Annotated in this window: 49 protein-coding genes (1 of these 49 only partly in view); 8 read left to right on the forward strand and 41 right to left on the reverse strand. The window is 48.7% G+C overall.

Features of this window, described 5'->3' with window-relative positions; all coding sequences use genetic code 11:
• Positions 1 to 64 carry the end of a hypothetical protein gene (locus ABEW34_RS19880; protein ID WP_056040867.1) on the forward strand. The gene continues 161 nt to the left of window position 1, outside the view, so only the last 64 of its 225 coding nucleotides appear in the window; its start codon lies off the left edge, out of view; the stop codon is at positions 62 to 64.
• A 153-nt stretch (positions 65 to 217) separates the two neighbouring features.
• Positions 218 to 952, forward strand: coding sequence for an HAD family hydrolase (locus tag ABEW34_RS19885; protein WP_430161086.1), 735 nt, complete (start codon positions 218 to 220; stop codon positions 950 to 952).
• Between the two features lie 136 nt (positions 953 to 1088).
• On the opposite strand, the gene ABEW34_RS19890 is transcribed toward ABEW34_RS19885, so the two are convergent.
• The 10 genes from ABEW34_RS19890 to pdhA all read right to left on the reverse strand — a co-directional run bounded on the left by ABEW34_RS19890 (position 1089) and on the right by pdhA (position 13375).
• Entirely contained in the window at positions 1089 to 3425 is a 2337-nt protein-coding gene (locus tag ABEW34_RS19890; protein WP_430161088.1) for a DNA topoisomerase 3, read from the reverse strand.
• Positions 3426 to 3437: 12 nt separating this feature from the next.
• A complete protein-coding gene (locus ABEW34_RS19895; RefSeq protein WP_430161090.1) occupies positions 3438 to 4637 on the reverse strand; it encodes a hypothetical protein in 1200 nt (399 codons plus the stop codon).
• Positions 4638 to 4783: 146 nt separating this feature from the next.
• Positions 4784 to 4948: a hypothetical protein gene (locus tag ABEW34_RS19900; RefSeq protein WP_430161091.1), complete on the reverse strand. Its 165-nt coding sequence runs from the start codon at positions 4946 to 4948 to the stop codon at positions 4784 to 4786.
• 144 nt (positions 4949 to 5092) lie between these two features.
• Positions 5093 to 6580 carry a glutamate synthase subunit beta gene (locus tag ABEW34_RS19905; RefSeq protein ID WP_430161093.1) on the reverse strand — a complete coding sequence of 496 codons (1488 nt, stop codon included), beginning with the start codon at positions 6578 to 6580 and terminating at the stop codon, positions 5093 to 5095.
• Positions 6581 to 6857: 277 nt separating this feature from the next.
• Positions 6858 to 7349 carry a dihydrofolate reductase gene (locus ABEW34_RS19910; protein ID WP_430161095.1) on the reverse strand — a complete coding sequence of 164 codons (492 nt, stop codon included), beginning with the start codon at positions 7347 to 7349 and terminating at the stop codon, positions 6858 to 6860.
• A 16-nt stretch (positions 7350 to 7365) separates the two neighbouring features.
• Positions 7366 to 8331, reverse strand: coding sequence for a thymidylate synthase (locus tag ABEW34_RS19915; protein ID WP_430161097.1), 966 nt, complete (start codon positions 8329 to 8331; stop codon positions 7366 to 7368).
• Positions 8332 to 8548: 217 nt separating this feature from the next.
• Positions 8549 to 9964, reverse strand: a complete 1416-nt coding sequence (gene lpdA / locus ABEW34_RS19920; RefSeq protein WP_430161099.1) for a dihydrolipoyl dehydrogenase — start codon at positions 9962 to 9964, stop codon at positions 8549 to 8551.
• Positions 9965 to 9967: 3 nt separating this feature from the next.
• A complete protein-coding gene (locus ABEW34_RS19925) occupies positions 9968 to 11272 on the reverse strand; it encodes a dihydrolipoamide acetyltransferase family protein (protein ID WP_430161101.1) in 1305 nt (434 codons plus the stop codon).
• Positions 11273 to 11287: 15 nt separating this feature from the next.
• Complete coding sequence (locus ABEW34_RS19930; RefSeq protein WP_430161103.1) at positions 11288 to 12265, reverse strand: alpha-ketoacid dehydrogenase subunit beta; 978 nt, start codon at positions 12263 to 12265, stop codon at positions 11288 to 11290.
• Between the two features lie 30 nt (positions 12266 to 12295).
• The gene (gene pdhA / locus ABEW34_RS19935) at positions 12296 to 13375 is read right to left on the reverse strand and encodes a pyruvate dehydrogenase (acetyl-transferring) E1 component subunit alpha (protein ID WP_430161105.1); all 1080 of its coding nucleotides are present in this window, start codon (positions 13373 to 13375) and stop codon (positions 12296 to 12298) included.
• Positions 13376 to 13687: 312 nt separating this feature from the next.
• Between pdhA and ABEW34_RS19940 the strand changes: the two genes are divergently transcribed.
• Positions 13688 to 14428: an alpha/beta hydrolase gene (locus ABEW34_RS19940; protein WP_430161205.1), complete on the forward strand. Its 741-nt coding sequence runs from the start codon at positions 13688 to 13690 to the stop codon at positions 14426 to 14428.
• A 120-nt stretch (positions 14429 to 14548) separates the two neighbouring features.
• Here the strand turns inward: ABEW34_RS19940 and ABEW34_RS19945 are convergent, their stop codons facing one another.
• On the reverse strand, positions 14549 to 15016 hold the full coding sequence (locus tag ABEW34_RS19945) for a low molecular weight protein-tyrosine-phosphatase (protein WP_430161107.1): 468 nt from the start codon (positions 15014 to 15016) through the stop codon (positions 14549 to 14551).
• Positions 15017 to 15649: a trimeric intracellular cation channel family protein gene (locus ABEW34_RS19950; RefSeq protein ID WP_056040868.1), complete on the reverse strand. Its 633-nt coding sequence runs from the start codon at positions 15647 to 15649 to the stop codon at positions 15017 to 15019. It abuts the gene before it with no gap.
• 208 nt (positions 15650 to 15857) lie between these two features.
• Here ABEW34_RS19950 and ABEW34_RS19955 point away from each other — a divergent pair, with 208 nt between their 5' ends.
• On the forward strand, positions 15858 to 16499 hold the full coding sequence (locus ABEW34_RS19955) for a thiamine diphosphokinase (RefSeq protein WP_430161206.1): 642 nt from the start codon (positions 15858 to 15860) through the stop codon (positions 16497 to 16499).
• Between the two features lie 26 nt (positions 16500 to 16525).
• On the opposite strand, the gene ABEW34_RS19960 is transcribed toward ABEW34_RS19955, so the two are convergent.
• From ABEW34_RS19960 to ABEW34_RS20005, 10 genes are all read right to left on the reverse strand, one after another.
• Positions 16526 to 18469: an endonuclease MutS2 gene (locus ABEW34_RS19960; RefSeq protein WP_430161207.1), complete on the reverse strand. Its 1944-nt coding sequence runs from the start codon at positions 18467 to 18469 to the stop codon at positions 16526 to 16528.
• A gap of 544 nt (positions 18470 to 19013) precedes the next feature.
• Positions 19014 to 19814: an MBL fold metallo-hydrolase gene (locus tag ABEW34_RS19965; RefSeq protein ID WP_430161208.1), complete on the reverse strand. Its 801-nt coding sequence runs from the start codon at positions 19812 to 19814 to the stop codon at positions 19014 to 19016.
• Complete coding sequence (locus tag ABEW34_RS19970; RefSeq protein ID WP_430161109.1) at positions 19811 to 20485, reverse strand: N-acetyltransferase family protein; 675 nt, start codon at positions 20483 to 20485, stop codon at positions 19811 to 19813. Before ABEW34_RS19970 ends, ABEW34_RS19965 begins: the two co-directional genes overlap by 4 nt.
• Positions 20486 to 20519: 34 nt before the next feature.
• The gene (locus ABEW34_RS19975; protein WP_430161209.1) at positions 20520 to 21191 is read right to left on the reverse strand and encodes a GNAT family N-acetyltransferase; all 672 of its coding nucleotides are present in this window, start codon (positions 21189 to 21191) and stop codon (positions 20520 to 20522) included.
• A gap of 27 nt (positions 21192 to 21218) precedes the next feature.
• On the reverse strand, positions 21219 to 22079 hold the full coding sequence (locus ABEW34_RS19980; protein WP_430161111.1) for a carbon-nitrogen hydrolase family protein: 861 nt from the start codon (positions 22077 to 22079) through the stop codon (positions 21219 to 21221).
• Between the two features lie 17 nt (positions 22080 to 22096).
• Positions 22097 to 23452 carry a HAMP domain-containing sensor histidine kinase gene (locus ABEW34_RS19985; protein WP_430161113.1) on the reverse strand — a complete coding sequence of 452 codons (1356 nt, stop codon included), beginning with the start codon at positions 23450 to 23452 and terminating at the stop codon, positions 22097 to 22099.
• Positions 23449 to 24147, reverse strand: a complete 699-nt coding sequence (locus ABEW34_RS19990; RefSeq protein ID WP_046232574.1) for a response regulator transcription factor — start codon at positions 24145 to 24147, stop codon at positions 23449 to 23451. Before ABEW34_RS19990 ends, ABEW34_RS19985 begins: the two co-directional genes overlap by 4 nt.
• Positions 24148 to 24407: 260 nt before the next feature.
• Positions 24408 to 25964, reverse strand: coding sequence for an ABC-F family ATP-binding cassette domain-containing protein (locus ABEW34_RS19995; protein ID WP_430161115.1), 1557 nt, complete (start codon positions 25962 to 25964; stop codon positions 24408 to 24410).
• 264 nt (positions 25965 to 26228) lie between these two features.
• Positions 26229 to 27869 (reverse strand): serine/threonine protein kinase, encoded by a 1641-nt coding sequence (locus ABEW34_RS20000; protein ID WP_430161117.1) that lies wholly within the window; start codon positions 27867 to 27869, stop codon positions 26229 to 26231.
• Between the two features lie 160 nt (positions 27870 to 28029).
• Positions 28030 to 29547: an extracellular solute-binding protein gene (locus tag ABEW34_RS20005; protein ID WP_430161119.1), complete on the reverse strand. Its 1518-nt coding sequence runs from the start codon at positions 29545 to 29547 to the stop codon at positions 28030 to 28032.
• A gap of 95 nt (positions 29548 to 29642) precedes the next feature.
• Between ABEW34_RS20005 and ABEW34_RS20010 the strand changes: the two genes are divergently transcribed.
• Positions 29643 to 31940 carry an AraC family transcriptional regulator gene (locus ABEW34_RS20010; RefSeq protein WP_430161121.1) on the forward strand — a complete coding sequence of 766 codons (2298 nt, stop codon included), beginning with the start codon at positions 29643 to 29645 and terminating at the stop codon, positions 31938 to 31940.
• 4 nt (positions 31941 to 31944) lie between these two features.
• Here ABEW34_RS20010 and ABEW34_RS20015 read toward each other — a convergent pair whose 3' ends face one another.
• The 5 genes from ABEW34_RS20015 to ABEW34_RS20035 form a co-directional block, all read right to left on the reverse strand.
• Positions 31945 to 33090: a glycoside hydrolase family 88/105 protein gene (locus ABEW34_RS20015; protein ID WP_430161122.1), complete on the reverse strand. Its 1146-nt coding sequence runs from the start codon at positions 33088 to 33090 to the stop codon at positions 31945 to 31947.
• A gap of 77 nt (positions 33091 to 33167) precedes the next feature.
• The gene (locus ABEW34_RS20020; RefSeq protein ID WP_430161124.1) at positions 33168 to 34049 is read right to left on the reverse strand and encodes a carbohydrate ABC transporter permease; all 882 of its coding nucleotides are present in this window, start codon (positions 34047 to 34049) and stop codon (positions 33168 to 33170) included.
• A 47-nt stretch (positions 34050 to 34096) separates the two neighbouring features.
• Positions 34097 to 35008 carry an ABC transporter permease gene (locus ABEW34_RS20025; protein WP_338556793.1) on the reverse strand — a complete coding sequence of 304 codons (912 nt, stop codon included), beginning with the start codon at positions 35006 to 35008 and terminating at the stop codon, positions 34097 to 34099.
• A 95-nt stretch (positions 35009 to 35103) separates the two neighbouring features.
• Positions 35104 to 36660: an extracellular solute-binding protein gene (locus ABEW34_RS20030; RefSeq protein WP_430161126.1), complete on the reverse strand. Its 1557-nt coding sequence runs from the start codon at positions 36658 to 36660 to the stop codon at positions 35104 to 35106.
• Between the two features lie 266 nt (positions 36661 to 36926).
• Positions 36927 to 38402 (reverse strand): M14 family metallopeptidase, encoded by a 1476-nt coding sequence (locus ABEW34_RS20035; protein WP_430161128.1) that lies wholly within the window; start codon positions 38400 to 38402, stop codon positions 36927 to 36929.
• A gap of 259 nt (positions 38403 to 38661) precedes the next feature.
• On the opposite strand from ABEW34_RS20035, the gene ABEW34_RS20040 reads away from it, so the two are divergent.
• Positions 38662 to 39912: an MFS transporter gene (locus ABEW34_RS20040; protein WP_430161130.1), complete on the forward strand. Its 1251-nt coding sequence runs from the start codon at positions 38662 to 38664 to the stop codon at positions 39910 to 39912.
• Positions 39913 to 40002: 90 nt separating this feature from the next.
• Here the strand turns inward: ABEW34_RS20040 and ABEW34_RS20045 are convergent, their stop codons facing one another.
• The 12 genes from ABEW34_RS20045 to ABEW34_RS20100 form a co-directional block, all read right to left on the reverse strand.
• Complete coding sequence (locus ABEW34_RS20045; protein WP_430161210.1) at positions 40003 to 41037, reverse strand: glycoside hydrolase family 88/105 protein; 1035 nt, start codon at positions 41035 to 41037, stop codon at positions 40003 to 40005.
• 29 nt (positions 41038 to 41066) lie between these two features.
• Positions 41067 to 41903 carry a carbohydrate ABC transporter permease gene (locus ABEW34_RS20050; protein ID WP_430161132.1) on the reverse strand — a complete coding sequence of 279 codons (837 nt, stop codon included), beginning with the start codon at positions 41901 to 41903 and terminating at the stop codon, positions 41067 to 41069.
• 2 nt (positions 41904 to 41905) lie between these two features.
• Positions 41906 to 42805 carry a carbohydrate ABC transporter permease gene (locus ABEW34_RS20055; protein WP_430161134.1) on the reverse strand — a complete coding sequence of 300 codons (900 nt, stop codon included), beginning with the start codon at positions 42803 to 42805 and terminating at the stop codon, positions 41906 to 41908.
• Between the two features lie 95 nt (positions 42806 to 42900).
• Positions 42901 to 44184: an ABC transporter substrate-binding protein gene (locus ABEW34_RS20060; protein ID WP_430161211.1), complete on the reverse strand. Its 1284-nt coding sequence runs from the start codon at positions 44182 to 44184 to the stop codon at positions 42901 to 42903.
• Positions 44185 to 44350: 166 nt separating this feature from the next.
• Positions 44351 to 45898: a response regulator gene (locus ABEW34_RS20065; RefSeq protein WP_430161212.1), complete on the reverse strand. Its 1548-nt coding sequence runs from the start codon at positions 45896 to 45898 to the stop codon at positions 44351 to 44353.
• A gap of 10 nt (positions 45899 to 45908) precedes the next feature.
• Positions 45909 to 47648: a cache domain-containing sensor histidine kinase gene (locus tag ABEW34_RS20070; RefSeq protein WP_430161213.1), complete on the reverse strand. Its 1740-nt coding sequence runs from the start codon at positions 47646 to 47648 to the stop codon at positions 45909 to 45911.
• A gap of 75 nt (positions 47649 to 47723) precedes the next feature.
• Positions 47724 to 48746: an SAM-dependent methyltransferase gene (locus ABEW34_RS20075; RefSeq protein WP_430161135.1), complete on the reverse strand. Its 1023-nt coding sequence runs from the start codon at positions 48744 to 48746 to the stop codon at positions 47724 to 47726.
• Positions 48747 to 48776: 30 nt separating this feature from the next.
• Complete coding sequence (locus tag ABEW34_RS20080; RefSeq protein ID WP_430161136.1) at positions 48777 to 49109, reverse strand: cyclic-phosphate processing receiver domain-containing protein; 333 nt, start codon at positions 49107 to 49109, stop codon at positions 48777 to 48779.
• Between the two features lie 24 nt (positions 49110 to 49133).
• Positions 49134 to 49958: an Fpg/Nei family DNA glycosylase gene (locus ABEW34_RS20085; RefSeq protein WP_430161137.1), complete on the reverse strand. Its 825-nt coding sequence runs from the start codon at positions 49956 to 49958 to the stop codon at positions 49134 to 49136.
• 39 nt (positions 49959 to 49997) lie between these two features.
• Positions 49998 to 50810 (reverse strand): TIGR01457 family HAD-type hydrolase, encoded by an 813-nt coding sequence (locus ABEW34_RS20090; RefSeq protein ID WP_430161138.1) that lies wholly within the window; start codon positions 50808 to 50810, stop codon positions 49998 to 50000.
• Entirely contained in the window at positions 50800 to 52167 is a 1368-nt protein-coding gene (locus ABEW34_RS20095; protein ID WP_430161139.1) for a ribonuclease H-like domain-containing protein, read from the reverse strand. The genes ABEW34_RS20090 and ABEW34_RS20095 overlap by 11 nt, the downstream gene beginning before the upstream one ends.
• Positions 52164 to 54449, reverse strand: a complete 2286-nt coding sequence (locus ABEW34_RS20100) for a DEAD/DEAH box helicase (RefSeq protein WP_430161140.1) — start codon at positions 54447 to 54449, stop codon at positions 52164 to 52166. The genes ABEW34_RS20095 and ABEW34_RS20100 overlap by 4 nt, the downstream gene beginning before the upstream one ends.
• A 196-nt stretch (positions 54450 to 54645) precedes the next feature.
• On the opposite strand from ABEW34_RS20100, the gene ABEW34_RS20105 reads away from it, so the two are divergent.
• Both ABEW34_RS20105 and ABEW34_RS20110 read left to right on the forward strand, forming a co-directional pair.
• A complete protein-coding gene (locus tag ABEW34_RS20105) occupies positions 54646 to 54897 on the forward strand; it encodes an autorepressor SdpR family transcription factor (protein ID WP_430161214.1) in 252 nt (83 codons plus the stop codon).
• 44 nt (positions 54898 to 54941) lie between these two features.
• Entirely contained in the window at positions 54942 to 55571 is a 630-nt protein-coding gene (locus ABEW34_RS20110) for an SdpI family protein (RefSeq protein WP_430161141.1), read from the forward strand.
• 45 nt (positions 55572 to 55616) lie between these two features.
• Here ABEW34_RS20110 and ABEW34_RS20115 read toward each other — a convergent pair whose 3' ends face one another.
• Positions 55617 to 56585 carry a metal-dependent hydrolase gene (locus ABEW34_RS20115; RefSeq protein WP_430161215.1) on the reverse strand — a complete coding sequence of 323 codons (969 nt, stop codon included), beginning with the start codon at positions 56583 to 56585 and terminating at the stop codon, positions 55617 to 55619.
• Positions 56586 to 56722: 137 nt separating this feature from the next.
• A complete protein-coding gene (gene rnz, locus ABEW34_RS20120; RefSeq protein ID WP_430161142.1) occupies positions 56723 to 57658 on the reverse strand; it encodes a ribonuclease Z in 936 nt (311 codons plus the stop codon).
• Positions 57659 to 57671: the final 13 nt, after the last annotated feature.

Raw genomic sequence — 57671 nt, forward strand, 5'->3', positions numbered from 1 at the left:
TATCCGCCGCCGCATTGCCTTTATCAAGACAACGCTGCTTGTGTCGCAGCTTAAATATGCATGATTTTTCTGAAAATGACCAGCTAATCTAATTTCCATCCTTAATTTTCCTAATTTACTGTGGCCGAAACGGGTTTGCTGCGTTGACGTAAGGCTCCTGATACTGTAGATTGATTTCATACACAGTCTATTTTGCGCTAAAGGAGCCGTGCTTTCTATGAAGCAGCACATTATGTTTGACCTAGACGATACATTAATTCATTGTAATAAATATTTCTATTTGGTCATTAGTCAATTTGTTGATGCGATGACCACCTGGTTTGCCGGATACGAAGAAGTAACCGCGAACGCTGTACGAGATAAACAAACAGAGATCGACATTGCTGGAATTGCCGTGCTTGGTTTTAAAAGCGAGCATTTCCCTCAATCTTTCGTTGACAGCTATGTTTATTTCTCCGATGTAACCGGACGGAAGCGCTCCGCTGTAGAACAAGATTTTCTATGGAAGCTTGGGCTAAGTGTGTATGAGCATGATACAGAGCCTTATCCGAATATGGAAGAGACGCTGTATTCTTTAGCTAATCAAGGCCATGAGCTGCATTTGTACACAGGGGGCGAGCAGCTCATTCAATCCCGCAAAATTAATCAATTAAATTTAAGCAAATATTTTAATAACCGAATCTATATTCGCCAACACAAAACGAATGAAGCACTCGAGGACATTTTAGCCGAAACCTCGTTGGATCGCGCACGCACATGGATGATTGGCAATTCCATTCGCACGGATGTTGTTCCCGCCTTGACTGCCGGCATCCATGCCATTCATATGCGCAAGGATACCGAATGGCAGTATAATGTTGTCAATATTGAAGTTCAGCCTAAAGGCGCCTTTTTCACTTTGAATGATTTAGTGGAAGTGCCGGAAGCTATCTACGGTTATATTAACCGCTAGCTGAACAAACACAGTATTCAACTAGAATAAGCCGCCCTACCAGCATACTCGTTGGTTTGGCGGCTTATTTTGTTGTGATTTTCGTATGCGCTTATTCACTTTGAACAACCTCAAGCAGGTTACGACAGCCTGCTAATTAGTCAGCAGGCCGAATCGTTAGCGTCCCTTTGTTACGGTCGGTCAATACAAGCCTGCCCTTCATGCTGCTCCCATCGGACTGCTTAAAGGCGAGCTGGCTCGTTGCGCCCTTCTCCAGCAGCGAATGGAGCATCGGCAGCGTAATCTTCTTCCCCTGCTGTTCCTTCCAAATCACAAAAGAACAGCCCTCGCGAAAGCTGCTGCAGCCGTAACCGCGCTTGCCTTCAATCACACTGCCGTTGCAGCCCTGCCTCGGGCAGGCAGCGAGCGGCCCTCTTGGAGCCGCAGACGCTGCTGCTTGCTTGGGCGGCTTCACTGCTTCACTACCCGCAGCTGACCGTGCGGAGCTTCTGCTCTTGCCCACTCCGGCAGGCGACTTCGCCCCTGCTTTCGCTTCTGATGAGCGTGAGCTGCTTGTACGGCTGCCGCTTTTCGTCGAGCCTGCTGCCTTCTTCCCTTTCGCAGAAGTGTCCTCGAACGTTCCAGGTGCGGCAGGACGCTGCTGACGAACCTTATCGACGATGACGGCTGCAAATTGCTTAACTTGTTCAATAAAACGATCATCCGAAGCTTCGCCTTTAGAAATTTGGTGCAGACGCTGCTCCCAGCGTCCCGTCATTTCTGGCGAAGCAAGCAGCTCAACACCGGCGTTTCGGATGAGCTCAATCGCAGCTAGCCCTTTCGACGTAATATCCAGCTTCTTTCCTGCAAGCTGGATATAGCCGACGTGCTTCAGCCGCTCGATCGTCGCTGCCCGTGTCGCCGGTGTGCCAAGACCGGTATCCTTCATCGCTTCCCGCAGCTCATCATCCTCCATCGACTTCCCTGCGCCTTCCATAGCTTTCAGCAGCGTTCCCTCTGTGAAGGACTTGGGCGGCTGCGTCATTTTTTCCATCGCCTCTACGCTGCTGCAATGCACTGCCCCATGCGGGTTGAGCTTAAAGGGCTGATCGGTTACCATTTCCTCATCATCGGCTTCCTTGTCATCCTTGTTTTTGCCGCGCTTAGCAGGCTTGGCCGCTGTGGAATCCTGCTGGGGCAGCACCACTTTCCACCCGGGCTCCAGTTGTTCCTTCGCTTTCGTGCGGAAGGTTTCGCCTTCGACGACCGTTAGCACCGTGTGGTTTTTATATACCGCGGGCGGGTAATAGTGCGACAGAAAACGTCTGACAATCATGTCGTAGACGTTTTGCTCCTCCTGGCTGAGACCAGAAGCACGCTTCGGTGTAGGCATAATGGCATGGTGATCCTCGACTTTGGACGGATTGCAAACCGCTTTATTCCCTTTGTGAACACGAGAGCGGTCTGCTCCTTTCGCAAGCTCGCCATAGCCGCTAGTGCCTTGAAGCATCGTTAATACGTTACCCATGACTGGAATGTTCTCCTCGGTTACATAGTTGGAGTTCGTCCGCGGGTACGTAATCACCTTATGCTTCTCGTAGAGCGCTTGGGCGATATCCAGTGTCTTCTTAGCCGAATAGCCGTGCTTGCCATTGGCTTCCCGCTGCAATAGCGTCAAGTCATAGAGCCTGTACGGGTACTCCTTGCTTTCCGCCACCTGGTAATCTTCCACTTTCGCAGGCTTATTTGCCGTTTTTGCAGCCAACGCCTCCGCCCTCGCTTTATCGGTCAGTCGCTCCCCCTGCCAAATGCCAGAATAGCCGAATCCGGACTGGTCAAATGCCGCTTTAACGACAAAATAAGTCTCCGACTGAAAAGCCGTAATTTCCTTATGGCGATCATATAGCAGCGCCAAAACTGGCGTTTGCACACGACCGACAGAAAGCAAGGCTTTATGACGAATCGTAAAAGCGCGAGAAGCATTCATGCCGATCAGCCAATCGGCTTCACTGCGGGCACGTGCCGCTTTCGTCAGCGGTTCATATTCATCATCACTGCGCAGCGTATCAAAACCGCGGCGAATCGTCTCCGCCGTCAAATCCGATATCCATAATCGGTCCGTAGGCTGCGCCAGCTTTAAATATTGCCTGATAAGGTGAAAAATAAGCTGGCCTTCGCGCCCGGCATCGCATGCGTTAACAAGTCTGCCGCATCGCTTGGCAAGCTCGCCTATCGTCTTTAGCTGATCCTTCGTTCGAGGATTCGGCCACAGCTTGAACACCTGTGGAATGATCGGCAAGTCCTGATCATTCCACCGTTTGTAGCGTGCATCGTATTGGTCAGGCTCGGCGAGTGATACCAAATGCCCAATCGCCCATGTAATAATATAGCGGTCGCCTTCCAAATACGTCCGGCGATTAGCTGCCTTTGGCTCAAGCACGGCAGCAATCGTCCTGCCCATATCCGGTTTCTCCGCAATAATTAATGTCTTCAACAAATCGCCTCTTTACTTCTTGCTTGATGTTTCCACATATTGCTTCATAGAAGCAAAAATCGACCGAACACCATTCGACCAGTTAGGGTCTTCCGCATATTTACGGTTAATCCATGTGAATGGGTCCATGCCTTCAGGTCGTCCCTTGCTTAAATTCACAATCGTTCGCGACGCAATTTCAGCGGAATCGCTAATCGTCGTATTATATTCTTTCCAGCTATGAAACACATTGAATGGATTATTCGCAATTTCCTTCGCCTGTTTGTTCGTGGTTGGTACAAAAGCCTGCTCCTGCCCAGTTATAGCAAATAGCAAGAGCGGATGGATATCAAATGATTTTGCTTGGGCAATAATCGCATCTAAATAAGGCTGCCTGGCAAGTATCGACGATTTGCCTTTCAAATACTGCGTCAGCCTCTTCTTATCAATTTCTACATACCGCAGCTCTTGCGGCAAGCCATCCAGCTCAACAATGTTCACTGGTTCAATAGGAGCATGAAGGACCAGCTCCGGCTGTCCCCCTCTTAACATACGCGTTAAAGACTCTCCATACAGCAGCGAGACGCTCACAAGCAGCAAGCTGAGTAATCCGTACACGATGGCGTGATTGCGCCGTTTGCGAGGAACTGGCGCGTTCTGAGGCACTGCGAGCGGCAATGGCAGGGGGATGACATCCGCCAAGCCGTGGGCGCCAGCCGCCCCGGCTGCAAGCGGCTCTTTGGCCAGCGGCTCATCGCCGGCTGGCTGCAGCTCATTTTTCAACTGAAGCCAGCTCTCGTTCACCGACAAACTTGCATTTGGCAAAAAATCTGCGCTCGTGTCCATTCGCTTGGCAGAACTGCGCAGCTTGTCCATCGCCAGCCGATAGCGCTCAATCTCGACAACGCTTTGCAGTTGCTTCTCCACCCACGCGTGCATCAGCTGCTCGATCTCCTGCTCACGCTCGTCTAGCAGCAGGCAGGCTGCAAAAATATCATCTGCACGTACAGGGCGCTTCTGTTCCAGCACCGCAGTGCGAATAAGCTGCGCCGTCACCTGACGCTTAATCGACTCGTCAAACGACGGAAGCTGCTTATGTATAATGCGGTTCACCGCATCGGCAATCATTTCGGTTTTCTTCTCCTGCGGCAGTGCGCCATATTTATGCTGGACATATTTTCGAATATTGCTGACATCTGCCGGGGATAACACATAAGCTTCTTCAGCATGCATGACGAATCGCTCCTTTACGTCATCTCACACTGATTTTACCACAACTTTCCTTATATTGGGGAGGGGAGCTGCCTAATTCTCAGTTGATTTTGCTCCTGCGAAATAAAAGCCGTAATTTGCTCCTTCTCAAATGCAGTAAATTGATATTAACAGTCACAGTCTTCATCCTGCGGCACAATTTGGGCAATGCTGCCCTCCGGTGTACAAATGACCAGTCCGCTAAAATCAATAAGATTGTCAGGGGCCGGCGTTGCTTCCGAAAGCTCAAAAAACAGCTCAATATCTACCCATTGATCATTGCGCCGCTCCATGCTCGCCACAATTTTATCAAACTTAAGTTCCGTAACTGTATCTAGTCCATATTAAATCATATCGCTTCATTTCCCTCCTATCGACAAGAAAAGCGCCCTAGGGCGCTTCTCATAAGCTGCTATTCAATTCATCATACCATTAATTTAGGGAAGCAAGGAAGATCCCATCAGGAACTTATCCACTTCACGAGCCGCTTCGCGACCTTCGTTAATCGCCCATACAACCAAGCTTTGACCACGACGCATATCGCCAGCTGCGAATATTTTCTCAGCATTCGTCGTATATTTGCCATAAGGAGCCTTTACATTCGTACGACGGTCCTGCTCTAGGCCAAAAGCATCAATCAGCGTGTTTTCTGGGCCTTCAAAACCAACCGCGATAAACACGAGATCAGCCGGCCATACTTGCTCGGAGCCTTCGATTTCTGTATAAATTCGGCGTCCCGTTTCCGGATCAACTGTACGCTCGATTTGTACAGTGTGAAGCTCGGTAAGCTTGCCATTCTCGCCAACAAATTTTTTCGTCAGAACCGAGAAGGCACGCGGGTCTTCTCCGAACAGCGCTTTTGCCTCTTCATGCGCATAATCCAGCGTGTAGACGTTCGGGAACTGCGGCCAAGGGTTGCTAATGTTATCGCGTACTAGTGGAGCCTTAGCATGAGTACCGAATTGCGTAATCGATTTACAGCCATGACGAAGCGCTGTTGCCACGCAGTCCGTCCCCGTATCGCCACCGCCGATAACAATGACATTTTTGTCTTTCGCAGAAATGTAGTTGCCATCTTCCAGATTGGAGTCCAGATAGCTCTTAATCGTGCCGTTCAAATAATCCATCGCCATATGAACGCCTTCAAGCTCATGTCCTTCAATATCTACCGGGCGCGCTTTCGTAGCGCCGCCGCACAATACGATTGCATCAAACTGGCCTTGCAGCTCATCAGCCGATACATCTTTACCGATCTCTGTGTTTACAACGAATTCTATGCCTTCCTCCGCCATCAAGTCTACACGACGCTGAACAACCTTCTTGTCAAGCTTGACTGTAGGAATACCATAGGTGAGAAGTCCGCCGATGCGGTCCGCACGCTCGTACACCGTTACAAGATGTCCCGCTTTGTTAAGCTGCGCTGCGCAAGCCAGACCCGCTGGGCCCGAACCGACAACCGCTACACGTTTGCCTGTACGGATCTTCGGAGGCTGTGGAACAACCCAGCCTTCATCAAAGCCACGGTCAATAATCGCTTGCTCGATCGTCTTAATCGTAACCGCATCACCAATCAAACCAACCGTACAGGAGCCTTCACATGGGGCCGGGCAAATCCGCCCTGTAAATTCCGGGAAATTGTTCGTTTTGTGCAAACGATCCAGCGCCTCACGCCATAAACCGCGGTAAATCAAATTGTTCCACTCTGGAATGAGATTGTTAATCGGACAACCCGACGTTGAGCCAGCAAGCTCCATACCAGAATGACAGTAAGGCGTTCCACAGTCCATGCAGCGCGCACCTTGCGTACGAAGCTGTTCATCGGACAAATGCTTATGAAATTCTTCCCAATCTTTAATCCGCTCAATCGGATCGCGATCGGCTGGGAGTTCTCGTTGATATTCCATAAAACCAGTAGGTGTAGACATGATCGCTTTTCCTCCATCCGTTATTCCCGTCAACCGTTGTAAGGCTTCTCTAAACAAACTATATCGGGAACTCAGCAATTATTCAATAACAAACATTTTCAATTTTTCGCGAGGCATTTTACAAAATCCTAACACTCTTACCCTGCTAACGTTAATGGATTATCCGTACAATCATTTGCACTTTATAACATAATGTTCGTACGTTCTATGCAGGAGAGCATAAAAAAATGAGCATAAGATGTCACATTTGTCCTTTATACCCCCGCGAAAAACCGATTCAACGATTTATACGTTTAAAAGTTTGCCATGTAAAATCATGCAAATTGCGTTCATCCTTGCGATGAGGAATAGCTTCCACTAGCTCCCAATCCGCTTCATTGAACATAGGAAAAAAAGCGTCGCCCCCCGCTACTTCCGCATCAACAGCTGTCAGGTAAAGCTTGTCTGCAATCGGCAGAAACTGCGTATAAATTTCCGTTCCACCAATAACCATAAGCTCTTCCTCGCCGAAACGCGACAGGGCCTCCTCAATCGAATGGACGGTCTCACAGCCTTCTGAGGCAAAATCAGACTGCCTAGTTAAGACGACGTTATGGCGGTCCTTCAGCGGCTTAGGTAGCGATTCAAACGTTTTACGGCCCATTAAAACAGTTTTGCCAAGCGTGTGCTTCGTGAACAGCGCCATCTCTGCTGGAAGCCGCCACGGCAGCTTATTGCCGATCCCAATCGTTCTGTTGCGGTCCATCGCTGCTATTAATGTAATCGACATCGTTTGTCCATCCCTTCTATACGGCTACAGGCGCTTTGATTGCAGCATGAGGCTGGTAGTTTTCCAGTACAATATCATCCACTTCTACATCAAATAATGAGCTCACATCTGGATTAATCCGTACTTGCGGAAGCGCGCGAGGTTCCCGGGCAAGCTGCGTCTTAATCTGCTCCATATGATTGGAATAAATATGCGCGTCCCCAAGCGTATGCACAAATTGTCCAGGCTGCAAGCCACATTCATGGGCAATAAGCAGCGTAAGCAAGGCATAGCTGGCAATATTAAAAGGAATTCCGAGAAATATATCTCCACTGCGCTGGTACAGCTGGCAAGAAAGCTTGCCTTCTGATACGTAAAATTGAAACATCGTATGACAAGGCGGTAGAGCCATATTTCTAGGAACGTCCTCTGGATTCCACGCGGAGACAATCATTCTCCGGGAATCGGGATTCGTCTTAATCGTATGAATAACATCCTTCAATTGATCAATGGATTCGCCTTGCGAGGTTTTCCAGTCACGCCATTGCTTTCCATATACATTGCCTAGCTCGCCGTACTTTTCTGCAAAAGCGTCATCCTGCAAAATTTGCTGCTTGAACAGCTCCATTTGCTCCAAATAAAGCACATTAAAAGCTTCATCGCTTTGCGAACGCAGGCCAAAGCCGGTCATGTCTGGACCTGTATAATCAGAGCTCTCTATCCACTTCTTAAAGGCCCATTCATTCCATATATTATTGTTGTGCTGGAGCAGGTACCGAATATTCGTATCGCCTTTAATAAACCATAACAGCTCGCTGACAACCAGCTTAAACGGTACACGCTTCGTCGTAATGAGCGGAAAGCCTTCGTTTAAGTCGAAACGCATCTGGTAGCCAAACGTGGAAATCGTGCCCGTTCCGGTACGATCCTCCTTGACCGTTCCGCGTTCCAGAACGCTGCGCAGCAGCTGCAAGTATTCGTTCTCACTAGTATGAACACTCATTCCCTTACAACTCCTATTTTGGACATATAGATTTGTATTATATCATTATAGTCAATTATTTAAAATAGTTGCCTCTGCTGATTCCGTATAAATTCTCATCAAAGCACATAATTATTAATTTATTATGAAAAAAGACCCGCAGGCTTCAGCAGCCGCGGGACCTCTTCAATAGCCGCCGCAAATGCGGCGACTATATTTAGTGAATCATATCAATCCATTACTTAAGAACCGTGTGGATCGGGTGGCCAAGCGCTACTTCTGCAGCGTCAAGCACAATCTCACCCAGTGTTGGATGCGCATGGATCGTAAGGGCGATATCTTCAAGCGTAGCGCCCATTTCGATTGCAAGACCAAGCTCAGCAATCATATTGGAAGCTTCCATACCGACGATATGCGCGCCAAGTACAAGACCGCTGTCAGCATCCGCAACGAGTTTCACGAAGCCTTCATTCGCATTAAGCGACATCGCGCGTCCGTTGATAGCAAATGGGAATTTGCCCACTTTAACATTATGGCCTTTGTCTTTTGCATCCTTCTCCGTGTAACCAACGCTTGCGCATTCTGGATCAGAAAAGCAGACAGCAGGAACACATTTATAATCAATAACGCTAGGCAGGCCGGAAATAACTTCTGCCGCAACGCGTCCTTCGTACATTGCTTTGTGAGCAAGTGCAGGACCAGCAATAATATCGCCGATTGCATAAACGTTTTTGTTGCTAGTACGGCATTGATCATCAACCTCGATCAGACCGCGCTCGCCAACTTTAATGTTAGCCAGTTCCAGACCAAGATCGCCATCTGTGTTAGGGCGACGGCCAACGGTAACAAGCAAGTAGTCTGCTGTTACTTTTTCTTCTTTATCGCCAACTTTGTAAGTCAACGTTACATCGTTATCCGTTTGCTCAGCACTTTGTGCAAGCGCGCCCGTTACGATATCGACTTTTGTACCTTTAAGCTTCTTAACGACAAGAGAAGACATGTCTTTGTCGAAGCCAGGCAGAATGCTGTCTCCGCCCTCGATAACCGTTACTTTCGTACCGAATTTCGAGAACATTTGACCAAGCTCAATACCGATATAGCCGCCACCGATTACGATAACGCTTTTCGGCAGCTCAGGCAGCGACAAAGCTCCTGTGGAGGAAATAATACGCTTGCCATAAGGGAATGCTTTCAGCTCAATTGGACGGGAGCCAGTAGCAATAATACAGTTTTTGAAACGGTAACGCGGAGCTTCTTGATCGTTGAATACACGCGCTTCGTTTTCATTGATGAACATCACTTCACCACTGAAAAACTGTACTTTGTTCGCTTTAAGCAAGGAGCCTACGCCGCCAGTCAATTTTTTGACAATGCCGCTTTTGAACTCCTGTACTTTACTCCAGTCAACCTTCACATCGCTAGCTGTAATACCGAATACATCAGCGTGGCTGATGGACTCATATTGATGGGAAGCGGAAATCAAAGCTTTGGATGGGATACAACCCACGTTCAAGCACACGCCGCCTACATATTCCTTATCTACACAAAGCACGCTTTGTCCCAATTGCGCAGCGCGGATTGCCGCTACGTAACCACCAGGACCTGCACCAATGACTAAAGTATCGATATCTAATGAAGCATCTCCAACAACCATCGTTTATACCTCCATAATGAACAGTTCTGGGTTGCCCAGCAACTGTTTAATGTAGTTCATAAAGTTTTGAGCGGTTGCGCCATCGATTAGACGGTGGTCGAAGCTCAGAGACAGAGCCATCACGGGAGCAGCTACGATCTCGCCGTTGCGTACGATTGCTTTTTCGGAAATACGTCCAGTACCGAGGATTGCAACTTCAGGGAAGTTGATAACCGGTGTAAAGAACATACCGCCTGCCGAACCAATATTGGAAATCGTAATCGTGCTGCCTTTCAACTCATTCGCCGAAAGCTTGCCGTCGCGTCCACGAACAGCCAGATCACGAATCGAGTCAGCCACTTTCCAAATGTTTTTGCGATCCGCATCTTCAATAACAGGAACGATCAAGCCGTTGTCTGTATCTGTTGCGATACCGATGTTGTAATATTTGCGCAAAACGATTTCTTGATTAGCTTCGTCAAGCGTCGCATTCATAATTGGGAATTCACGGGCAGCAGCTACGAGCGCCTTCACGATGAATGGCAAATACGTAAGCTTAGCACCTTTTTTCTCTGCATAAGGCTTGTATTTCGCACGAAGTGCAACAAGCTCAGTAACGTCCACTTCATCCATGATCGTTACATGCGGAGCTGTATAAACGGATTTGGACATAGCGCCCGCAATAATTTTGCGAATGCCTTTGAATGGCAAGCGCTCTTCCGGACGGTAAGCTGTACCAGCAGCAACTGGAGCTGCTTTCGCTTCGCCAGCACCTTTCGCAGCTGCGTTGTCTTGCTGCTGCGCAGGAGCCGCCGCTTGCTCGGACGCTGCAGGAGCAGAACCGTCAAAGCCTGTAACATCCTCACGCGTAATGCGACCGTTTTTGCCAGTGCCGCTTACTTGTGTCAAATCAACATTTTGCTCGCGAGCGAACTTGCGAACGCTTGGTGTAGCAAGCACAGAAGCATTTGTTGCTTTAGGAGCTTCCTTAGCTGTTTCTGCTGCTGGAGCTTCTGGAGCAGGGGCCGGAGCCGCCTCTTCCTTCTTAGGCTCTTCAGCTGCCGGAGCAGCTTGCTCAGGCACTTCGCCTTCCGCATCGATCAAAGCGACTACTTCGCCTACGTGGCAAACTTGGCCGTCTTTAACTAAAACTTCAAGCACTGTACCGTTAACCGGACAAGGCACTTCAACAATTGCCTTGTCGTTTTGTACTTCCATAATAATGTCATCATCTGTTACTTTGTCGCCGGCTTTAATGTGCACTTTAATAATCTCGCCTTCGTGCAAGCCTTCGCCAAGCTCAGGGAAACGATATTCGAATTTAGCCACCGCGTATATCCTCCTTTAGAAATCAAGTACTTTTTGGACAGCTGCAGAAATGCGGGCTACCGTTGGAAGCCATGCATCCTCAACTTGCGCAAACGGATAAACGGTATCCGGACCTGCAACCCGAAGCACTGGAGCTTCCAAGTGCAGAATTGCTTTTTCATTGATTTGAGCGATTACTTCAGCGGCAACGCCGGAAGTTTTTTGTGCTTCTTGAACGACAATTGCACGGTTCGTTTTTTGGATCGAAGCTACAAGGGTATCAATATCGAGAGGCACAAGGGAACGAAGGTCGATAACTTCAGCCTTGATTCCTTGTTTCTCAAGCTCGTCAGCTGCTTTGACAGCCGTATGAACCATCAAGCCGTAAGCAATGATTGTAACGTCACTGCCTTCACGGACCACATTGGCTTTGCCGATTTCAACCGTATATTCGCCTTCTGGCACTTCTGTACGGAAAGCATGGTAAAGGTTCAAATGCTCCATGAAAAATACAGGGTCGTTATCACGAATAGCGGAAATAAGAAGACCTTTAGCATCGTAAGGATTGGATGGAATAACAACTTTGATACCTGGCGTCTGTACGGCAAGACCTTCCAGGGAATCCGTGTGCAGCTCAGCTGCTTTCACGCCGCCGCCGAAAGGCGTACGGAATACGATTGGCGAGTTGTAGCGTCCGCCGGAACGGTAACGCATACGAGCCGCTTGAATGAACATTTGGTCCATCGCTTCATAGATAAAGCCTACGAATTGAATTTCGGCAATTGGGCGGAAGCCTTGAATCCCCATACCCACTGCCAAACCGCCGATAGCGGACTCGGCAAGCGGCGTATCAAATACGCGGTCTTCGCCAAATTCAGCTTGAAGGCCTTCAGTCGCACGGAACACACCGCCGACTTTACCAACATCCTCGCCAAAAAGTAGTACATTCGGATCCCGTTTAAGTTCAACGCGCATCGCGTCACGGATCGCTTCTTTCATATTCATTTGAGCCATGATCTATAGTTCCTCCTTCGTTAAAGGCTATTATTGGAAATCAGCTTTTTGCTCTTCGAGGTGCTGCGGTGTTGTTTCGAACATGGAGTCGATCAAGCCTGCAACCGTCATTTTCTCAACAGCTTCTGCTTTCTTGATTTGCTCGTTAACAGTCGCTTTCGCTTCTTCCTTCACGCGAGCTGTATCCTCTTCTGACCAGAGACCTTTGCTTTCCAAATATTTGCCGAAACGAATGAGTGGATCTTTAGGAGCCCATTCCGCTTCTTCATCTTTGGTGCGATATTTTGTCGTATCATCCGCCATGGAATGCGCACGATAACGGTAAGTAAGAAGCTCGATCAGCGTAGCGCCTTCGCCGTTGCGGCCGCGCTCAGCAGCATCTCTAACTGCTTTAATAACAGCAAGTACGTCCATGCCATCAACCTGCACGCCTTTGATACCAGCAGCAAGCGCTTTGTGGGCAACGGAATGTGCAGCTGTTTGTTTAGCATAAGGAGTTGTAATCGCATAGCCATTGTTTTGTACAACATAAATAACCGGAAGCTTGAACGCGCCTGCGAAGTTCATGCCTTCGTAGAAATCGCCTTCGGAAGAACCGCCGTCGCCTGTGTACGTAATCGCTACGCGTTTTTCATTCTTTTTCTTGAATGCCATTGCAACACCAGTAGCGTGCAAAATTTGCGCGCCGATGATGATTTGCGGCATTAGAACGTGAACATCCTCAGGGATTTGACCACCATGCTGGTGTCCTCTGGAATATAGGAATGCTTGGTACATTGGAAGACCATGCCATACGAGCTGCGGAATATCGCGGTAGCCCGGACAGATGAAGTCATCTTTATTCAAAGCGTATTCGCTACCAATCATAGCAGCCTCTTGACCGGATACTGGAGCGTAGAAGCCCAGACGGCCTTGACGGCCCAAATTCACGGCACGATCATCCCAAGTGCGGGTAAATACCATACGGTACATTATTTCTTTTAATTGGTCGTCCGTAAGCTCCGGCATTTCATCCGGGTTAACAACTTCACCATCAAGCGACAAGACGGACAATGGTGTAACTGGCTCCGTTTGAACTTCATATGGCAGTTTGCTAAGCACTTTGCTCATTGTGAACGCTCACCTCAATCATTAATATTTGAATATTACAGTACTCTGTTATAGAATTATTATAAACCTGTTTAACAAAAATGGTCAAAGCAAAAAGCAAAAAATCCGCTGTATTTTCAACGCTTATGCCCTTTTTGTTAAGAAATTGTATATGTAACAGCTGCCACAAAGTTATATAACAGCATAATACAATGTTGAAACAGTGGAGCTTATACAGCCAATCAGTCTGCTGCCGAACCCCGCATTACGATGGCATCTCTCTATTGTTTACCCACAAGCTCTCATTCCATTCAACCAACGGAGGAAGAAATGATGACTGATGAACGTTATTTGAAACGCACCGTCCTCAGGGAAACGGTTGCAAGCAACTATTTGCAAGATGGCCAGCGCTCGCTTCGCGTCTATTTGCCGCCCGGCTACAATGAATTGCTGAGCTACCCCGTCGTGTACTGCCAGGACGGAGAAGATTTTTTCAACTTCGGCCGGATCGCGACAACGGCGAATCGCATTATTTTGGATGAAGGCGTAGAGCCCTTCATTATTGTTGGCGTCGATGTGAATAAAACATTTCGCACAGCGGAATATGCTCCTGACGGAGACCGCCATGAGGCTTATGTCCGCTTTTTCGGCGAGGAGCTGCTTCCCTTTATAGAAGCAAAATATCCGGTCCGTCGTGAGGCCGAGCATCGCGTACTTGCCGGCGATTCGCTTGGCGGCACCATCTCCTTTCATCTTGCGCTGGCCTATCCGGAGTTGTTCAACCGTGTACTTTCCTTATCAGGCGCCTACTTCGAGCGCTCGCTAGAAATTATGGCTGCACAGAATGACCTTTCCTGGCTGGAGCTGTACATGATTGTCGGCCTGCAGGAAACGGCTTATGAAACAACAGATAGAGGCGTATATAATTTTGTCGAATTAAATCGTGAAGCCAAAAAGCTGCTCGAAGAAAGACAAGCTCCCTTTTATTATGCGGAAAAAGAAGGCCAACATCAATGGGGCTTTTGGCAGAAAGAGCTGCCGGAAGCGTTAATGTATTTTATCGAGCGCCAATAAGCGCGGCAGCCTTGCCTAACAAATGAGACAAAGCCTTGATTTCCCCCGCCCAAGGAGGAAGCCAAGGCTTTGTTTGTTTATGTTGAGCCATCCTATCAACTGCTTGTACGCTTAGCTCGGTTACTTAAGCTTCACATGGTCCAGCAGCCGCTCGCAGCCTGCATCCACCAGTTCAAATACATAATCGAATTGTCCCGTATAATAAGGATCTGGCACATCCGCTACGCCGCGCTCGGGCAGCAGGCTCATAAAAGTCAGTACTTCTGCATTCCCCACACGCGTTCCGAGAATTTCACGCACATCGCGCTCATTTTTCGTATCCATACAGACGATATAGTCAAAATCCGCATCATCCTGCTGCGTGAACTGACGTGCCTTCATCCCTGCATAGGATATGCCCTTCGTGTCAAGCTCTTTGCGTGTGCCCTCATGCGGCGGATGGCCGATATGCCAATCTCCCGTACCCGCTGAATCAACAATAATTTGGTCTGACAGCCCTGCCTGCTCCACCTTGCTGCGAAAAACAGCCTCCGCCATCGGGGAACGGCAAATATTGCCAAGACAAACGAACAACACTTTTTGCTTCATTTAGGCCTCTCCTTTCTCCTGAACAATTTTCTCCCGCAGCGAGCGGCGCGGCAGCTTCCATTTGTAATACACCGACAGCATCCTGAACACGATAATAAGCACGAACAGGAACAGCAAATCGAGTGTTGAATGAAACCAGCCCTTGCCAATAACCAGGCCGCCAATCATCGCCCAAACGGCATAAATTTCATCCCGCAGCACAAGCGGCTTGCGCCCTGCGAGCACATCGCGAATAATGCCTCCACCGATGCCTGTCAGCATAGCCGCTACCATGACCGCGCTAATCGGGTGGTTCATTTGCGTCGCATACAGCGCGCCCTGAATCGCAAAGGCTGATAAACCGATCGCATCGAAAAAAGCTTCGCTTTTGCGCCACGTATAAATCCATTTAACCGGCAGCAAAAAAGCAATCGTCATCGCGATGAGCGCGATTTTCAGCAAGCTTCCCTGGCTCCAAAGCGAGGTAACCGGAACGCCGATCAGCAAATTCCTTATGACCCCTCCGCCAAACGCCGTAACCAGGCCCAGCACAAAAACGCCAAGTATGTCGTATTCCTCCTCCATTGCCACAACCGCGCCGCTGACGGCAAAGGCAATGGTGCCGATGATGCTGAATACGCCAAAAATCTCCAAATCCAACGTGTACGCCCCCGCTTCCGTTCTCCCGTCCGATGTCATCTATCTTACGGTATGTCCTTTCCCATTTTAGCCCCGCCGCTTTCGTAAAGCAACGACATATTTCGCCAAATCTCTGCTGATTTTCCGTCTTCTGCTGGTGTTTCCGCTCAAAAACGCTATATACTAGCAAAAGCGACAAAAGTAATAAAGAAAGAAGGAAGCGATTATGCCACAACGAATAGTCATTTGCTCTGGCGGCGAGCTTGGAACTTGGGCACTGCCTCATCTAAAGCAGGATGCCTTCCGCATTGGCGCAGACCGCGGCGCACTATTTTTGGTGGAGCAGGGATATTCCCCACAGCTTGCAATCGGCGATTTTGATTCGGTTACTGACGAGCAGCTGGAGCAAATACGTTCAGCCAGCACGGAGCTCATCACCTGTGATCCGATTTATAAAGACTATACGGATACAGAAATGGCTTTGCGTTATGCGCTGGAACAAAATCCAGATGAAATTATTTTACTGGGTGCTTTAGGCACCCGCTTTGACCATTCGTTATCGAATGTGCAGCTGCTGGTGCTCGCCGAACAGCGGGGTATCCCCGCCTGTATTATCGACCAACATAACTGTATTACTGTTACTTCCTCTAAACGAATAATACAGAAAGGGCTATATGCGAATGTTTCCCTGCTGCCCTTGTCTTCTGCTGTTTCCGGCATTACGTTAACAGGGTTTCAATATCCTCTGCAAAAAGCAAACTTGCAAATTGGCCAATCCCTTGGCATTAGCAATATACTGACGGAGACGGAAGGCAGCATTACGATTGATGCTGGGCTGCTGCTCATTATTCAAAGCCGCGATTAAACAATGAGGAACTAAATACACGATTATTATTCAAAAGCCTCCGGCTCCATCTCGATGACCAGCCCTTCCACATGCTTGCGGCTCAGCTGTTTGCGAAGCTTGCGGTTTTCCTTGGTATCGAAGACGATGCTCATATCATAATCTTCCCCAGGATACAGCTCCTCCCTGCTGATCGACAGCTTGAGCCGCTTTCGGTTAAAGGCCAGCTTGCGGCCCTGCACCTGAACAATGACTTCTCCACGGGCATCAGCCGGACGAAAAACGATTCCCAGGCGCTTGAGCGGGTAAATCCATACCGCATCGCCCGCTTGAAAAGTCTGCAAGGCGCTTTTGCCGGCGCCCTCTTGTTTTTTGCTGCTATTTTTGACATCAGCCTCGGTATGAGCTTCGCTACTATGCTCGGTATGCACGGCTACATCATCTGGGTTTAACATTATTACCTGCTGGCGGTTAACTGCGAGCTGCTCCGCCCGCTGCATAACCCTCTCCGGCAAACCGTAACGGCGGGCAATAGCGAAGGCTTGGCTTTCGCCTGCCTCCCCAATGATCAATTGATACAGCGGCAGCAGCGTTCGCGGATCAAAAGCCATCCGCGCGTTCATGCAGCCCCTCGTACGGGAAGCATATTGCTTAATCTCATTAAAATGTGTCGTTGCCGCGGTTAAAGCTCCCTTCTGTTGAAGCTCCTCCAGCACGGCTATAGATAGGGCTATGCCTTCTCCTGGATCGGTGCCTGCCGCCAGCTCATCCAGCAGCAGCAAGGAGCGCGGTTCGGCAGATTCCAGCATTTCTCTGAGTACCCGAATATGCGAGGAGAAGGTGCTCAAAGACTGCTCCAAGCTTTGCCCATCACCTAAATCGGCAATAATCGTGTGGAAAATGCCGAATCGGCTCCCTTCCTTTGCCGGAACAAGCAGCCCTGACTGAGCGAGCAGTGCAAGCAGGCCGATTGTTTTCAGTGTTGCTGTTTTCCCGCCTGTATTGGGCCCTGTAATAATGAGCTGACTCCAGCTCGTACCAAGCTCCACATCAAGTGGAACTGCCGACGGGCCAAGCAATGGATGACGAGCCTGCGTTAAGGAGATGAGAGGTTCATCGGTTAATTGAAACGATTTCCCATCGTAGGAACGCGAAAGCTTGCCGCGCGCCATAATGAAATCAAAGGAGGCCATAGCCTCTAAATTAAGTCTTAGCTCAGCTTCGTGTGCATCAGCCAGATCGGATAAACCCGATAAAATAACGGTGCGTTCGCGCTCCTCCTCCGCCTCCCACTGACGCAGCTCGACCTGCAAATCGGCTACATCAATCGGTTCTACGAATAAGGTTTGCCCACTGGCCGATTCATCCCACACCGTACCCGGTACCTGCTTGCGCAGCTCGCGCTTTACCGCAATAACAAGCCGGCCGCTCCGCTTGCTCACTATCGGCTCCTGCAAGGCTGATTTGTATTTGGAAAGCGAGGCTTCCATTTTACGACTGATTTTGTCCTCGACCGCGTAGCGATGCCTCCTAATTTCCGCAAGCGAAGCGCTTGCCTGATCGGTGAGGCTTCCGTAGCGAATACAGCGGGTCAGCTCTTCGCGCAGCTGCGGGCAATCATGCATGGAATCTGCATAGCTGGCAATGATCGGGGCAATCGCCCGTTTGCTCGCCATATATCTGCGCATTTGCATGACAGAAGCGAGCCATGTCTGCAATTGCTCCAGCTCCTGCTCAACATAAATGCGTCCTTTGCCAAGCAGAGCCAGAAAAGGATCAATTCCCTCCATAGCGGATAAGGGAACGCTTGCCCCCGCTGCCAGCAAGGCGGAAGCTTCCTCTGTCTCCGACAGCCATGCTTGAATCTGCCTGGCTTCTATACTGGGCAGATGGCGTTCCGCTAATATTCTCCCTGCTGGAGAAACCGTATAGCCGATCAATTGTTCTTTTAATTTGTCATATTCCAAACGCATTAGCGTAGCTTCGTGCATCATTTTCAATCGCTCCTCAATAATTCGGTTGTATTTCCCATTTCGTTGGCGTGAATGATTCGAAATAAACAAAAAAACAGGAACAGAACGCATGAGCGTCCCATTCCTGTTTCAATCGGCTGCTGTACCTAACCAAGCATTGATCATGCCTTATGTAACCGCCACACAAATACGGTTGTCATTAGCGCAATTAACGCAAAAAAACCGTGCTGCAAGAGCACGGTGGTCAGGCCGCTGCCGAATGGCATTCAGGCGGAGTCCACATGTTCTTAACTCTTGGTATCAGTACGCTGATGAAGATACGTTCATAGAAACCTGCCTCTACTGCACAAAGCAGCCAGCAAGCTTCCATTCGCCTTCAAACGCGATCTGATCTATCCAATTTATGAGTTAAGAACACCTGTCAACATAAAATAAACCCCTTCCTGAACCATCCAGCCAACAAAATATAACTTTAACTTACTTCAAAAACAAGCTCCTTGTCAACCCTATCGGCGTTTGCAAGAAACTTCATGCGGCTTATGCTACATTGGTCTAGGCCTAGCTATACTGTCACTTCAAGTGCTGCCCTTGCAAATTGCACAGAGGTTGGAAGCCCATAATCGCTATTCAGATCAATGTCATGAGACATATGGGTAAATATCGTATGATTCGGCTGCCAAAGTTGAAGCAGCTCCAGTGCTTCCGTTACATCATAAACAGAGCGGGTTTCATAGGCGAAGGGCTCTTTATAAAAGCTTGTTCCGAGCACAAGCAAATTAAGGCCATAAAGCGGCTGCTGCTGTTCGTCTGTTAGCCCAATCGCGTCAGAGCAATAAGCCCAGGAGCGTTTTTCGACCGCATGATCAAAACGAAAAGCATAGGCATAGCCATTTTTGCCATGATTAATTCGCCAGCTCGTTATATCCCAGTTGCCCATTTGAAGATTACCGCCGTCTATGGCATGAAAATCAATTTGCCGCTGCAGCCAAGGAAAACGCGCATTAATTTCGCCAATCACCTCAGCCGCTGCAAAAGCCTCGCCCTTGACGTTCAGCCAGCGGCAAGCGTCGGCCCATTCCACAAGACCGCCAATATGGTCAAAATGGGCATGGGTAATTAAAATCCGTCTGACGAACCTGAGGCCAGCTGCTTCCATTTGCCTTCCCCAATCAGGACCGCAGTCAATCCAAACCGGATCATCTGCTCCACCAGCAGGCTCTGCACCCCATCCATCAAGCTGTACGAGTGAACGCAAACGGCGATTAATGCCCGTGCTTCTCGCCTCTTCACATACAGCGCAGCTGCAATAAACACGCGGAACGCCCATTGAATCGCCTGTTCCACGAAAGGTGATACGCATTATAGTGGCAGCAGCGCGACCTGCTCCTGCTGCCGCAACTGATTGATCATATCCAGCCAAGCTTGCGGTTTGTTAGGCAGCGCCTCATAGTAGCCTTCAAGGAAAGTTACGATGAGCGAAGCCGGCAAAAATGCCCTATTTTCATCCGCAGGCAGGAAGCTGAGCTGAAGTCCTGTTACCGCTTGACCCTCATGATCCCAGGAAGGATGCACATATGGGAAATCCAATCGGTTATACCCAATATGCGACAATACTTCGCGGCGCACAAATGGATTCATAGGTGTTACGCCGCCAAATGCATGCTGCTCTTCCGTTTCATAGGGGTTATAAATTTCCGCGAACATGCCGATCGATTTTGTACCGGATTGTTCAGCCAGTCGCGCCAAATCCTTTTCTCTAGCACGCAGCAGAAAGCGGCCAATACCCTTGCCTGCTTGTCCGATAATAGTGAAGTCAGTCATCGCTACGCGCAGCTCAGGATAATAACGATATTCGGTGGAGCCTACTACTTTGCCGTCTTCTACCGCAACATAAACATGGATGCCAGCATCCTCAAGCGGTTCTCTCCACAGCTCATAGGCCAGCACTTCCTCCGGCGGAAAAATCGTTTGAAGCAGCTTATGCAGCTCAGCAAAATAAGGGTCATCAATGGAGGTAATACGATGGTACAGCATAAAATATCCCCTCTCCTTATGTATCGGTTTTTATTTAATCGGCAGCAAAAAATGGATTGCGCCATTCCATCAGTGCGGCATAGCCACAGGACTGCTCATCTTCCAAATAATTTGCCGCTATGCCTGTCGGCGTACGGCCGCAGCGGAGCAGGAACGAAAGAACAGGGTCGCTGTATTTTCCAGCTACGACCCCGCTAACGTAATTTTCCGGTGTTATTTCTTCTGCATAGCGATAATAGCCGGGCATTCGTCCGCCGCCAAGCAGCCTTTCAAGCTGCAGATGCACGACAGTCTCATACATCGTCTGCATTAGCCATTTTCCAATGCCCGACTTTCGGTACTCTGGAATTACACAAATATCTACCACATAAAGCGTATCGCCGCTGCGGTTATGATTGCGAATAAAACCGTTATCCGTAATCGCTTCCCAGCTGTGCGAATGTCCGTAATCGTCCATATGAACGATAAGGCCTGTCATCGAGCCGATAAGCCTGCCACCAACTTCAGCGCAAAGCGCTCCTTCGGAAAACCGGGAAACATGCTCGGCAAGCTGCTCCTTGCTCCACCATAATTCCGCAGGAAACGGTGGCGGAAAGCTTTCGCGCTGCACATCAATCAGCCCTTCAAAATCCAACTCCGTGTATCGTCTTATTACTGCCTCTACCGGTACGCCCTCATGATATACATATAATTGTTTACGAATAATGCCACATCCCTTCTGCCAGGGAAAGCTTTAATACCAATCGGTGTAAAGATCGGTGCGACGGTCCCGCCATGTTGTAACGGAGCCTGCGGTCCGCACATCTTCCAGCAGCTTCAAATCAAGATCAGCCACAACGAGCATATCATCATTAATGATTCCTTCTGCCAAAATGCCGCCCGGCGGAAAGGGGATATCGTTTGGCGACAAAATCGCCGCCTGCCCAAAGTTGGCCCGCATAAAATCGACCTTCCGCAGCGAGCCCACTGTGCCAGTCGTCACCACATATACTTGATTTTCTATCGTCCGTGCATGAGCGCTATATCGAACGCGATAAAAGCCATGGCGATCATCCGTACAGGATGGGCAAAAAATGACGTCAGCCCCTTTTGCCCTCGCCATCCGTACGATTTCCGGAAATTCAATATCATAGCAGGTTAACATGGCTATCGTGCCATATGGGGTTTGGAACACTTCCAGCCCTTCTCCCGGCGACATCGCCCAGTCGCTCACTTCCGTCGGGGTCAGATGGATTTTCGACTGACGGTCGATCTTACCATCCGGATGAAACAAATGCGCAACATTGCGAAGCTTGCCGCCTTCCACTTCTACGACATGGGTTCCTGCCACAATGTGCATATTGTATTCCGCCGCCAGCTTGGTGAACAGTTCTTCATAGGCAGCTGTAAAACTCGGAAGTTTGTCAAAAGCTAATGGTGTGCCGCTGCTGTCACTGATGGACAACAGCTGCGTTGTAAAAAACTCAGGAAATAACAGAAACTGTGTGCCGTATTCTGAGGCATTGCGCACATAATGCGCGACCTGCTCGGCAAATTGCTCAAATGAGCTGATGTCGGCCAATTTGTATTGAACGGCCGCTACTCTATATTTCAAAACCGACCCTCCTACCGTTACTTTCGTTGTTTAAATTGCAATGTAATCGTCGTGCCAATATCCTGCTGGCTGAATACATCTACTTTGCCATCATGCAAATCAACAATTCGCTTCGCAATGGAAAGACCGAGTCCGGCCCCGCCAGTCGCACGGCTTCTAGCACCGTCGACCCGATAAAAACGTTCAAACAAATGCGGCAGGTCACTCTCTGGAATGCCTACGCCTCTATCTTTGACTTCAATCTTGACGATTGTTTTCACTTGGCTAACCGAAACATCAATCGAATCCTTACTATACTTTATGGCATTGTCTAGCAAAATGACGAACAGTTGTTTAATTTTTTCTTTATCGCCATACATTCTGATGATTTTCGAGCTTGTTTTAATTCGAATCGGACGATGAAATGTCGTCTGCAGCATGCCTGCCAGCTCATCGATAGCCTGAACGACATCGAACTGCTCCTGCTTCAGCCAATCCTCCTGCTCAGCTTCGGCAAGCGTAAGCATGGACTTGGTCAAATTTTGCATCCGCTTCGCTTCCCGATCAATCGCTTCAATCGCTTCATCTCGCACTGCGGCATCGTCGCGTCCCCAGCGCTTAAGCATATTGGCATAGCTGGAAATAACCGTCAGCGGCGTTTTGAGCTCATGAGATGCGTCTGCCACGAACTGCTTCTGCTTTTCGAACGTACGATCGAGCCGCTCAATCATCTGATTGAAAGCTCGGATCAACTGCTGCAGCTCCGCGGATTCCTCGTGGCTGGTCGTCTCAATTACCCGCAGCTTCCCGCTTCGGTCGATTTCTCGCATCGTCGTGACCATTTGCTGGATGGGGGCTGTCAGTCTGGACGTAAACCAATACGTACCGAATATCGCGAACAAAATCGCACCCGCACTGGTTACCGTGAGAGCGGCCACTAAAATTTGCAAATAATTATCCAGCTCGTTAAGAACTCTGTTAATTTCCAGCATGCCGACGATTTCGGTCCCATCGTATAGGGGAACGCTCATATACAAAATACGTTCGCCGCCCTTCGAAATCATTCCGGTATCATGCTGGCTGTCGAAAGCTGCTGGAAGCCCCAATAACACAGGGTCCGAGCCTGTAATATTGACGACCTTGCTATCTGGCTGCACAATGCGAATCATTTCATTCACATTATAATATTCACTAAGCAAATCCGAATTGTTAAGCCCTTTGCCGCTTTGGATTTGCGGATTTTCCAGCATGAGATTGATTTTGTTCGCGATGACTCGCTCTTCGCTTTCTGTCGTAATTTTAATGACATAAAAATAAACGAAAATATTAAACAAAATCAATATAAAAATGAGCCAGAAAATCGTAAAAAGCGTAAATCGTTTTCGCAGCGTCATGCGTCAGGCTCCTTGACCATATAACCAACACCCCGGACGGTATGAATAAGCTTGTGGCGGTAGCCCTTGTCCAGCTTTTGCCGCAAGTAACGGATATACACATCGACCAGATTCGTCTCGCCGATAAAATCATATCCCCATACTTCGGAGAGGATATCCTCACGGGATTTCTCTTCATTTTTGTTTTCAACCAAATAAACGAGCAATTCAAATTCTCGCGGCGTCAGCTCGATTATAATATCTTTGCGGAAAACTTTGCGCGTACGCAACTCAATCGTCAAATCGCCTACCTTAATCATATCCGAGCCTTCGGATTCACGCGGATTTTGCTGGAATATGCGCAAAATATTGCGAACGCGCGCCAGCAGTTCCTCCATCGCAAACGGCTTCGTAATATAATCGTTAGCTCCATGCTCAAAGCCGCTTACTTTATCGGGAACGGTATCTCTCGCTGTAAGCAATATGACTGGAACTGCATTGCCCGCCTGTCTCAGACGGCGCAGCACCTCAATACCGTTAAGCTCCGGCAGCATGACATCAAGCAGCACGAGCTCCCACTCCCCTGACGAAGCCATTTCATAGCCTGTCCGTCCGTCCAAAGCCGTGCCTACTGTATAACCCTCATGCTCAAGCTCAAGCTGTAAAATGCGGGATATGCCTGCTTCATCTTCTACTACCAGGACACGTTCTTTCATCTTAAGCGTTCACCTACCTTAGCAAATAGTCTGCATTGACCCGTTTTGTACTCATCATAAAGGAATATTCAATTAAAATGCAAGCAAGCCGGACTACTGCCGCTTGCAGTCCGGCTTGCTTGTTTTCTTCAAGCGTTATTACGATCAAGGTGAAACGGCCGAAAGTCGTCCTCTGGAGGCACGGCACGTTTCAGCCAGAAAAATATAGAGAAAGTATAGCAAAATCATATACTTTCCTATACTTTCAAGCTGCAACCCGATTAATTTTGGGTTTGCATGGACCAGCTTTCGACATCCCAAGTTTTCGTTACCCAATCCTCGTAAAAATCAGGTTCGTGGGATACGAGAACGACGGTGCCTTTGAATACGCTAAGCGCGCGCTTCAACTCGGCTTTTGCAATGACATCCAAATGGTTCGTTGGCTCATCGAACAAAATCCAGTTACTTTCGCGCAGCATCAGCTTGCAAAGACGAACCTTCGCCTGCTCGCCGCCGCTCAATTGATTGAGCGCCCGCGTAATATGCTCATTTTTCAAGCCGCAACGGGCAAGAGCTCCACGAACTTCACTTTGCGTCATATGCGAAAATTCATTCCATACATCATCCAGCGGCGTCATCGTAGGCGCCTTGGCTTCCTGTTCGAAATAGGCCGGATGCAAATAATCCCCGCGGTAAACTTTACCATCAAGCGCCGGAACAACGCCGAGAATCGTTTTGAGCAGCGTTGATTTGCCGACACCATTGCAGCCTACGATCGCAATTTTGTCACCGCGCTCAATGAGCATGTTCATCTTTGGGAGAAGCGGTTTATTGTAGCCAATGGACAAACCGTCCGCCTCGAATACCGTTTTACCGCTAGTACGGGCCTCTTTAAAACCAAAGGTCGGCTTAGCCGCTTCCTCCGGTTTGTCGATGCGATCGATCCGGTCAAGCTGCTTCTCACGGCTCTTCGCCCGTCCAGAAGTCGAAGCACGCGCTTTATTTCGCGAAATAAAGTCTTCCTGCTTCTTGATAAAATCCTTCTGCTTCTCATAGGCATCAATATGCTGGGCTTTGTTCATATCTGCCATCTCAAGGAATTTCTCATAGTTGGCAGAATAACGCGTCAGCTTGGCAAACTCCAGATGGTAAATAATATCTACCACTTGGTTCATAAAGCCTGTATCATGGGAAATCAGGACGAACGCATAAGGGTACGACTTCAGATAGTTCGTGAGCCAGTTAATATGCTCTTCATCCAAATAGTTCGTAGGCTCATCGAGCAATAAGACCGTCGGCTTCTCCAAAAGCAGCTTGGCAAGCAACACCTTCGTCCGTTGTCCACCGCTGAGCGCCGTTACGTCGCGTTCAAGCCCAATCGCATTCAGCCCTAGACCATTGGCCATCTCATCAACCTTGACATCGATTAAATAGAAATCGCCAATTTCCAGCTCTTCCTGAATTTCACCCATGCGCTCCAGCAGCTGCTCCAGCGTATCCGGATCGGCATCGCCCATTTGCAGCGCAATATCATTCAATTCCTGCTCGAGCAGCAGCATCGGTGAAAAAGCATCCTTCAGCACATCGCGAATCGACTTGCCTGGCGTTAATTTCGTATGCTGATCCAAATAGCCGTAGCGGACGCGTGGGGTCCATTCTACTTTGCCTTCATCCTTTAGCAGCTTTCCTGTCAAAATGTTCATCATTGTCGATTTTCCCGTTCCATTGGCACCTACAAGGCCAACATGCTCGCCAGCCAACAGGCGGAACGATACGTTTTTGAACAAAACACGGTCGCCAAACGTATGGGATAATTGCTCTACTGTTAATAAACTCATTTCTACTTAGCTCCATTCATGCACTTGTTTATCGTGAGGATTTGCTCCGTTCTCGTGTTAGGAGTATGACAAATAAAGCCTCATCGTATGAAAACGCCCGCAACACCTAGCCTTTTTGGGCTTCGTGTCGGTACGCAATGCTTGTCGTTTTTAAGCTTATATATGTTTATGCCCGACCTATTGTACCACAAGAGCTGCACTATTGTGTAAAAATCAATGCGGATTTTGTCTCTTCAAGGGTACCATATAGCATCTTCGGCATCCTCATTTCCCTTTCCCCTTATTCAGCATTCGGCTAATTAACACAAGCAGCGGATGAAATGACTGCTTTACAGGCCTGCACAGCCGTTTGTCCTCCGTCACCCATTTGCCGCTCCAAAGCACCTTAAGCCATTCGGCTGCTGGCAGCATAGGCAGAACTGCTAGTGGCCGCTCCGGCAGTAATTGCAGCCATTGCTCCCTCTCCACAAAGCGGTTATCCTTATTCGCCAGCCATACGAGACGCCCTTCCTGAGCATTCAACTTCTGCTGAAGCGTTTGAAGGCGACGCAGCTGTGGCTGCTGCCATTTTGCCGGAAAAGGATCGGCGACTACACAGACCAGCTGGCACCGAGATAGCCACTCGCCTGCTGCCGGCTCATTGAAGCTGGAAGCATCGACGATTTTCACATCGGAATGCCGCTGATTCAAATAAAGCTCCCATTTTTCCAAGTCGCATGTTTCTTGCTCTGTTTGGGCAGGTTTTTGGGCAAGCCACTGAATAACGCCTTCCTGCCAAGTCCAATAATGATGGAAGGCCTGCCTTCCACTCGCATATTGGGAGGGCAGGAGCGCATGCCATTCTGGACGATTACTTGGAAATTCAGCTGCAAGACAGCTCAATCCCCCTTGACCAAGCAGCTTGGCTAATGTAATAGCTGCAAAGGTTGCCCCCGCTCCGGGTGACAATGGCCATACGCCAATCGTTATTCCCTTTGCCGCGCTAATGTGACTTTGCCTGCCTTGGAAGCCTGATGATAGACGGACATGATCACCACTCGTCAGTTGTACGATAGCCAGCAGTTCGCGCTCTACTTGCTCCATATTTGCGGTGCGCTCTTCAAGTCGATAGGCAAGCATTCGGCTAAGCACATGAGCCAGCATGCCAGAGCCCTCTGTCTTCATTCGCCCCTTCCACTTGAAATGAGGCTCTAGGCGTGGAACAACGGGTACGGGCTCATAGTACTCGCCCCCGCTCGCCAAATAATAGAGCAGTGCGCCAAGCCCATATACATCGGTTCGGGGATCGCTTCGGCCGCTGCCCTGGTACTGTTCGGGAGCGGCAAAGCCTGGCGTTCCAAGCTTTGCCGTATCTTGTCCTCCATTTGCCTTAACTTGCCTTGCAATACCAAAATCAATCAGGCGCAAATGTCCGCTGCCATCCTCTATCATGACATTAGACGGTTTTAAATCCCGGTGAATCATTTGCGGCGTTTGACGGTGCAGATAGTTAAGTGCCGAACACAACTGAAGTCCAAGCTGGGTCACCTCTAGCAGTGTTATTTGGCGCTGTCGTTTTTGAAACTGTGCTGCAAGCGTTTCTCCATGAATGAAGTCCATCACAACAGCATAGACAGATTGTTTATGTATCGGAAACGCATCCACAATATGAGGGAGATTCGGATGATTTAACCGCACCAGCATGGCTGCCTCTGCGTTAAACGAATGAGTCCCGCCCGCATCCTCCTCTATAGATATAGGCTTGATTTTAATGGCCCGCAGCTTGCCTTGCAGCTTTCGATCTTCCACCGCATATACGATGCCCATTCCACCCTTGCCGAGCACTGAGATAATTGCATAGCGATCCGCTATTATTGAACCCGTCTCCCAAAGCGGGAGTTCAACCTCCGCTCCGCTTCCTCCCATTCATCCCACCCTTTCCGTTTGAATGCAAAAAATCCCGGCTGGACAGACGAATAGCGTTCGTCTTTCAGCCGGGATGCTTTCCCATACTTATATTCAGATAGTATAACATGCAAACCTAAAAAAATGAATGACTATTAAAGCATTTTTCACTAAGCGAATATTACGATCTGCCTGCATATCCCGCATTAAACTCCTGAATAATCTGGTCGCCTCCAAGCTTCTTCCACCGCTCTACTTCCTTATCGAAGCCTTGCTCATCAAGCAAACCAAGAATAAAAGAGTTGGTCGCGTTTTGAATAATCACATTCAGCTCGCCTCCACGTTCGTTAGCAGTTGGAGAATCAAGCGAGGCGGCAGGGTTAACGACGAGGAAGCTGCGATTATCCTCCGTCAAGCGGTCGCTTTTTTCCCTAAGCGGATCACCCTGCGGACGAATAGCAAGCGCCCTGACCCCCATCAGCGAAATAAGCGGCCGTACCTCCTGCTCCCATCGCTCGCTTTCATTGGAGAGCAGCTCTACCATATCACCATTTTCCAGCTTATAGTGAATGCCTTCAACACCATAATTAAGCATATAAATGAGCTCTGGGTCGGCAAGCCGATTAAAAAATTCAAGAATGCGCAGCAGCTCAGCCTCGCTTTTCACCTGCGATTTTGGGAATACGAATATGCCGTTATGCCCCGCCTGCGACCATACATGCGGCTTGCCGTCAGGTCCGTTGATCCGGTTCACCAAATCAATTTCGGCTTTTGGATTGCTTTGAATAAGCGTCTTATATAAATTACGGCCATCATCCATGTTTCCTATATAGACACCCGCGCGCCCCTTCGTAAATTCCTCCCATTGCTGCTGCTTGCTCGTCACCGCAAACTGCTCATTCATCAATTTCCCTTCATACAGCTTCCGCATAAATTTCATCGTATCTTTATAAGCGCTGAACATAAATGCAGGCTGCAGCTCTCCGCCCATCCAGCCCCAATCATTCGGCGCGCCAAAATAAGAGGCCAGCGTTTGGAAAGCGCCAAACTTCAAATCGTTGCGATCTGTTAGGCCGTAGGTATCATGTAAGCCATTGCCATCAGGATCATTTTTCGTGAACGCCTCCATCACCTTATATAGGCTTTCCAGATCTGACGGAGCCTCCAGCTTCAACTGGTCGAGCCAATCCTTGCGGTAGATGATGCCTTGGCGGGACAGGTCCCGCTCCCGATAAATGCCATATATTTTGTTGTCAATTGATGTATTTTGCAAAATCGTTTTGTCCATAGCGTTCAAATTCGAAAATTGCGATAAATAGGGACCAATTTCCCAAAAAGCACCGGCACGCACCGCGCTCAAAAAAGCAGAATTGCGAATATCCTGAATCGTGACGATTTTGGTAAGCGCATCCGAAGCAAGTGCGATGTTCAGCTTATCCTCCTTCATTGCATCAGCGACCCAAATAATGGACAGCTTCGTATTGGTCGCATCCTCAATATGCCCCAGCACGACATCGGATGGCGGGCTCTCCGTGTATTGAACAGCTGTCCACGTTAAATCAAGCGGCGCTTCCTTGCTCTGGGCGCCCACACTCTCATCGAGCTGTTGACAGGAAACCATCACTACAGCTGCTCCGCATACTAAGGCCGTTAAAACCGATTTCGCGCAGCGATGAATCTGTCTCTTCACAAAATTCATAGGCAACATGACCCACTTTCTGGTATAATACCCTAGTAATTATTGTTTGCGAAGCAGTGCAGCGTATGGCTCGCAATCATTTTGGAGGAGATATGATGGCAGCCCCACCTAATCGGTATTTTTTGCGAATTTTGCTGTTTGGCTTTCTAGTTAGTTCCTTACCCGTCATTATTGTTGGACTATTTTCCTACATGAAATCCTCCGACACAATCCAGCAAAATGTAAACGCCTCCAAACTGTTGCAGTTGGAGCAAATGCAAATGAATGTGGAGCAGGTCATGCGTACCGTAGACCATTCCATGACGTATTTTGTCAATTCATCTTTTTTGAAGTCCGCCATGTTGGAACCGCTTAATGTGGAACAATTTCAATTATTTAACCAAATCAAGCAAGAAGTCAACCATTTGCAGACATTTGATACAGGAATTGAAAATATTATTTTATTAAGTACCCGAGAAAATTGGTATATTGACAACTCCGGCCTATATCGACTGAGTGAATTGGACAAAAAAGACCAGCTGCTTCAATATAAGGAGTTGCCCTTCGATTCGCAGTGGATAACGGAGCCCGTCAGCAATACCGTGCTGCTTGGCCAATCCTCAAGTCGTTGTACATACGGCATCAGCCTCGTAAAGAAGCTGCCGCTGACGGCTTCAACCAAAAATGGGCTTGCGGTGTCGACGATCCCTTCCTGCTATTTGAATGAGCTGCTTTCCTTTGATAAAAATAGCGAGGCTGTGCTCGTATTTAATGATAGAGGCGAGCTGTTGTTTGGGCAAAATGAAGAGCTGCTGCCCTCTGAGGGCTTATTCACTGCCCTTTATCAGGATATTACCGAATCTGACTCAACTCTTGCTCAATTTGATACGCAGCTTGAAGGGACCGACTATACGGTATCCTATCGCAAGTCTGATTATAACGGATGGACATATGCTTCTATTACATCGCTCCATGCCTTGTCGAAGCAATCCCGTGCCATTGGCTGGTTTACAGTGTTTATTTGCCTAGCTTTGCTTGCCATTACGCTGCTTGTGACCTGGTTCGGCTCTCAACGCCTGTATAAGCCAATAGAACAGCTGTTTGTGAGCGTCTTCCAGTTGTTTCCCTCCAAGCATGATAAGCCAAGCCGCGACGGCTTCGTCTATATTGCTGATCAAATTCGGCATGTCATTCGCGAGAAAAGCGAATTGGAAAGCACGATGAACAATCAGATTGACAGCTTGCGCACGTTGTTCATGATGGAGCTGTACCAAGGAAAAAGCAACAGTCGAACGATTGAAGAGCGGCTCAAGACGCTTTCCTTGCCTACAACGTTTAAAGGGTATGCGATTATGACGCTGCGCATTGATTTTTTTGAAGGAACGAGCTATACGAAGGGCGATACCGATTTGCTGTTGTTCGCCGTGAATAATATTGTGGAGGAATTGGTTGATGCGAGCGACAGGCTGGCACCTATCGTCTACGAACAGTCGCAAATTACACTTCTGCTGAACCGTGAGCATAACCAGGATGCTTTTTTTGCCCAATTGGTTCCATTGGCGGGGCAAATTGCGCAAACCGTAAAAGAAGTGCTGAATCTGTCCGTCAGCTTCGGTTTTAGCGGCTACCATGACAAGCTGAAGTCAGCGGGCACTGCGCTTGAGGAAAGTATGGAGGCTTATAAGCATTTAAAACGGTTTGGCGACTCCTCGACGATGTTTTATCGGGATCTGCCACAAAAGCTGAGCTTCAATACTTCTTATCCGGTACGCCTGCAAACGGAGCTAAATGACGCTATCAAGCTTGGAGATCGCGCCAAAAGCGACGAAGCGCTGGCGGAGCTATTCGAAGCAGTGTTTAAGCAGCAGCTAAGCGCCCATGATTTTGAGCTGACGACTGCAAGGCTGCTAATTGATTTGATCCATCTGTCCCAGTCGCTCGGTATTCACGAAATGGAGCTTGGCGACCATTCATCCTTATTTGAATATTTGTTCAAGCCGCACTCTCCGAAGGAAGTTCGCAACTGGTTTCTGCAAAACATCGTGGAACCGATTATTGTAGCGGTAGAGGAGCGAACCAATTCTCAGTATAAAAATATTTCTGAGAAGATCATTCATATGATTCACCAGCAATATGACCAGGAGATTACGCTGGAAGCCATTGCGGCGAGCATGCATTACAATGCGAACTATGTAAGCAGCGTATTCCGTAAGGAGACAGGAACTTCCTTCAGCGAATATTTGGCTGCGCACCGTCACCGCATCGCGCTTGGCCTGCTTCAAGACACAAATATATCGGTCAAGGAAATTTCTGAGCGGCTGCAATATACAAATCCGCAAAATTTCATTCGCTCCTTCCGCAAGCTCGAAGGAACAACTCCCGGAAAATACCGGGAGCTGCATCAGCCGGGGTAGCCATTTACTGCTCCCCGGCTTGAGCTGGCTGTAAACTAAGCACGCCATCGAGCTCCACACAAGCCAGAACAAAGGCTCCTACACCGTGCAAATCGTTTTCGCTTGTTGGACGCGTCACATAGTTGCGATAATCCCCCGCTGACGTTCCGATGCAGATGCCGGTCACAATTAGTCCCGTCTCATCGGAATGCAGCGTGCGGAGCAGCCCTTCATAGCCTTTTACCGCAATCTCCGAATAAGCTTTCGAAATGCACCCATGCTTGATCGCTTTCGCTATCGTATATAGAAAGAGGCATGTGCATGAGGTTTCCAGCCAATTGTCCTCCCGCTCGCCTTTATTGACAACCTGATACCACAATCCGCTTTTATCATCCTGAAACTCGGTGAGCGCTTCAACAAGTGCCGCGACCTCCAGCTCGATGGTAGCTCGGCCCGGATGCGCTGTCGGCAGGACATCGAGAAAATCAACAAGCGCCAGGCCATACCAGCCGAGTGATCGACCCCAAAATTCTGGTGAGCAGCCCGTCTCCGGGTTTGCCCATGGCATGCTTCGCGTCTCATCCCACGCATGGTACAGCAGTCCTGTCCGTGTATCCTTCATACGACGATTCATTAATCGCTCCTGTTTGAGCGCCATATCCAGAAGCTCCGGCTTCTCATATTTCGCACCATAAATCATTGCGAATACGCCGCCCATATAGAGGCCATCCAGCCACATTTGATAAGGATATTTATCCTTATGCCAGTAGCCTCCCTCCGATGTCTGATTGAGCGTCCCGAACATTCCGAGCAGACGGTCTGCCGCCAGGCGATATCGCGGATCATCAAACTGTTCATCCAGCGTAAACAAAATCAGCCCAGCCATTATCCCGTCCAGCTCGCCGCGTTCAAAAGTCAGATTGCCATAAGGATCGATTAAAGCATCCGCATAGCTTTTAATATACAGCAAATAGCGCTCGTCGCCATTTTGCTCCCATACCTTGAGCATCCCATACAAAAATACGCCTTGATGGTAATGCCAGCGGTTTGCTGGAGGCAAGTCATGCGCTTCTGGAAATCTCGCCATTAAGGAATCGCAGGCGGCAACGCCCCATTCCAGCGCTAACGCATCGCGTACACGCATCGTTTCAGCTAAATTGGATAGACTCATTTGACTTCAACCTCTCTTCATATAGGATACAAGAATGACAACCCGGGATCCCCCGAAGGGAAGTGTCTGCAGGCAGACTACCCCTTCACCGAGCCCAGTAAAGCGCCTTTATCAAAATACTTTTGCAAAAATGGATATACGAGCAATACCGGAACCGTCGCTACCACGATGACGGCCATTTTGATCGTCTGATCCGGAGGCGTAACGAAATCACCTGAGAAGCCCGAAGAATCCGCCGTCAAGCCGCTTGCCAAAATAACAATTTGCCTCAGTAATACTTGAATCGGCCACTTTTCAGCACTATCAATGTACAAAATCGCTGGCAAATATGTGTTCCAATACGTTACGGCATAAAAGAGGGAAATCGTTGCAATCGCCGGCATGGAGAGCGGAATGACAATACGGAATAAAATGCCCCAATCCGTGCAGCCATCAATTTTTGCCGACTCCTCAAGACCATCCGGCAAGTTTTGAAAGAAGCTGCGCAAAATAATCAGGTTAAATGCATTAATAGCCGTTGGCACAATAAGCGCCGCATAGCTGTCGATCATACCTAACGACTTGACGACGATAAAGGTCGGAATCATCCCGCCGCTGAACAGCATCGTAAACACAATCATAAACATGATCTGCTTGCGACCTACCAAATCACGTCGAGACAAGCCATAGGCCATCAGTGACGTAAGTATCATGCTGAACAACGTACCAAAGCCAGTAACTCCAATCGATACCAGCATACTGCGAAAAATGGTATTCGTTGAGAAAATATAGGCATACGCATCCCAGCTGATCTTCGTTGGGAACAGGACGAACCGTTTCTGCGCAAGCTCATCAACTGTCGTTAGCGATCCAGCAATAATATGCAGGAAAGGAAGGATTGTCACTAACGCAACTAAAAATAATATTACATAGACAGCGCCATCGAATAAGCGGCCGCCAATCGTTTTGTCATGCACCATAATAGCCTTTCCTCCTCAAGATGTTGCTTCGGCGGCAAACATAGAGCTTAATATACGCCTTCTTCGCCGAATTTTTTGGCCAGCCAGTTTGCGGACATCACCAGTACTAAACCGACGAAGGATTTGAAGAAGCCTACCGCGGTGCTATAGCTGAACTGCCCTTGTTTAAGCCCCGCTGTATACACATACGTATCAAAGATTTCCGCCACATTCCGATTCATCGCGTTAAGCAGCAAATACACATGCTCAAATCCTAGCTCCAGGACATCGCCAATTTTCAAAATGAGCAGGATAACAATAACGCTGCGGATTGACGGCAATGTAATATGCCAAATTTGGCGGAAACGGTTGGCACCGTCCATCCGCGATGCCTCGTACAGCTGCGGATCGATGGCTGCAATGGCCGCTAGGTACACAATCGTTCCCCAGCCGGCTTCACGCCAGATGACCTGCAAAATGTACATTGGCCGGAACCATTCATCGCTTAGCAGAAAGTTGATTTTCTGCATGCCCATCGCATCAAGCCCCTCGTTAATCATACCGCCATCCATCGTAACCATGACGAAAGAAATCGATACGATGATAACCCAGGACATAAAATGCGGAATATACACAATCGTTTGTACAAAACGCTTGAAGGCTTGCAGTCTTACTTCATTTAACAAGATCGCAAGTATGATGGGAACCGGAAAAAAGAAGATTAAGTTCATTAGAAACAAGACGATCGTATTGCGAAAAATAGTCCAAAACATCGGTTCGGTAAACAGGCGCTGATAATGCTTGAAGCCTACCCAATCACTTCCGAGAATACCGTCGTATGGACGGTATTCCTGGAAGGAGATCACAAGCCCCCACATGGGGAAGTATTTGAATAAGACAAAATACAGCAGTCCCGGCAAAATCATGAGGTAGATTGCTTTATTTTTCAATATACGCCGGCGAAGGTCATGCTTCTTCATGTCCGGCTTAACGGCTGCTACTGCTGACGCTGAGTTGCTGCTCATGTGAAACATCCTTTCGGTTCCCTGTTTTGACAGGAGTTCTATTGCTATTGCTATTGCGATTTAGCTAAAGAATCATTGTATTCAGCGATAATGCTCTCGCCGCCGCCCTTTTTCCAACGCTCGATTTCGCCATCAAATCCTGCCGCATCCAGGTTGCCCAGAATATAGCGGTACGTCGCATCATTAATAATTTGCTGAAGCTCTACGCCCTTTTCGCCAAATGTTTTGGAATCAAGCGCCGCTGTTGGATCGTTAATCAGCATGCTGTTGTTTTCGATAATAAGCTCCTCTGCTTTAGCTTTAGCTGGAAGCTTGTTGTAGGCACGCAGCATATCAATCGTGCTTTCGCCGCCCACTTGCAAAATTTCGTAAGGCTTTTGCTCGCGGTCTGTCAACTTCGTGTCTTCGACCTTTTGCACTAATCCGCCTTCTACGAGCGTGTAATGCTTGTCTGGAACTCCCCACTTGACGAGATTGGCCAGCTCTGGCTCCATCAGCTTGTCATAGAAAGCTAAAATGCTTTTCAGCTCTTCTTCCGATTTAACCGATGATTTCGGGAACAATACTAGGTTTCCGTAGCCTGGAATCGACCAAATACCCGCATCGCCGTTCGGTCCGCTAATGTGATTCGCTACATCGTAAAGGGCATTTGGATTAATTTCCACGGTTTTCTGGTGCAAGCTTTGCACATCCGCCATCGAGCCAATGTACATGCCCGCTTTTCCTGTAATGACCAGATTCTGCTGATCTTCCTTGCTCGTAACCGGGAAATCTTTATTGATTAGGCCTTCGTCATACAGCTTCTTGAAGAAATCCATCGTTTCTTTATACTGCGGGAACATAAATTCCGGCTGCAGCTTGCCGTCTGCCAAGCCCCAGTTGTTTGGTGTGCCAAAATACGAGGCGACAGTCTTAAATGCGCCATATACCAAATCGCTGCGGTCGGTCAGACCCATCGTGTCGGCCTTGCCATTGCCGTCCGGATCGCCTTCCTTAAACTGCTTCAGCATATTGTAAAGCTCATCTGTCGTTTTTGGTGCTGCGAGGCCTAGCTTATCCGCCCAGTCCTTGCGGAAAATAATGCCTTGACGCGACAGCGGACGCTCTTGATAGATAGCATACGTTTTGCCGTCTACTGCTGTATTTTTCACAACCAGCTCATCGAGCTTGCTTAAGTTTGGGTAGTCCTTAATGAAAGGACCAATTTCCCAAAATTGGTTATTGCGAATCGCGTCGCGGAATAGGATGTAGGTGGTCTGATTTTTCATGTATACAGCCTGAGGCAAGGAGCCCGTTGCAAATGACGAGTTCAGTTTTTCTTCATAGCTGCCATCTGGTACCCAGTTAATCGTCAAATCCGTATTCGTTTTTTCCTCTAGCAATTTCTCAATCTCATCTGTAGGAACTTCTGGTGTATGCAAGTTTGTCATTATTGTCAGTTTAAAAGGAGCTTGTGCTTCGCTCGTTGGTGCTCCTCCTTGATTAGTGCCTGATGTTGCGCTTCCCTCGTTCACGCCTGACCCTGATGCACAGCCTGCCAAAATACAGCCTGCTAATGTCGTTGTACATAAGACGCGAAATGTTGATGCCGCTTGTTTCTTTCTCATGCTTTGACCTCCCGAATTTGAAATTCATTTAGGTGCTCTTGTTACCCTTTCATCGTATAACCCGCCTAAGCGGTTTGCCTATAATCACCACGCCATATGTTATGGCGCAATCCCTTGTGGCGCAAGGGTTACAGCCAAATGTGAGCTAAGGATTATAGCGGTTATGCCCTAAATCCGGCCCTTTTTCCGCCAAAAAAAGCGCAGCAAAAAAGCATGCAGGGTGTTGCTCATTCGCTCCCGGCATGCTTTTTAAAAAGGTTTTAGTTTCAAGTTGAGCTGGGGGTTGGAATCGGTGTTGGAATCACGCTCGATCCCGAATCTTCCGCCACCCTCTCCTCTATTGGAATTTCAGTTGCTGAAGGAGCAGTCGGCGCCTGCCCTGCTGATGGCTCCGATGCGTTCGGTGCCGTCGGGCTAGGTTGAGACGGAGTCACTATAGGACTTGCAGTCGGTGTCGGTATTGGACTTGGGCTTGATGTTGGAGTTGATGTTGGAGTCGGAGCAGGCTTGCTCCACGGCTTCGCTACGCTTTTAGCTATCCATCTGCTCCCTTGCACGCTTGTTTGGATCTCATACCAGCTTCCTTTTTCCCTCGTCACCTTATAGACTCCTGGTTTTACGCTGCTAGCTGTTTCCCGGTTCAGAACCGGATAACGATAAGTTGTCACTGGCGAGGTCAGCTCAATGGTAGCAGACGCTTTTTTTGCTTTTTCTGTCAGCATCGCCTGCTCGTAAGCTGTCGTCCCAATGAGCCACATCGTATCCTTATGCTGCTTCCAAATCCGATCCCAGTAGCTAAGCGGTACATTCGTCTCCCCTACAGCAGGAGCTATTTCTGGCGTAAGGGCTGGTTTGCCGAATTCGGTAATGAACCAATCGGTAAAGCCGCCACCCGAAGGATTAGCTTCTGGAGCTACCGCCCGATAGCCTGTCATCGCTGCGTAAGCCTGGACAAATGCCCGATCTCTTGGCAAATTAGATGCTTTCGTCTTAAAATTCCAAAATATGATTTCACCAGACGAGTGATAGGATATCGCGATTTCCGGCTTTATTTGTTTGGTGAAATTGTACATAAGCTGGGCTTCTTTCGCTTCCAGCGGCTTTTTGCCTTTATAATTTTTATAGGAAGGCCCATATTCGGCTTGGCGAATCGTGTCCCAATCGGCTGGATACTGCCTGTTCAAATCGACACCTTTGCCATTGGCTTTCCAGCGCTTGAAATCCCGGCTATTTTTGTTCATTTTGATTAATTCGGCATGATCCTGCTGCGGAAAAGCTGCTAGCCCTTTTTGTTGGAGGGTTACGCCATCGGGATTAACCATAGGCACAATTTGAAACGTGATATGATCGAATAAGTCAGCCGTATTCAGCTGCTTCCACACTCCCTGCTTAGCTGCACTTGCTGCCATCGTTTCCGCCATATTCATTACCGTAATGGTCGTCATCCATTCCCTTGCATGATGGGAAGCATTCAGCAATACATTGACGGGTCCATTGCCAATTTCCATCAACCACAGCTCGCGCCCATATTCACTTTTTCCGAGGCTCCGATAACGGATCAGCTCAGGATAAGCTTCAGCGAGCTTCTTCATATCACGCGTCATTATTTCATAGCTGTATAGCTGTTTTGGATTTATTATCGCTTGCTTGGAGCCCCCTCCACTCGCTGCTACTAGAGTAGGCAGCACAATCGCCATAATAAGCAGCCCTAATAACGTCCTTTTTCTCAAAAACAAATGCATGTAAAATAAGCCCCTTGTCTGTATTCGATAGATTTCAACAACATCCATGGAATTTCGACAAAAATACTATATTCACCTGCTAGAAATACAAAATAATATAGTTTTGGATATACCGTTTAGACGCCAGAAGCTCCCGCTTATCCGTCTTAAGACGGAGTACACTTTCGTTCTAGCGAGCCTTTTTTCATATTGGAATGTCCTGTAAAATTTCCATTGAATACAACACTGCTTAAAAAGTGAAAAAGGATAGGTGAAAAGGATGACAGCCAATCAACCTGCTTCAGCATTATCGCTGTTAAGCAATCGATTTGTGCAAGCAATATTGATGTCCACTTTATTTTTGCAAATCGGCATCTGGGTACGAAATATCGCGGTTCTGCTTTATGTAAAAAAAATGACTAATGATGATGCATTCGCCGTTTCGCTTATCTCCGTTGCGGAGTTCGCGCCAATCTTCGTATTTTCATTTATTGGCGGGACGTTCGCCGACCGCTGGAGGCCGAAGAAAACGATGGTGTGGTGCGACCTGTTAAGCGCCGTATCCATTCTGGCCGTATTATTCGCCATGGAAAATGGAACTTGGCATGCCGTCTTTTTTGCTACCTTAATTTCAGCTATTTTGTCGCAATTTTCTCAGCCTGCTGGCATGAAGCTGTTCAAGCTGCATGTACCCGAGCATCTGGTGCAGACGGGCATGTCGCTTTATCAGACGCTGTTCGCGGTCTTTATGATATTCGGCCCCGTCGTTGGTACGTTTGTTTACCAAAGCTATGACATCGAGACGGCCATTGGCGTAATGGGCGCAGCCTTTCTATTATCCGCTGTTTCGCTAGCTTTCCTGCCTCGTGATCGAGATGATGCTGGAGAGCAGCAAAGTTCACGCGTGCTTGAAGACATTAAAGCGGGCTTTCGTTATGTGTGGTCCAGCAAAATACTGCGTACACTTGGCGGCGGCTTCGTTGCTGCTGGACTTGGTCTTGGCTTAATTCAGCCAATGGGCATCTTTCTTATTACAGAGCGGCTTGGGAAACCGGAGGATTATTTGCAATGGTTTCTATTAGTAAATGGGATAGCCATGATTATCGGCGGCGTGCTTGCGATGAGCTTCTCCAGTAAACTATCGCCGCAGAAGCTTTTAGCGCTTGGCATGACAATCGATAGTATCGCCATGATCGGAATGGGATTATCGAAGGATTACTGGTTCACGCTTAGCCTTCAATTTATAAGCGGTTTAGCTTTACCTTGCATCCAAATCGGAATTAACACTTTAATTTTGCAAAACACGAAGGAATCGTTTATCGGTCGCGTAAATGGCATCTTAACACCCATGTTCATGGGCTCGATGGTCGTCACAATGATGTTGTCGGGCTTAATGAAAAATGCGATTTCACTCGTGCCTATGTACATCATTGCAGGTTTATTTTTCCTACTAGGTGTAGCTATACTCCTTCCACTGTTTAAGTTGCAGAGCGGCATTGCTCCTGCAGCAGAGAAGGCTTTGGCTGAGTAAATAAGCATGCAGAAAAAAACGCCTCCCCACCTTAAGTGGAGAAGCGTTTTTTTCTGCCATTTTTAGTCCAGCTATCGCACAGGCTGTCTCCTACGAAAACTCGCGTTTTTTCGATTGCAGCACCGTAGCGAGAAAAGCGAGTGTCAGTCCCTGGCCCCAGCCTTGAATCCGTTTGCAGGATACTCCTTTATAGCCTTCCGCATCATTCATAACAGCCGTTCCAGCTGATACGCCTTGTACAGCGCCATCTTCGGTAATTTGCTCCAAAATGCCGTCGATCGACTTCTGGATATATTTATTGTACAGCGACCCGAAAGTGAACAAGCCTGCCGCGATGCCTGCCGAACCGGAAGTTTCCTCATAGGAAGTGGGATCGGTCACAATCGTATGCCAGAGTCCCCTCTCTGATTGCAGGCGCACCAGCGCAGCAGCCTGATCGCGCAGCGACCCTTCAATAATCATAAAGGATGGGTGCTGTACGGCAATGAGCGGGAGCGCTTTGGACATCGTAAGCGCAGCCCAGCCATTGCCGCGTGCCCAGAAAATGCTCGACATATGGTTTTGTGCAATATTATCCCAGCCATGATAATACAAGTTGCTGACAGGGTCTTGCAATACACGCTCATGACCATGGTATTGCAGCAAGCCGTCCTCCAAATAGTCTTCCCGTCCCAGAAGCTCGCCCATGCGAATGAGGAAGTAGCCCGCCATCATCATCGTATCGACCCAAGCCTGCTCAGGGAAATTGTACGTTTCAGAATTAACCGTATGCTGGAAAATGCCTTCGGCAAACCGTACCGCATCGTTTCGCAAATAATCTGCCATTTTGATCGCAATATCTAAATACTTGCGGTCATCGGTTGCTTTATATAACGTAATGAGAGCGTGACCAATCGATACGCCATTAACCGACAGCTTAGGAAGATCATCCTCAAGCTTCTCGTCCACCCATTCTTTAAGCAGCGTTAAGTATTTTTCATTCCCCGTTGCCTCATAAGCTTCACATACACCGAAAAATGCAACGCCGCCGGGCCAATCCCAGCCAAAATCCATGCGGAATGTACGGTCTACGACTTTATCGATTACTTCGCGTAAATGTTGTTCATCAAATTGCAGTTGCGGCATTTCACTCGTCTCCTCATTATTCATCGTCACTATTTCAACCCGCTTGTGCTTATTCCTTCAACAATATAGCGCTGGAACAAGAAGAACACGCCTAAAACCGGAATCAAGCTTACGATCGACATGGCGAACATGGCACCCCAGTTGGATACACTTTCACTATCGAGGAACATTTTCAAACCGAGCGATACGGTATAAGAGCTTGGTTTATTCAGATAAAGCAATGGCCCCATCAAATCTTCCCAACGCCAGTAGAAGGAGAAAATCGAAGCCGTTGCCAGCGCCGGAATAATAAGCGGCAGGATTATGCGTAAAAACAATCCGAACTTCCCAACTCCGTCAATCGTAGCCGCTTCATCCATCTCTCTTGGGATGGTCCGAATAAATTGAACCATCAGGAAGATGAAGAACGGAACACCGAAGTATTGAGGTACAACAATCGGTGAAATCGTACCGATCCAGCCCAGCTTGGAAAACATAATGTATTGCGGAACGAGTACAACGTCATGCGGCAGCATCAGCGTAACCATCATCACCGCGAACCAGATCGCTCTGCCCTTAAACTGCAGGCGAGCAAAACCGAAGGCGATAAAAGCTGAGGACAATACGGCACCGATCGTCGAGAAAATAACGATTTTCAGCGAGTTTGTAATAAAACCCATAAATGATTGTCCAGAGGAGCCAACCCAGCCTGTAACGTAGTTGCTCCAAATCCATGGATCAGGAATGAGCGAGCTGGAAGTTGTGAAAATAAGATTACTTGGCTTAAAAGAGCTCATGAGCAGCCAAATAACGGGATACACCATAACGATCGCCAGCAGGCCAACGAAAATATGATAAATCGGCCACTTAAATTTTTTCAATATCATGTTTAACGGCCTCCTTCCGATTCATAGTGAACCCATAGCTTGGATGTTGCAAATACGACTGCTGTCAACACACCAACGATGATGAGCATGACCCATGCCATTGCAGAAGCATAACCCATATCGAAGAATACGAAGGCTTGACGGAACAGATACAAGGAGTACAGCAGCGTGCCATCTAGCGGACCGCCCTCACCTTTGGAAATAATGTAGGCCGGAACGAAGGTCATAAAGGCGCTAATTAATTGCATAATCAGATTGAACAAAATAATCGGAGTCAGCATGGGCAAGGTGATGCGAAAAAACTTAGTAAAGAAGCCCGCACCGTCAACACCGGATGCTTCATACAATTCATTCGGGATATTTTTCAGTCCCGCCAGGAAAATCAACATCGAGGAACCAAACTGCCATACCGACAATGTGACGAGCATGAACAATGCGGCATTGGGATCACCGAACCAGCGTACGCTGTCTACGCCTAACGAGTTAAGCATCACATTGATAATCCCTTGATCGCCAAACAGGTTCCGCCACATAATCGATACTGCGACGCTTCCTCCAATAATGGAAGGCAAGTAATACACCGTTCTATATAACCCGACAGCTTTCGAGGTTGTATTCAAGATCATAGCGACGAATAAAGCGAAAATCAGCCGCAGTGGAACACCCAGAAACACGTAAAGCATCGTAACCTTAAGCGATTGCAAATAACGGTCATCTGAGGTGAACATGGATGTATAATTTTCAAGCCCTATCCAGCTGGGCGATGACAGCAAATCATAATCCGTAAAGGAGAAATAAAGGGACGCAGCTGCAGGTATGAGGGTGAAAATTAGAAAGCCAATGACAAACGGTGATATAAACGTGTATCCAACAAGATTGTTGCGGAAGGACAATGATTTCATCGTTACCAGCTCCTGCTCCTAGTGAAGTCTATTAAGTCGGTTTAAGGGAAGGGCGATGGGCATCTTATAAGCACCATCGCCCGCTTTTCCAACTTTTATTTATTTTTCTTCAATACGTTTTCTGCTTCACTTCTAAATTTCTTAGCAGCATCTTCCGCCGAAATTTGTCCGTAGTTCAGTTGCTCCGTCAAGCTTTTCAGCGATGCAAATACTTCGATAGCGCCGATAGGATCAACTGGATCCATTGGGGAGCTGTTTTCTTCCGACCAAGCTACATAATCAAATACTTGAACTTGCTCTGGGGACAATAGCGGTTTAAGCTCTTCTTTAATAACGCTGGATACTGGAACGCCACGCTCGCCGAGAATCAGCTTATTTGCATCTGCATCGTTAACGAAGAAGTTGATAAATTTCGCTGCTTCTTCCTTCGCTTTCGAGTTTTTCGAAATCGAGAAGAACATGCTTGGCTTCAAGTACAAGCCTTCTTTAGCGCCTGGATTCAACATTGGAGCAATTTTCATCGGACGGTTAACCGCTTGTTGCAGGGCAACAAACTGGTTGGACCACTGCCACACGCCGACTTGCGTGCCTTTTACCGTCATATCGTCTTCAACGCCCTTAATTTGGGCGAGTGTATCTGGAGTTGGAGCTGCGCCGGATTTCACGAGATCAGCCAGTTTGCCAAAGAAGTCTACAAACAATTGGTCGTCCTCATAGCCAAGTCCATTGCCAGCTTCATTGTAAAGCTTCTTGCCCACTGTACGGAGGTAGTAGCCGAAGAAAACTTCTGCGCGCATGCCGCCGTCGATGTATATGCCGTTCTCTTTCGCTTTTGCTGCCATGGACAGATAATCATCCCACGACCAATTTTCCGGAATGCTGTCTATGCCTGCTTTAGCAAGCGTTGCTGGGTCGTATTGGAAGCCAAGAGAGTTGACACCAAGGTTCATCCCGTACACGCCATCGCCCAATTTACCACCGTTCAAAGCGTTTTCAGAAATGTTGGTTACATCAATTTCTTTGCCGAAGTACGGTGTCAGGTCTGCCAGTTGGCCTTTACCGGCATACTGTGCATAATAGCCAGTATCAATTTGCATAATGTCCGGAAGCTCATTAGCTGCTGCTTGCGGAGCGATTTTTTTCCAATAATCATCATAGTTTGCATATTCAACTTCAATCGTTACATTTGGATTTTTCGTTTTGTAGAGGTCAATGACTTTTTTCGTGTATTCGTGGCGCGCTTCAGAACCCCACCATGCCATGCGAAGCGTTATCGGCTTGTCGCCGCCACCGCTGTTCGTTCCTGCATTAGTGCCTGTTTCCGAATTCGTTCCTGCGTTGCTGCCACAAGCGGTAGCCAGCATGAGTGCGGACGCCATGAGGGCGAGAACAACTTTTTTAGCTTGCTTCTTCAATTCGTATTCCCCCTTATTTCTTCTTAGTGATTATTTATGTTGCTTACAAATCAAATTATAGCGTTTTGTATGCGTTTTCTTAATAAAGAAAACCGCTTTTTTTGTTAAAAAAACAGAGATCACTATACGTTTATAGTGATCTCTTGTAGTCGGATGGCGTATAGCCTGTATGTTTTTTAAAAACTTGGCTGAAATATTGCGGGTTGTCTCCGAAGCCAAAACGCTCCGCAAGCTCGAAAACTTTAACGTCCTCCGTCCGTACAATTTCCTCCATTGCCTTCTCCACACGCAGCTTCATGACGTAGGCTGAGAAGCGCTCGCCCGTTTCTTTCTTAAACAGCTTGCCTAAATAATCCGCATTCATATATAAAGTTTCATTCGCTACCCAGTTGAGCGACAAAGCCGGATCAGCGAGATTGGATGCGATAACTTCAATCATTTTTTTTATAACCGTCGATTGCTTGCTGGCAAATGAATCAAAATTCGCCTCGCAAATGTCTTTAGCTGCTTGTCTGACGAAAGCTTCAATAGCCTTCAGCGTCTCCAGCTCATCAAGCCGTGCCAGCATTTGCAAATAATCGTTTAACCGATCCGGTGCACTTTGCCGAGAGATGGAAACAAAGAGCGGAATGACATATGATTTTGTCAGCACCGTATCCATGCGCTGATCGGCAAGCAATTGAAAAAAACGGGCCAGTTCCTCGCTCGCGGCTTCCCAGTTCCCCGCCTTCAGCTCCATGCAAAGCTGCTCCTCGTCATAATCAAAGCTCGAAGGCAGCACTGCTGCTGCGGTAGAAAGATCCTGAGGCGTAATAATCGCGCCCTCTCCAACATGAAATCGGAAGTTCAGACATTCAAGCGTCTCGCGGTACATTTTGCGTGCATCCGTAATTTCCCCAGCGCTGCTGACGGCAATCGTCGTTTCAAGCTTATAAAAATCTGTGAAGGTACACTTCATGCCTGACAATCGGGAGAACAGCTGCTCCTCCTGCTCCGTTTCCTGAATAAGCAGCAGGACGTGCCGACCGATCGTTGTACTGAGCAGTACTATTTCCTCACCAAGCTTTTCTTCGGCAATGTTCGTCAGGGCAAAAATATGCTCATATTCAAACATCCCTTCCACCTGCATCAAGATGAGCCTGATTGGCAACGTGTCATGCGTAATATGAAACATCCGGCGATACGTATCCCAATCGCGCTTGCCATACGTTTTATTCGTAACGAGCTCTTTAAGAAATTGCGCTTTCGCATGGGGCAGCACCTTGGTCAGCTCACTTTGAATGGTTTGAACGAATTGATGCTGCTTGCGCTGTGTCTGGAGATCTTCGATAACCTCGATTAGCGCCTCCGTAATCTTCGTCTCATTACAAGGCTTAAGCAAATAATGTTTGACCCCATAAGCCATCGCGGTGCGCGCGTAATCAAATTCACTAAACCCAGAAAGCAAAATGAATGCCATTTGCGGGTACAGCTCTTTTACCCGCTCTACGAGCTGAAGCCCATCCATGCCTGGCATCTTGATATCAGAAATAATAATGTCAGGCTGTTGTTCTTCAATAAAAGTCAATGCTTCCAAACCATTTCGGGCAGTGCCTATCAACTCTGCGCCAGAGCTTGTCCATGGAACAATTTGTGAAATTCCTTCCAAAATAATACGTTCATCGTCTACCAACAGCACTTTAAACAAACTAATCCTTCCTTTCATAGGGCAGCTTCAGGCTGACCGCTGCCCCTTCATTCGGCTGGCTGCTCACATGAAGGCCATATTCCTCGCCATACAGCAGCTTAATGCGCTCCTCAATATTCCGCAGTCCAAGCCCTGTTCCTTTCGTCTGCACTTCGCCGCTTAACAGCTTATCCGCATAAGCCTGCTCCATTCCCGGACCATTATCCCGTACAACGATATACAGGTACCCTTCCTCTGTATAAGCCTGAATACTAATGGTACAGCTGTCAATCATTTCTTCCAATCCATAATGGATGGCATTTTCTATCAGCGGCTGCAGCGCCAGCTTTGGCAAACCACAACTGAGCAGCTCCTCTGGAACATTAAGCTTGAAGTCGAGGCGCTCCTCAAAGCGGAACGTTTGAATCGTAATGTAATGACTGACGATTTCCAGTTCCTTACGCAGCGGAATAATCGACTCCTTCAAGTTGATCGATGTTCGAAGCAAGGAGCCGAGCGCTTCCACCATTTGCGAAATTTGCAGCTGATTGCTCATTTTGGCGCTCCAGTTAATCGAATCAAGTGTATTGTACAAAAAATGCGGATTAATGTTCGCCTGGAGCGCCTTGAACTGCGTATCCTTAATCGCAAGCTGCTTGACATAGTTTTCATGAATCAGCTCATTGATACGCTCAACCATAATGCGGAAGTTTCGCTGCATTTGGCCTACCTCATCCATCGCAAGCGCCCGCTCCGCCGGATCCTCTACATAATCGAAATACCCTAATTGAATGCGCTTCATATTGGCATTAAGCCGTTCAATCGGTTTGGTAATCCCATTAGCGACGCGCAGCGCAAATATGCCCGAAATAATAAACAGCAGGCCAAAAGCGGCAATAACGAAATTTTTGACCCAAACTAAATTGCGAAAAATATCATCAAACGAGATGATTGTATAATAATACCAATTCATGCGACTGGAAGCGACGTAGGTGACAAAAAAAGAATTGCCTTCCCGTTCCATAATACGGTATCCACTTGACCCATCTGTCAAACTTGAAAGCTCTTCGACAGAAAAAATAGCCTTATCTGGATAAATTAATTCTGTACCTCTGGCAATCATCATATTAGCTCCGCTGCTGTCAAGGCCGGACGACAAATCATGGAATAGCTTGACCGCATCTACCCGCACGACAATGGTGCCTAAATAATCCATATCCAAATTTTTATAGCTGCGAATTTCACGGGCTGCCGATAGCGAGCTGTCGCCTTCGCCAGGCGCTACCCACGTGTTGCCCCCTTCATTTCGCTTCGTTTCCAGCTTAAGCCGCTCCAGTCTGGGACTGGATAAATTTATCGTGCGCACGCCAGTTGCATAAGCCTTATCGTTCACATCATATAACTGAACGGAATGAATATATTTATCCAGGCCGCCCAAATTAACGACGCGGTCCTGAATATTCATTTGAAGCACATAGTTATCGTATTCCGTTCCACCGCTCTTAATAGTCCGCAAATATTCCTGTACTTTGGTGTCTGTTGCAATCGTATAGGACAACTGCTCGATTTTTCGAAGCTCATTCTCAATGCTTACGGCAGAGAGACTTAACGCTTTTGCAGATTGCTCATAGATTTTTTGGTCATAGATGTCGAAGGCATATTGCTGAAGAACACCGCCAAGCACCGCAACGGTTAATAGGACGGCGGAGAGGAGAAGGAACAGCTTATGTTTAATACGCAAATTCGCATAAAGCGCTCTCATATTACGCAAAGGAACTGCCCCCTTATCGACAATAAGCGCCCCGGTTGGAGCGCTCATCACGAATTGCTTCTATAACTAAGCCTTGCGATACTTTAAATACAATGTAATTTCGTCGCGATTATGGAACAACTGCTTGGCCCGCTCAATCGTAAAAGCGGAGCTGAGCCGCTCTGACACATCTCGAATCGTTTGCAGCGGCTTGCGGTGCATAAGCTTAATTGTAATAATCGCTGTAGCTTCACGTGCCAAGGACTGCTGCAGGTCAAGCACGAGCCTGCTCATTTGCATCGGGCTCCAGCTCATATCGCAGACGAGCAAATCATAAGCTTCTGCGGGCAGCTTAACATCAGACGCATTACGTTTATGGTAGGTTAAAGCAGGATGGCCATTTAACGAAGGATGCAGCTCGCCAGGGTCGACGGCCGTCACTCGCAGACCTCGTTCCAGCAGTAGTGACGTCCAGCCTCCCGGTGCCGCACCAATGTCCAGCGCCTGCTGGAATGTTTCATAGTGCAGACCAAACTCCCGTTCCGCCTCCAGCAGCTTGAACTTCGCACGGGAAATTTGCCCTTCCTCCCGTTGAAAACGCACAGCGCCGCCCGGCCAATCGGACAACATCTCCACAGGTGTGCCGCAGCCGACATAAAGCTGACTTGCAGCGGCATAAATCGCAATAATCATATCCGGCGATTGCCTCGCTGATTCGGCTCCGATTTCTTCGAGCACCGCATCCAGCACCGCTTTCGTATCTGCCGCAGAATACGGATAGACGGTCACCTTCGCCTTGCGCAGATGAATAGATACCTGCTTGTCCACAAAAGAAAGCTGTGCATTCCGCACCCCTCTGGACAGCTCCTCCAAATCATCCGCATTGCCGCTTGCCTCAATGACGCGGTCAACCGGCTGCAAATGCCTTAAAAAAATTGGCAGCTGCCGCTGAACCGCTTCCAAGGTTTCTTCCCTTGAAAGCGGACTTTCAAACATAAATACTTCTCCAGCTGCAAGCTGCGTCACTTTCAGCTGGCCTAATAAACGCCTCAGCTCTTCAACCGCATAGGCAGCATATCCTTGATTAGCCGTACCAATCCACCGGCTCATAACGCCACCTCCCTAACATCACACAAACCTTTACAATGAAGCAATTTCCTCCAGCAGCGAGAACGGCATCGGCCCATTATGCACTTTCGTTTCCTTCGGTGCATTGGCGTACAGCATTTGATACATTTGTACCCGTCCTGCTGCGCTGGAAGTGTGCAGGAAAACCTGGTTAGGATAACGTCCTGTGCTCACGATATGGCGAACAACCTCCGCACCCGTATCCTGATTCCAGCCCAAATCATAATCAAGCGATAAAATATCAATGTCTTCCGTATCAATCATTTGTTTGCATTGCTCAGCTGTCAAAGCCAGTACAAATCCCTTTGGGCAATGCCTGTAATCGTCTAAAAAAAGATGTATCATGAACGATTCCCCCGTTCGCGACTTTTAGCTTTCCACTTGCTCCGGCTGGCAGGAAGGACAGACAAACGCCTTGCGCGCAGCTGTGCCAACTACCTCAATTGGGGTGCCGCAAGTACCGCATGCTTCCCCTGCACGCTCGTAGACACGGCGCTGTAGATAGTAGCCGCCTGTCAGCTTGTCGTCCATCGTAAGGGGCTGCTCCATGCTGCCTCCCTTAGCCGCCGCATCCTTCAGCACCACATGCATCGCCTCATATAGACGCTGCCATGCGTCTTCTTGAATTAGCGGAATTTTGATATCCGGACGCACAGCGGCAGCAAATGCAATTTCATCGGCATAAAAGGAACCGATTCCGCTAATTACTTGCTGATCAGCCAATGCGGCCTTTAAAGCACCGCGTTTTTTACGGAACAGCTGAACAAACTTTTCAAGCGTCAGCCTTTTATCTAAAGGATCAGGCCCCAGCTCTGCCAGCGCCTGCTGCGTTTCTTTAACCGATAAAAGATGAACAAAGCCCTGACGCATTCCAGCAACATAAAGGCTGCCCTTTTCCAAATGAATGATGATCTGCGCCTCGCTCTGCGGGCGTTCCTCACCTTGCCCATAAAACAGGGACTCACCAGCATGAAGCTGCGCAAGCAAACGTTTGCCGTTGTCTAAATGCAGAAGCAAATGCTTGCCACGACGCTCCACAAACCAGATCGTTCTATTCATTAGCGCTTCGTCAAACTGCTCAGCGGAAACATTTAGAAACTTCTCTTGCAGCACCTGCGCTCCTATAATTCGGTCTCCTGCGAGCCGTTCTGTTAATAATACGCGATAATTTTCGATTTCCGGCAATTCCGGCATTACTGTTCGCTTCCTTCCTGTCTGTACGCTATCCCTATGTCAGCTGTTTGCAGTTTCCGTAATATAAGAGATCAGCTCATCTAAATTTCTACATATTTTATCCGGTTCGCAGCCTGCGCGTTCCGAATAGTGCTTATAATTTTGCTCCGTTGTAAGGCCTGTCAACACGAGCAGCGTCCCACAGCCTGAAGCGCGGCCAGCTGCTATATCCGTAGCCAGATTGTCACCGATTACCCAGGTGTCCGAAGCCGGAAGGCCGAGCTGCTTTAAGGAATAATCCATCAAAATCGATGAAGGCTTGCCAATGACAATCGGCTCCTTGCCCCCTGCTGCTTGCAGCATCGCTCCAATTGAACCAGCCCCCGGCATTAAACCGCCTTCCGAAGGAAGCAGCAAATCCGGGTTCGTTAAAATAAACGGAGCTCCGCCATGAATATAGCGAACCGCAAGCGAAAGCCTCGAATAGCTAAGCTCTCGGTCGATGCCTTGAATAACAAAATCCGGCTGTTCTTCCGTTAGCCGCAAGCCTGCCTCTTCAATAGCTGCGCGCAACCCAGCCTCTCCAATAACAAAAACAGTAGCCCCCGGCTTTACAGAAGCCACATATTCAGCAGCAGCCTGCGCTGATGTGCACACATCCTGCGCCTCAGCCGGAATATCCATCCTGTTCAATCGCTCAGCTACATCTCCCGGCGTGGCCGAAGAGTTGTTGGTCACGAATCGATAAGGAAGATTCAGCTCTTTAAGCTTGCGCAGCAAAGCATCTGCACCTTCAATTCTTCTCGTGCCATGATAAAGCGTGCCATCGAGATCGATGAGCAGGCCCCGCATTTCAGGCAAATTATGTCCCATGATTCCCCAGCTTCCTTCCTATCTTGCCCTGCAAGCGCAATGACCGCTTGCGAAGCTCTGCAAGCTCCGCCCGCTGCTTGGCAGTCTGACGCCCCCGAAGCGGATGGCTAAGCGCCATCTGCAGCGCTTCGTCCGCATATAATAAAGCCGAATCATAATCTTTCAGCTTATGTTCGTAATACATAGCGAGTTCGATAAAGGCGCTGTCATCGCTTGCCCCAAATTTGTGAGGCAACATTACAGCCTTCTGCCACAATAACACAGCTCGCCGCCAATTTCCAGCCTTCTTGTCACGTGCCGCGAGCAGCAGCAAAGCATTAAGCGTCATACCCGGAAGCTGTTCTGCCACCGCAAATAATCGTTCCGCCTTCTCCGCCTGTCCCATCTTCTCCAGCCACAGCCCTGTTCGCACGATTTCCTCCGGCTCTTCCGGCATCGGCAGCGGGCCGCAGCCCGCTTCGCCATTTAGCAAATGCCCAAAACGGATCGCTAAGCTCGCAAGTGAAAGCATGTCGATTTCATTATGGCGGTATACGCCTTCCAGCGGCTCCGGATTTTGATCAGCTAAATATTGAAAGTACAGCTGCGGGGCAAGCGAGCCAGGGACATCATCCACACGCTCTATGCCAAGCCGCTCTTCCTCCACATGGCTTAGCCTGCATGAAGCAAGCGTATTGCGCCAAACGCTGCGTGCAGGATGCAGAAAATCCAAATGCAGCGGTGCCCACACTTTACTGCCGAAGCCATTCAATATAAATCGGTTCAGCATAACGGGCCAATCAAACGTTCGTCCATTATACGTTACCAGATACCGATAAGCCGTCAGCTTTTCCTTCAAATAGGCCAGCATCGCCCGTTCCTCTGCCGGATGGCGAATTAGCGCCTGCTCTACAATAAACTGCTGTCCTTGCCAATAGGCAATGCCCACCATAAACGGCACATTGCCTGTCCCAACTCCGAGGCCGGTCGTCTCCAAATCCAGAATGAGCAAGTGCTCTGCGCCTATTTTCTCCCCGTGGAATGCAGATAGCCCTTTGCTGGCTTCCTCAAGCTCCGAGAGCCGGTGAATGCCATGCTGATGGGCCGCAGGATATTTCACTTCACGCAGCAAAAAGGTTCCTACCTCATTCGTTTGCAGCTTGACGCCCATGGCGAGCCAGCTCTCTGGAAGCTGCTCCGCGCCCGCTTCTATGTCTGCGCCTTCTTTATTGCCTTCTAGAGTGGTATCTAGAGAGACTTCTAAATCAGGCACTTTAGAAGCCTGCTGCCCTGCACTTCCTATAGCTTCGCCTGTGCTGCTTGCCGATCCAGCTGCGCTGCTGCGCAGACGATTCATTCGCTCTCGCAAACTGCTCATGTATTTCCCTCCGCTTCCTCCAGAAGCTTAAGTGCCTGCTCCTTGCCAAGCAGTCCGACCTCTTCAATGGGCCCCACACAGGCTGGGCATCCGCTCAAGCAAGTACAGCCGCGAATGAGCGACTTTGCCTGACCGATCAGCTCATCATGCACCTCAAACAATCTTTCGCTCAGTCCAATGCCGCCTGGGTACCGGTCATAAAAATAAATTGTCGGCTTCTGTGTATGCACAGCCTTCACCTGCGGCACGACGCGAATATCATAGGGATCGCACATCAGATAGAGCGGTGCAATATGAACCAATACATTCGCAATGCCCAGCAGTGCGTATTGCATCTCATTTTTGCTTTTGCGCGCAGCAGCCTCTTCACTGAACGAGAACCAATAGCCGCTCGTATGCAGCTCCTCCTCTGGCAAATGAATCGGGCCAGAGCCAATATTTTCATGGCTGCGCAGCCTAATCTTTTTGAAAATCGTCGCCTTGGCATTCAGCGCCAGCTCTCCGTACTGCCGCGTAAGCTCGCCCGATTCGCGCTCTTTGTCTACGTATAGCACCTTCAGCTCTACTGCGAGATTCGCATCGGTGTAATAATCGACATCGACTTTGCGCACATAAGCTTTCTTCTCAGCATAATCCAGCTTCTCGACCTGATACTGCACGCCCTCGTGGATATAAATCGCTTCTTCGTGAATAAGCGTCGGTGCGCTGAAGCGATCGACTTCGCCCAGCACGCGGCTGCCTTCCGTCATATCAATGATGACGAAGTTTTCCTGAGCCGCGGAGCGCAGCGAAATGTTGTGGGCGGGAAACGACTGCTCCATCCAATACCAGCGGCTGCCCGCGCGGTGCAGCACCTTTTCCTCCGTTAAAAACTCCATCATGTCCGCAAGCGATTCCTCGCCAAACTTCTCGCCCTCTTCAAAAGGAAGCTCGTATGCCGCACATTTCACATGGTCAATGAGCACGAGCAAATTATCGGGATGAATAAGCGCGCGCTCTGGCGGCCGATTGAAGAAAAAGTCAGGATTCTGAATCATATATTGATCCAAAGGATTGCTGCTTGCCACTAAAAAAGTAACCGCGCTGCCCTGCCGGCGCCCCGCACGTCCCGATTGCTGCCAGGTGCTGGCTACTGTGCCCGGGTAACCATTCAGCACGCAAGCTTGAAGCTGGCCAATGTCAATGCCGAGCTCCAGCGCATTCGTGCTGACGACGCCGCGAATTTCGCCGCTGCGCAGGCCCCGCTCAATTTCCCGCCGCAGCTTGGGCAAATACCCGCCTCGGTAGCCGCGAATCGTCTTCGCATCGAGCTTGTCCTTAATGATATCCTGCAAATAGGTCAGCAGCAGCTCGACGCGCACCCGGCTGCGGGCGAACACAATCGTCTGCACCCCTTGCCGCAGCAGCAAGCCTGCCAGCTTCCTCGTCTCCAGCACGCTGCTGCGGCGAATGCCGAGCTGCCTGTTCACAACAGGCGGATTATAAAAAATAAAATGCTTTTCGCCCGTTGGCGCGCCATTATTATCGACGAGCCGCACTGGCTCGCCTATTAGCTTTGCCGCATGCTCGGCGGGATTATCAATGGTCGCTGATGCACAAATAAATTGCGGATTAGACCCATAAAACCGGCAAATTCTTTTGAGCCTACGGATAACATTGGCAACGTGACTTCCGAACACGCCTCTGTAAGCGTGAAGCTCATCGATCACGATATATTTAATATTTTCAAACAGCTTAACCCATTTCGTATGATGTGGCAAAATCGCCGAATGCAGCATGTCCGGATTCGTCACGACAATATGTCCAGCATTGCGGATCACTTGCCTCACAGTCGGAGGGGTATCCCCGTCGTATGTATTCGTCTTGAGGTCGACGTCCATCAGATCGGCAAGCGTCTGAAGCTCAGCCACCTGATCCTGCGCCAACGCCTTCGTCGGAAACAAATACAGCGCCCGGCCTTCCTCATCCTCTAATAAAGACTGAAGTACAGGAAGGTTATAGCATAAGGTTTTGCCAGAGGCAGTCGGGGTGACCGCTACAATGCTATGGCCTTCTCGAACGAACCGATAGGCCGTTTCCTGATGGGTATATAGTTCATTAATCCCCTTTGTGCGCAGCGCTTCGGCAAGCTTAGGATGCAGGTCCGCTGGCAATGCTGCGGTACAAGCATCGCGAGGCGGAATGGTCCGCCAGTGGGTGATATTGTCCGTTATGTCCTGATCGTGCTTCAGCAGCTCCAGCCACTCCTCGAGTCCCGAGGTCTTTCCCGTCCAGCGGTTCATGACTGTTTCTCTCCTTGTATCCTGACTTTTCAAATTCCCTCGTTTCTTTCATTTTACAAGAATACATGTTCGGCCTGCAATTTTATTTTTTGGGTATCGGTTTATTGACAGCTTAAGGCGCAGCCATTACAATGTGATTATATTAGATTATTAGATAATTATCTAAATATCGAAAGGAGATCATCCCTCATTGTCGATTAACCAGGCGTTTAAAGCATTATCCGATCCCACTAGACGCACAATACTTGATTTGTTGAAAGAACGGGATTTGACAGCGGGGGAAATTGCTGACCATTTTCACATGACCAAGCCGAGCATTTCCCATCATTTAAGCTTGCTGAAGCAGGCTGAGCTAGTATCGGACGAGCGCAAAGGGCAGCATATATACTACTCGCTGAATACGACCGTCTTTCAAGATTTGCTCAAATGGATTGCTTCGTTTCAATGAACATCAACCGATTTATGACCTGACTTGGAAAGGAACGATGAATGATGAAAAAGAATTTTTGGACTTGGATTATTATCGCACTATCATTTATTGCCGGGATAATCTTCTACTCTTCTCTGCCTGCCACTATGCCCGTACATTGGAATGCGTTTGGCGAGCCAGACCGTTATGCCGGCAAAATGTTTGCTTTATTTTTCATCCCTGCTTTGATGGTGCTGCTTACACTAATGTTTAAATATTTGCCGAAAATCGACCCTAAGCTGGCTGCAAGCTCCAGCACGATTAAAAGCACCGATATTATCAATCAAGTGCTGATGCTTGGACTAGCTGCCATTCAAGGCTTCATCATCGCATATGGCTATGGCGTCGAGCTTGATATTCTGATGGTCGTCATCCCGTTTATCGGCATTTTGTTCATTACGATCGGGAACTATTTGCCGCGTATGAAGCCCAGTCGCTTTGTCGGCATCAAAACACCGATAACGAAGAATAACGAACATATATGGCGCAAAACACATCAGCTTTCGGCCAAAATATTTTTCTGGGGCGGCTTTCTCATTATCGTGACGGTGTTCCTGCCAGGCATGGTGCAGTTGATCAGCTTTCTGACGTTGATTGCGCTCGTTTCCATCCTGTCGGTCTTCTCTTCTTTCTTTGTTAGCAAAAAAATATAGCGCCCTTGGAAGAGCGCTATCCGTGCTTTTTCGCAAAATATTTCACTAAACGTGGGGTGGCTCCCACGTTTTTTTATTCCAGCCTAGTCGGTGATTCAGCACCTTCATATCCGCATCGAGCGTCACAGCTACCCCAAACGGCATTTGCTGCTTATTCCAAAAACGCACATCGCTCCAGGTCACTTCGTAACCATCCAGCTTTTCCTGCACATTCACATGAACCCTCTCGGAAAACGACAACAGCGCCTTCACGCCTTCCTCGTTCATTGCCGCACGCACAACCGGAGCCAGCTCCGCGTCATCCAGCTTGCTGACAGTCGTCTCAATCGTAACCAAACCTCCGGCAACCGTTCCCGCAGCATAATGATCGCCGCAGTCTGCCGTAAACTGCCAGCTGTACCCAAGCAGTGACGGTACGAGCGTTATGCCCGTACGGAGGCCGAAGCTTTCTCGCAGCAGCCGCTTTACCTTTCGGCTTACTCGCAGCCTCCATCCGATATAGAGAGCCGTCATAGCGTAAATGATGGCAAACATCGGGCCTGGCTCGGCTAAGCCTGACGCCCAAAGGATACAGCCAGACACATGCAAAGCAAACAAATAGGGATCAAATAGGCATAACGTATCTAAATGCAGCCATTTCTGCGAAACAGGTCTGGCGCATTGCACGCCAAAGGAATTGAACAAGTCCAGCAAAACATGAAAGCAGACTGCTACGAACATCCAGCCTACAACCTGCCAGGCAAGCTCGGGCACGCCATAAAGCCACGCAATCGGCAAGCCCAGCAACGACCAAATGACGGGTGCAGGCAGCGAGTGCGTAATGCCGCGATGATGGCGCACATAGGCCGCTTGCCCTTTAAACCTCATCACCGTATCAAAATCCGGTGCATGGCTGCCGAGCAGCGTTGCTGTCCATACGGCAAGCATTGCGGCTGGCTGCGCAGCCAGCGCAGGGTCGAGCATCGCGAGTCCTCCAAGTGTTGCGCCGAACAATAAATGGCTTGCTGTATCCATCACGTATCAGCCTCCCGATGAGTATACTGCTGTTCACAGCCATCATACGGGAGGAATGTCAACGCATTATTTTCAGCATATGTTGATTTCGTAAGTGGGTCTTAGGGTGTAGCAGACTGGACGGAAGTCCCCTAAGGCTAGCATTCGCTTCTCCTTGCTATTTTGGCATGGAACAGATCATAAGCCGCTTCGGATTGCGGAAAAATACGCTGTGCCTCTTCCTTCAGCATCGGCATATCCTCAAGCATAAAACGCGAGCTGAAATGCGTCATAATAAGCTGCTGCACACCTGCATCCTTAGCAGCCTGCGCCGCTTCAATCGTCGTGGAATGCCCATATTCATGCGCTTTCTCTTCCTGCCCTGCAGCAAACGTCGCCTCGTGAACAAGCAAATCCGCATTTTCAGCAAGCCGGGCCATGTTGGCACATGGGCTGGTGTCGCCAGCAATTGCAATGATTCTGCCTTTTAATGGAGCGCCAGCTACTTCAGCAGCACGCACCGTCATGCCATCTGGCAGCTGCACATCCTCGCCCTGCTTGAGCTTCCCATATAGCGGCCCTGACGGAACACCTAGCGCTTTCAAACGCTCTGTATTAAGCTTACCCGGACAATCCCGCTCCATTAGTCGGTAGCCATAACAGGGGAGGCGATGATCCAATGACCACGCTTCCACAACGAATCGCTCATCCTCATGAATAACGCCATCCCCTTGGATCTCGGTTATGATAAGCTCATAATCAATATGGGTTCCGCTCAGCCGCAGCGCGGTTCGCACCATCTCTTCAACGCCTACAGGACCAAACAAATGGAGCGGACCTTTACCGCCGGAATAAGACCTTGTGCTAAGCAGTCCCGGAATGCCAAAGGTATGATCACCATGCAGATGCGTAATGAATAGAGCATTCAGCTTGCCCATTTTCAGCGGGGATCGCATCATTTGATGCTGGGTGCCTTCGCCTGCATCGAACATCCATAGCCCACCATCCGGCTCTGGCAGCCGCAGTGCAATCGACGTCACATTGCGTTCTTTCGACGGCCGTCCCGCACCTGTTCCAAGAAACCAAATTTCCATGCACCTACCGCCT

The sequence above is a fragment of the Paenibacillus algorifonticola genome, assembly GCF_050481745.1.
Taxonomy (GTDB): domain Bacteria; phylum Bacillota; class Bacilli; order Paenibacillales; family Paenibacillaceae; genus Pristimantibacillus; species Pristimantibacillus algorifonticola_A.

Excerpts from the sequence above, each read along its gene's own strand:
- ABEW34_RS20000 (WP_430161117.1), bottom strand. The coding sequence starts at position 27,869 with ATGGGAGGAAGCGGAGCGGAGGTTGAACTCCCGCTTTGGGAGACGGGT.
- ABEW34_RS19960 (WP_430161207.1), bottom strand. The coding sequence starts at position 18,469 with ATGCACGAAGCTACGCTAATGCGTTTGGAATATGACAAATTAAAAGAA.
- ABEW34_RS19915 (WP_430161097.1), bottom strand. The coding sequence starts at position 8,331 with ATGAGTGTTCATACTAGTGAGAACGAATACTTGCAGCTGCTGCGCAGC.
- ABEW34_RS19900 (WP_430161091.1), bottom strand. The coding sequence starts at position 4,948 with ATGGAGCGGCGCAATGATCAATGGGTAGATATTGAGCTGTTTTTTGAG.
- pdhA (WP_430161105.1), bottom strand. The coding sequence starts at position 13,375 with ATGAGCAAAGTGCTTAGCAAACTGCCATATGAAGTTCAAACGGAGCCA.
- ABEW34_RS20025 (WP_338556793.1), bottom strand. The coding sequence starts at position 35,008 with ATGAAGAAGCATGACCTTCGCCGGCGTATATTGAAAAATAAAGCAATC.
- ABEW34_RS19945 (WP_430161107.1), bottom strand. The coding sequence starts at position 15,016 with ATGAAGCAAAAAGTGTTGTTCGTTTGTCTTGGCAATATTTGCCGTTCC.
- ABEW34_RS20110 (WP_430161141.1), top strand. The coding sequence starts at position 54,942 with ATGAAAAAGAATTTTTGGACTTGGATTATTATCGCACTATCATTTATT.
- ABEW34_RS20100 (WP_430161140.1), bottom strand. The coding sequence starts at position 54,449 with ATGAACCGCTGGACGGGAAAGACCTCGGGACTCGAGGAGTGGCTGGAG.
- lpdA (WP_430161099.1), bottom strand. The coding sequence starts at position 9,964 with ATGGTTGTTGGAGATGCTTCATTAGATATCGATACTTTAGTCATTGGT.
- ABEW34_RS20035 (WP_430161128.1), bottom strand. The coding sequence starts at position 38,402 with ATGCATTTGTTTTTGAGAAAAAGGACGTTATTAGGGCTGCTTATTATG.
- ABEW34_RS20070 (WP_430161213.1), bottom strand. The coding sequence starts at position 47,648 with ATGAGAGCGCTTTATGCGAATTTGCGTATTAAACATAAGCTGTTCCTT.
- ABEW34_RS20050 (WP_430161132.1), bottom strand. The coding sequence starts at position 41,903 with ATGATATTGAAAAAATTTAAGTGGCCGATTTATCATATTTTCGTTGGC.
- ABEW34_RS19910 (WP_430161095.1), bottom strand. The coding sequence starts at position 7,349 with ATGTCGATTACATTAATAGCAGCGATGGACCGCAACAGAACGATTGGG.
- ABEW34_RS20075 (WP_430161135.1), bottom strand. The coding sequence starts at position 48,746 with ATGAGCCGGTGGATTGGTACGGCTAATCAAGGATATGCTGCCTATGCG.
- ABEW34_RS20095 (WP_430161139.1), bottom strand. The coding sequence starts at position 52,167 with ATGAGCAGTTTGCGAGAGCGAATGAATCGTCTGCGCAGCAGCGCAGCT.
- ABEW34_RS20055 (WP_430161134.1), bottom strand. The coding sequence starts at position 42,805 with ATGAAATCATTGTCCTTCCGCAACAATCTTGTTGGATACACGTTTATA.
- ABEW34_RS19995 (WP_430161115.1), bottom strand. The coding sequence starts at position 25,964 with ATGAGTTTATTAACAGTAGAGCAATTATCCCATACGTTTGGCGACCGT.
- ABEW34_RS20015 (WP_430161122.1), bottom strand. The coding sequence starts at position 33,090 with ATGAGTCTATCCAATTTAGCTGAAACGATGCGTGTACGCGATGCGTTA.
- ABEW34_RS20115 (WP_430161215.1), bottom strand. The coding sequence starts at position 56,585 with ATGGATACAGCAAGCCATTTATTGTTCGGCGCAACACTTGGAGGACTC.
- ABEW34_RS20040 (WP_430161130.1), top strand. The coding sequence starts at position 38,662 with ATGACAGCCAATCAACCTGCTTCAGCATTATCGCTGTTAAGCAATCGA.
- ABEW34_RS20045 (WP_430161210.1), bottom strand. The coding sequence starts at position 41,037 with ATGCCGCAACTGCAATTTGATGAACAACATTTACGCGAAGTAATCGAT.
- ABEW34_RS19905 (WP_430161093.1), bottom strand. The coding sequence starts at position 6,580 with ATGTCTACACCTACTGGTTTTATGGAATATCAACGAGAACTCCCAGCC.
- ABEW34_RS20060 (WP_430161211.1), bottom strand. The coding sequence starts at position 44,184 with ATGGCGTCCGCACTCATGCTGGCTACCGCTTGTGGCAGCAACGCAGGA.
- ABEW34_RS20080 (WP_430161136.1), bottom strand. The coding sequence starts at position 49,109 with ATGATACATCTTTTTTTAGACGATTACAGGCATTGCCCAAAGGGATTT.
- ABEW34_RS19930 (WP_430161103.1), bottom strand. The coding sequence starts at position 12,265 with ATGGCTCAAATGAATATGAAAGAAGCGATCCGTGACGCGATGCGCGTT.
- rnz (WP_430161142.1), bottom strand. The coding sequence starts at position 57,658 with ATGGAAATTTGGTTTCTTGGAACAGGTGCGGGACGGCCGTCGAAAGAA.
- ABEW34_RS19895 (WP_430161090.1), bottom strand. The coding sequence starts at position 4,637 with ATGCATGCTGAAGAAGCTTATGTGTTATCCCCGGCAGATGTCAGCAAT.
- ABEW34_RS20005 (WP_430161119.1), bottom strand. The coding sequence starts at position 29,547 with ATGAATTTTGTGAAGAGACAGATTCATCGCTGCGCGAAATCGGTTTTA.
- ABEW34_RS20030 (WP_430161126.1), bottom strand. The coding sequence starts at position 36,660 with ATGAGAAAGAAACAAGCGGCATCAACATTTCGCGTCTTATGTACAACG.
- ABEW34_RS19940 (WP_430161205.1), top strand. The coding sequence starts at position 13,688 with ATGACTGATGAACGTTATTTGAAACGCACCGTCCTCAGGGAAACGGTT.
- ABEW34_RS19990 (WP_046232574.1), bottom strand. The coding sequence starts at position 24,147 with ATGAAAGAACGTGTCCTGGTAGTAGAAGATGAAGCAGGCATATCCCGC.
- ABEW34_RS20090 (WP_430161138.1), bottom strand. The coding sequence starts at position 50,810 with ATGGGACATAATTTGCCTGAAATGCGGGGCCTGCTCATCGATCTCGAT.
- ABEW34_RS19970 (WP_430161109.1), bottom strand. The coding sequence starts at position 20,485 with ATGCTGTACCATCGTATTACCTCCATTGATGACCCTTATTTTGCTGAG.
- ABEW34_RS20085 (WP_430161137.1), bottom strand. The coding sequence starts at position 49,958 with ATGCCGGAATTGCCGGAAATCGAAAATTATCGCGTATTATTAACAGAA.
- ABEW34_RS20020 (WP_430161124.1), bottom strand. The coding sequence starts at position 34,049 with ATGGTGCATGACAAAACGATTGGCGGCCGCTTATTCGATGGCGCTGTC.
- ABEW34_RS19885 (WP_430161086.1), top strand. The coding sequence starts at position 218 with ATGAAGCAGCACATTATGTTTGACCTAGACGATACATTAATTCATTGT.
- ABEW34_RS19985 (WP_430161113.1), bottom strand. The coding sequence starts at position 23,452 with ATGACGCTGCGAAAACGATTTACGCTTTTTACGATTTTCTGGCTCATT.
- ABEW34_RS20010 (WP_430161121.1), top strand. The coding sequence starts at position 29,643 with ATGGCAGCCCCACCTAATCGGTATTTTTTGCGAATTTTGCTGTTTGGC.